This window comes from Halalkalicoccus sp. NIPERK01 (assembly GCF_030287405.1).
Lineage (GTDB): Archaea > Halobacteriota > Halobacteria > Halobacteriales > Halalkalicoccaceae > Halalkalicoccus.
Genome location: NZ_JASVVV010000002.1, coordinates 434,323 through 490,132, shown reverse-complemented (window position 1 = coordinate 490,132; position 55,810 = coordinate 434,323). Strand labels below are relative to the sequence as shown.

General features: G+C 66.3%; 52 protein-coding genes and 3 tRNA genes (2 of these 55 running past the window's edge). 25 read left to right on the top strand and 30 right to left on the bottom strand.

The genetic code is table 11. The annotated features are described in order from the left end of the window. On the bottom strand, positions 1-295 hold the 5' portion of the coding sequence (locus QRT08_RS08620; protein ID WP_286045530.1) for an ABC transporter ATP-binding protein. 1,619 nt of this gene lie to the left of the window's left edge; 295 of the gene's 1,914 nt are visible here — the first part of the coding sequence; its start codon is at positions 293-295; its stop codon lies beyond the left edge, outside the window. A 51-nt stretch (positions 296-346) separates the two neighbouring features. Further along, the gene (locus tag QRT08_RS08615) at positions 347-829 is read right to left on the bottom strand and encodes a DUF192 domain-containing protein (RefSeq protein WP_286045529.1); all 483 of its coding nucleotides are present in this window, start codon (positions 827-829) and stop codon (positions 347-349) included. A gap of 84 nt (positions 830-913) precedes the next feature. On the opposite strand from QRT08_RS08615, the gene QRT08_RS08610 reads away from it, so the two are divergent. Next, positions 914-987 (top strand) — tRNA-Val (locus tag QRT08_RS08610). A 426-nt stretch (positions 988-1,413) separates the two neighbouring features. On the opposite strand, the gene QRT08_RS08605 is transcribed toward QRT08_RS08610, so the two are convergent. From QRT08_RS08605 to QRT08_RS08585, 5 genes are all read right to left on the bottom strand, one after another. Then, the gene (locus QRT08_RS08605; protein WP_286045528.1) at positions 1,414-1,974 is read right to left on the bottom strand and encodes a DoxX family protein; all 561 of its coding nucleotides are present in this window, start codon (positions 1,972-1,974) and stop codon (positions 1,414-1,416) included. Positions 1,975-2,135: 161 nt separating this feature from the next. Next, a complete protein-coding gene (locus QRT08_RS08600) occupies positions 2,136-3,281 on the bottom strand; it encodes a DegT/DnrJ/EryC1/StrS family aminotransferase (RefSeq protein WP_286045527.1) in 1,146 nt (381 codons plus the stop codon). 5 nt (positions 3,282-3,286) lie between these two features. Then, on the bottom strand, positions 3,287-4,300 hold the full coding sequence (locus tag QRT08_RS08595; RefSeq protein WP_286045526.1) for a lipid II:glycine glycyltransferase FemX: 1,014 nt from the start codon (positions 4,298-4,300) through the stop codon (positions 3,287-3,289). Continuing rightward, complete coding sequence (locus tag QRT08_RS08590; RefSeq protein ID WP_286045525.1) at positions 4,297-5,910, bottom strand: alkaline phosphatase family protein; 1,614 nt, start codon at positions 5,908-5,910, stop codon at positions 4,297-4,299. The genes QRT08_RS08595 and QRT08_RS08590 overlap by 4 nt, the downstream gene beginning before the upstream one ends. Then, positions 5,907-7,838: an asparagine synthase-related protein gene (locus QRT08_RS08585; protein WP_286045524.1), complete on the bottom strand. Its 1,932-nt coding sequence runs from the start codon at positions 7,836-7,838 to the stop codon at positions 5,907-5,909. Before QRT08_RS08585 ends, QRT08_RS08590 begins: the two co-directional genes overlap by 4 nt. Positions 7,839-8,150: 312 nt before the next feature. Here QRT08_RS08585 and QRT08_RS08580 point away from each other — a divergent pair. Continuing rightward, positions 8,151-8,224: transfer RNA gene (locus QRT08_RS08580), tRNA-Phe, on the top strand. A 512-nt stretch (positions 8,225-8,736) separates the two neighbouring features. Next, positions 8,737-8,871 (top strand): DUF7503 family protein, encoded by a 135-nt coding sequence (locus QRT08_RS08575; protein WP_286045523.1) that lies wholly within the window; start codon positions 8,737-8,739, stop codon positions 8,869-8,871. On the opposite strand, the gene QRT08_RS08570 is transcribed toward QRT08_RS08575, so the two are convergent. Next, the gene (locus tag QRT08_RS08570) at positions 8,868-10,982 is read right to left on the bottom strand and encodes a hypothetical protein (protein ID WP_286045522.1); all 2,115 of its coding nucleotides are present in this window, start codon (positions 10,980-10,982) and stop codon (positions 8,868-8,870) included. The genes QRT08_RS08575 and QRT08_RS08570 overlap by 4 nt on opposite strands. 245 nt (positions 10,983-11,227) lie before the next feature. Here QRT08_RS08570 and QRT08_RS08565 point away from each other — a divergent pair, with 245 nt between their 5' ends. Next, complete coding sequence (locus QRT08_RS08565; protein WP_286045521.1) at positions 11,228-11,926, top strand: DUF7504 family protein; 699 nt, start codon at positions 11,228-11,230, stop codon at positions 11,924-11,926. Between the two features lies 1 nt (position 11,927). Here the strand turns inward: QRT08_RS08565 and QRT08_RS08560 are convergent, their stop codons facing one another. The 5 genes from QRT08_RS08560 to QRT08_RS08540 form a co-directional block, all read right to left on the bottom strand. Then, the gene (locus tag QRT08_RS08560; protein ID WP_286045520.1) at positions 11,928-12,908 is read right to left on the bottom strand and encodes a hypothetical protein; all 981 of its coding nucleotides are present in this window, start codon (positions 12,906-12,908) and stop codon (positions 11,928-11,930) included. Continuing rightward, positions 12,905-13,795 carry an archaeosortase A gene (gene artA / locus QRT08_RS08555; RefSeq protein WP_286045519.1) on the bottom strand — a complete coding sequence of 297 codons (891 nt, stop codon included), beginning with the start codon at positions 13,793-13,795 and terminating at the stop codon, positions 12,905-12,907. The genes QRT08_RS08560 and artA overlap by 4 nt, the downstream gene beginning before the upstream one ends. 301 nt (positions 13,796-14,096) lie before the next feature. Next, positions 14,097-14,387 carry a DUF5615 family PIN-like protein gene (locus QRT08_RS08550; protein WP_286045668.1) on the bottom strand — a complete coding sequence of 97 codons (291 nt, stop codon included), beginning with the start codon at positions 14,385-14,387 and terminating at the stop codon, positions 14,097-14,099. Between the two features lie 72 nt (positions 14,388-14,459). Then, positions 14,460-14,738, bottom strand: coding sequence for a DUF433 domain-containing protein (locus QRT08_RS08545; protein WP_286045518.1), 279 nt, complete (start codon positions 14,736-14,738; stop codon positions 14,460-14,462). A 122-nt stretch (positions 14,739-14,860) separates the two neighbouring features. After that, positions 14,861-17,713, bottom strand: coding sequence for a carboxypeptidase regulatory-like domain-containing protein (locus QRT08_RS08540; RefSeq protein ID WP_286045517.1), 2,853 nt, complete (start codon positions 17,711-17,713; stop codon positions 14,861-14,863). 377 nt (positions 17,714-18,090) lie between these two features. On the opposite strand from QRT08_RS08540, the gene QRT08_RS08535 reads away from it, so the two are divergent. Both QRT08_RS08535 and QRT08_RS08530 read left to right on the top strand, forming a co-directional pair. Continuing rightward, entirely contained in the window at positions 18,091-18,564 is a 474-nt protein-coding gene (locus QRT08_RS08535) for a VanZ family protein (protein ID WP_286045516.1), read from the top strand. A gap of 101 nt (positions 18,565-18,665) precedes the next feature. Further along, entirely contained in the window at positions 18,666-19,196 is a 531-nt protein-coding gene (locus QRT08_RS08530; RefSeq protein WP_286045515.1) for a 50S ribosomal protein L16, read from the top strand. An 8-nt stretch (positions 19,197-19,204) separates the two neighbouring features. On the opposite strand, the gene QRT08_RS08525 is transcribed toward QRT08_RS08530, so the two are convergent. After that, complete coding sequence (locus QRT08_RS08525; protein WP_286045514.1) at positions 19,205-19,807, bottom strand: metal-dependent hydrolase; 603 nt, start codon at positions 19,805-19,807, stop codon at positions 19,205-19,207. Positions 19,808-19,892: 85 nt separating this feature from the next. Here QRT08_RS08525 and QRT08_RS08520 point away from each other — a divergent pair, with 85 nt between their 5' ends. Together QRT08_RS08520 and QRT08_RS08515 are read left to right on the top strand one after the other, a co-directional pair. Further along, positions 19,893-21,173: a DUF2238 domain-containing protein gene (locus QRT08_RS08520; protein WP_286045513.1), complete on the top strand. Its 1,281-nt coding sequence runs from the start codon at positions 19,893-19,895 to the stop codon at positions 21,171-21,173. A 46-nt stretch (positions 21,174-21,219) separates the two neighbouring features. After that, positions 21,220-22,068 (top strand): ATP-grasp domain-containing protein, encoded by an 849-nt coding sequence (locus tag QRT08_RS08515; RefSeq protein ID WP_286045512.1) that lies wholly within the window; start codon positions 21,220-21,222, stop codon positions 22,066-22,068. 77 nt (positions 22,069-22,145) lie between these two features. Here the strand turns inward: QRT08_RS08515 and QRT08_RS08510 are convergent, their stop codons facing one another. The 5 genes from QRT08_RS08510 to QRT08_RS08490 all read right to left on the bottom strand — a co-directional run bounded on the left by QRT08_RS08510 (position 22,146) and on the right by QRT08_RS08490 (position 25,533). Then, positions 22,146-22,352 (bottom strand): hypothetical protein, encoded by a 207-nt coding sequence (locus QRT08_RS08510; protein ID WP_286045511.1) that lies wholly within the window; start codon positions 22,350-22,352, stop codon positions 22,146-22,148. A gap of 490 nt (positions 22,353-22,842) precedes the next feature. Further along, positions 22,843-23,466 carry a DNA protection during starvation protein gene (dps, locus tag QRT08_RS08505; protein WP_286045510.1) on the bottom strand — a complete coding sequence of 208 codons (624 nt, stop codon included), beginning with the start codon at positions 23,464-23,466 and terminating at the stop codon, positions 22,843-22,845. A gap of 120 nt (positions 23,467-23,586) precedes the next feature. Beyond that, positions 23,587-24,030, bottom strand: coding sequence for a DCC1-like thiol-disulfide oxidoreductase family protein (locus QRT08_RS08500; protein ID WP_286045509.1), 444 nt, complete (start codon positions 24,028-24,030; stop codon positions 23,587-23,589). Positions 24,031-24,061: 31 nt separating this feature from the next. Continuing rightward, entirely contained in the window at positions 24,062-24,439 is a 378-nt protein-coding gene (locus tag QRT08_RS08495; protein WP_286045508.1) for an Hsp20/alpha crystallin family protein, read from the bottom strand. 41 nt (positions 24,440-24,480) lie between these two features. Further along, positions 24,481-25,533 carry a type II glyceraldehyde-3-phosphate dehydrogenase gene (locus tag QRT08_RS08490; protein WP_286045507.1) on the bottom strand — a complete coding sequence of 351 codons (1,053 nt, stop codon included), beginning with the start codon at positions 25,531-25,533 and terminating at the stop codon, positions 24,481-24,483. 224 nt (positions 25,534-25,757) lie between these two features. On the opposite strand from QRT08_RS08490, the gene gap reads away from it, so the two are divergent. From gap to QRT08_RS08465, 5 genes are read left to right on the top strand one after another with little or no spacing between them, the layout of a single operon-like run. Further along, entirely contained in the window at positions 25,758-26,807 is a 1,050-nt protein-coding gene (gene gap, locus QRT08_RS08485) for a type I glyceraldehyde-3-phosphate dehydrogenase (RefSeq protein WP_286045506.1), read from the top strand. Between the two features lie 53 nt (positions 26,808-26,860). Beyond that, complete coding sequence (locus tag QRT08_RS08480) at positions 26,861-28,057, top strand: phosphoglycerate kinase (protein WP_286045505.1); 1,197 nt, start codon at positions 26,861-26,863, stop codon at positions 28,055-28,057. A 36-nt stretch (positions 28,058-28,093) separates the two neighbouring features. Beyond that, entirely contained in the window at positions 28,094-29,035 is a 942-nt protein-coding gene (locus tag QRT08_RS08475; protein WP_286045504.1) for an aminopeptidase, read from the top strand. Between the two features lie 56 nt (positions 29,036-29,091). Next, positions 29,092-29,739: an HVO_0476 family zinc finger protein gene (locus QRT08_RS08470; RefSeq protein ID WP_286045503.1), complete on the top strand. Its 648-nt coding sequence runs from the start codon at positions 29,092-29,094 to the stop codon at positions 29,737-29,739. Positions 29,740-29,741: 2 nt separating this feature from the next. Further along, complete coding sequence (locus QRT08_RS08465; RefSeq protein ID WP_286045667.1) at positions 29,742-30,368, top strand: protein-L-isoaspartate(D-aspartate) O-methyltransferase; 627 nt, start codon at positions 29,742-29,744, stop codon at positions 30,366-30,368. A gap of 40 nt (positions 30,369-30,408) precedes the next feature. Here QRT08_RS08465 and QRT08_RS08460 read toward each other — a convergent pair whose 3' ends face one another. Further along, positions 30,409-30,804, bottom strand: a complete 396-nt coding sequence (locus QRT08_RS08460; RefSeq protein WP_286045502.1) for a DUF5518 domain-containing protein — start codon at positions 30,802-30,804, stop codon at positions 30,409-30,411. Positions 30,805-30,891: 87 nt separating this feature from the next. Here QRT08_RS08460 and QRT08_RS08455 point away from each other — a divergent pair, with 87 nt between their 5' ends. Next, the gene (locus QRT08_RS08455; RefSeq protein WP_286045501.1) at positions 30,892-31,638 is read left to right on the top strand and encodes a protein-L-isoaspartate O-methyltransferase family protein; all 747 of its coding nucleotides are present in this window, start codon (positions 30,892-30,894) and stop codon (positions 31,636-31,638) included. Between the two features lie 24 nt (positions 31,639-31,662). Continuing rightward, positions 31,663-31,842, top strand: coding sequence for a DUF8107 family protein (locus QRT08_RS08450; protein ID WP_286045500.1), 180 nt, complete (start codon positions 31,663-31,665; stop codon positions 31,840-31,842). Positions 31,843-31,884: 42 nt separating this feature from the next. Here the strand turns inward: QRT08_RS08450 and QRT08_RS08445 are convergent. Then, a tRNA-Asp gene (locus QRT08_RS08445) sits at positions 31,885-31,957 on the bottom strand. A gap of 282 nt (positions 31,958-32,239) precedes the next feature. Between QRT08_RS08445 and QRT08_RS08440 the strand changes: the two genes are divergently transcribed. From QRT08_RS08440 to QRT08_RS08415, 6 genes are read left to right on the top strand one after another with little or no spacing between them, the layout of a single operon-like run. Then, the gene (locus QRT08_RS08440; protein WP_286045499.1) at positions 32,240-32,464 is read left to right on the top strand and encodes a DNA-directed RNA polymerase subunit H; all 225 of its coding nucleotides are present in this window, start codon (positions 32,240-32,242) and stop codon (positions 32,462-32,464) included. After that, positions 32,464-34,029, top strand: coding sequence for a DNA-directed RNA polymerase subunit B'' (locus tag QRT08_RS08435; protein WP_286045498.1), 1,566 nt, complete (start codon positions 32,464-32,466; stop codon positions 34,027-34,029). The genes QRT08_RS08440 and QRT08_RS08435 overlap by 1 nt, the downstream gene beginning before the upstream one ends. Positions 34,030-34,033: 4 nt before the next feature. Beyond that, complete coding sequence (rpoB, locus tag QRT08_RS08430) at positions 34,034-35,860, top strand: DNA-directed RNA polymerase subunit B (RefSeq protein WP_286045497.1); 1,827 nt, start codon at positions 34,034-34,036, stop codon at positions 35,858-35,860. Between the two features lie 18 nt (positions 35,861-35,878). Further along, complete coding sequence (locus QRT08_RS08425; RefSeq protein WP_286045496.1) at positions 35,879-38,836, top strand: DNA-directed RNA polymerase subunit A'; 2,958 nt, start codon at positions 35,879-35,881, stop codon at positions 38,834-38,836. Next, positions 38,829-40,010, top strand: coding sequence for a DNA-directed RNA polymerase subunit A'' (gene rpoA2 / locus QRT08_RS08420; protein ID WP_286045495.1), 1,182 nt, complete (start codon positions 38,829-38,831; stop codon positions 40,008-40,010). Before QRT08_RS08425 ends, rpoA2 begins: the two co-directional genes overlap by 8 nt. Beyond that, on the top strand, positions 40,011-40,430 hold the full coding sequence (locus QRT08_RS08415; RefSeq protein ID WP_286045494.1) for a NusA-like transcription termination signal-binding factor: 420 nt from the start codon (positions 40,011-40,013) through the stop codon (positions 40,428-40,430). Between the two features lie 300 nt (positions 40,431-40,730). Here QRT08_RS08415 and QRT08_RS08410 read toward each other — a convergent pair whose 3' ends face one another. Next, positions 40,731-41,576 (bottom strand): phosphatase PAP2 family protein, encoded by an 846-nt coding sequence (locus QRT08_RS08410; RefSeq protein ID WP_286045493.1) that lies wholly within the window; start codon positions 41,574-41,576, stop codon positions 40,731-40,733. Positions 41,577-41,934: 358 nt separating this feature from the next. Here QRT08_RS08410 and QRT08_RS08405 point away from each other — a divergent pair, with 358 nt between their 5' ends. After that, on the top strand, positions 41,935-42,363 hold the full coding sequence (locus QRT08_RS08405) for a 30S ribosomal protein S12 (protein ID WP_066379047.1): 429 nt from the start codon (positions 41,935-41,937) through the stop codon (positions 42,361-42,363). Beyond that, complete coding sequence (locus tag QRT08_RS08400) at positions 42,363-42,977, top strand: 30S ribosomal protein S7 (RefSeq protein ID WP_286045492.1); 615 nt, start codon at positions 42,363-42,365, stop codon at positions 42,975-42,977. The genes QRT08_RS08405 and QRT08_RS08400 overlap by 1 nt, the downstream gene beginning before the upstream one ends. On the opposite strand, the gene QRT08_RS08395 is transcribed toward QRT08_RS08400, so the two are convergent. The 5 genes from QRT08_RS08395 to QRT08_RS08375 all read right to left on the bottom strand — a co-directional run bounded on the left by QRT08_RS08395 (position 42,974) and on the right by QRT08_RS08375 (position 49,803). Then, on the bottom strand, positions 42,974-43,900 hold the full coding sequence (locus QRT08_RS08395; RefSeq protein WP_286045491.1) for an NAD-dependent epimerase/dehydratase family protein: 927 nt from the start codon (positions 43,898-43,900) through the stop codon (positions 42,974-42,976). The genes QRT08_RS08400 and QRT08_RS08395 overlap by 4 nt on opposite strands. A 38-nt stretch (positions 43,901-43,938) precedes the next feature. Then, the gene (locus QRT08_RS08390) at positions 43,939-45,573 is read right to left on the bottom strand and encodes a glycosyltransferase family 39 protein (protein ID WP_286045490.1); all 1,635 of its coding nucleotides are present in this window, start codon (positions 45,571-45,573) and stop codon (positions 43,939-43,941) included. After that, the gene (locus QRT08_RS08385) at positions 45,574-46,941 is read right to left on the bottom strand and encodes an NAD(P)/FAD-dependent oxidoreductase (protein ID WP_286045489.1); all 1,368 of its coding nucleotides are present in this window, start codon (positions 46,939-46,941) and stop codon (positions 45,574-45,576) included. A gap of 15 nt (positions 46,942-46,956) precedes the next feature. Further along, positions 46,957-48,765, bottom strand: coding sequence for a flippase-like domain-containing protein (locus QRT08_RS08380; protein ID WP_286045488.1), 1,809 nt, complete (start codon positions 48,763-48,765; stop codon positions 46,957-46,959). A 282-nt stretch (positions 48,766-49,047) separates the two neighbouring features. Next, positions 49,048-49,803, bottom strand: coding sequence for a DUF5781 family protein (locus tag QRT08_RS08375; protein ID WP_286045487.1), 756 nt, complete (start codon positions 49,801-49,803; stop codon positions 49,048-49,050). A 490-nt stretch (positions 49,804-50,293) separates the two neighbouring features. Between QRT08_RS08375 and QRT08_RS08370 the strand changes: the two genes are divergently transcribed. Together QRT08_RS08370 and QRT08_RS08365 are read left to right on the top strand one after the other, a co-directional pair. Beyond that, positions 50,294-52,480: an elongation factor EF-2 gene (locus QRT08_RS08370; protein ID WP_286045486.1), complete on the top strand. Its 2,187-nt coding sequence runs from the start codon at positions 50,294-50,296 to the stop codon at positions 52,478-52,480. A gap of 155 nt (positions 52,481-52,635) precedes the next feature. After that, positions 52,636-53,193: a sugar O-acetyltransferase gene (locus tag QRT08_RS08365; protein ID WP_286045485.1), complete on the top strand. Its 558-nt coding sequence runs from the start codon at positions 52,636-52,638 to the stop codon at positions 53,191-53,193. A gap of 103 nt (positions 53,194-53,296) precedes the next feature. Here QRT08_RS08365 and mce read toward each other — a convergent pair whose 3' ends face one another. From mce to QRT08_RS08350, 3 genes are all read right to left on the bottom strand, one after another. After that, positions 53,297-53,680 (bottom strand): methylmalonyl-CoA epimerase, encoded by a 384-nt coding sequence (gene mce, locus QRT08_RS08360; RefSeq protein ID WP_286045484.1) that lies wholly within the window; start codon positions 53,678-53,680, stop codon positions 53,297-53,299. Between the two features lie 144 nt (positions 53,681-53,824). Beyond that, on the bottom strand, positions 53,825-54,688 hold the full coding sequence (locus tag QRT08_RS08355; protein WP_286045483.1) for a 2-oxoacid:ferredoxin oxidoreductase subunit beta: 864 nt from the start codon (positions 54,686-54,688) through the stop codon (positions 53,825-53,827). Further along, a protein-coding gene (locus tag QRT08_RS08350) for a 2-oxoacid:acceptor oxidoreductase subunit alpha (protein WP_286045482.1) crosses the window boundary here: on the bottom strand, positions 54,685-55,810 show its 3' portion. 623 nt of this gene lie beyond the right edge of the window; 1,126 of the gene's 1,749 nt are visible here — the last part of the coding sequence; the start codon falls outside the window, past its right edge; the stop codon is at positions 54,685-54,687. The genes QRT08_RS08355 and QRT08_RS08350 overlap by 4 nt, the downstream gene beginning before the upstream one ends.

The following is a 55,810-nucleotide window of genomic DNA, read 5'->3' as shown; positions in this document are numbered from 1 at the left end:
CCGCGATGATCCCGACGGTCAGGGCGAACTGTCCCTCCTGGGTGGTCGGGAGCCACGCGTCGGGGACGAACCGGAGGCTAAAGGCCTGCTCCTGGAGGAAGATCGAGTCGATCGCCAGCCCGAGCATCAGCGGTGGGATCAGGTCGAGCAGTCGGGCGAGGAGGCTCGCGAGGATCCCGACGGCGTACTCGAAGGCGTTGTCGAGGCCGTACTCCCGAAAGAGCCGACGGATCGAGTCGTCCACCGTCGCCCGTTGTTCCGCGAACGGGTCGTCCTCTGCGTCGTGGACGGCCATTACCGCTCTTCGGGGACCGACGTTAAAAAGGGTTGTTACGAACCGAAACCGTCAGTACTCGATCTCCACCCGGTCGCCCTCGGTGATCCCGTTCTCGGCGGCGTAGCCGTAGTCGACTTCGAGGACCCACTTCGCCTCGCCGCGATAGCTCCTCGTGTCCGAGCCCTCCTCGACGGGTGCCTCGTGGATCTCCGTGACCGTCCCGTCCTCGCCGACGAAGATCATGTCGATCGGGAACGCCATGTCGCGCATGACGAAGCTCTGGGTGCTCTCGCGCTCGAAGACGAACAACATCCCCTCGTCGGATCCCAGCGAGTCGTGATCCGAGAGGCCGGTGTAGCGTTCCGGCGGGGTGTCGGCGACCTCCGCCTCGACGGTCGCGAGCGTCCCGCCCTCCCGGTCGGTGATCGTCACCGTCGCCGTCTCCTCGCTGCCGGTGACGACCGCGAGCGCGCCCAGTTGGTACGCGAGCGTGAGGACGAGCGCGCCGACGAGGACCACCGCGAGCGCGAGCGGCAGCCGGCGGGAGGCCATGTCCGTGTCTGGGCGCGGTCGGGGGTAAGCGTTTCCGGTCGAGAGGGAAACCGTTATTCGCCCGCGGCGATTTCACCCGTTCGAGGGTTCGTGGTCTAGTTGGTCATGACGCGGCCTTTACAAGGCCGAGATCGGCGGTTCGAACCCGCCCGAACCCATGGATTTTGTAACGAACGGACGTGAGGAGCAAATCCATCCCGTGAGGGCGGTTCGAAGCAGGGAGCAGCTCCGCTGCGACTGAGGTTCGAACCCGCCCGAACCCACTCACCTCACTCGGTCCCCTCGTTCGGTGTGACACCCCGTTGCGAGTGCCTATCGCGAGGCGGTCTCGGGTGTGAGTCTCGCTGTATGCAACGGCCTGAGATCACGCTCTGTGGTGCCCGGAAGGATACACGTCTCCTGAGAGCGGAGCGCGGAGATGCCGTCAACGGCCTGGTCGCCGTCCGGTGGTCGAGCGGATAGCCAACAGGCATCCATGTGACGATCGAACCCCCGATCCGGTCATGACGGACGGGACTGATCGAGGGGGCCTTTGCGTCCAGTGAGGCGTCCGTCTTCGGCGGATACCTCTGAGCCCGTTCCGTTCACCTGAGGACGTACTCCAGCCAGGGGTGCCTCTCGAGGAGTGGTTGCCCACCGACCTCGTACTGTTCGACGTAGGCGTCGAGTCCGAGGATCCGGCCGGCACCGAATGCGGCGACCGAGAGGAACACGAGCATGTACATGAAATCGCTGTTGATCGGTCCGTGGGCCAGATCCCAGTTCCCGAAGTAAAACATCAGCATCATCAGTGCACCGAAGAACGCTGCCAAGCGGGTGAGAAACCCGACGATGATGCCGAGTCCGATCGCGACCTCGCCCCACGGAACGGCGATGTTGACGAACTCGACGAACCAGGGGGTCTGCCCCATCCAGAGGAAGAGCCCTTCGAGTGGATTCCCGTTCACCCCGGCTACGCCTACCAAGTATCCTTCTGCGGCGAAATCACCCAGGACCTTCTCGACACCGGAATAGAGGAACGCGAAGCCGATAACGAGGCGTAATGCGAGGACGAACCACGCACTGAGTGAGTGGGCCCGCCCTTCGACGGTAGTGCCGGCGATCGTCGAACGAAACACGTTCCGATGCTCTCGAGCGTCGCTCATTGTGGTCTCTATCTAGCCACATACACTCGTTATTTATAAGTATGCGCGCTATCATTTCACACGACCGTCCACACCGCACTCGGAGCGAGTGTCGGCGGTAGCGTTCGTGAGAGCATGGAGTTCGCAACGAAGTCCGATTCGTGGTACGACGGGAGCCCCGTCTACACGCCGTCTCCGCCGAGTCCGTCACGGTCGCGCAGGTCCAGCCCCTGGTGGACCGGGAGCGTGTGGAGGTGCGTCGAGAGGGCGTTCTCGGTGGCGAACGCCTCCTCGTCCCGGACCTCGTGGGGCAGGGGTGGCCACGGTTTCCCGGTGCCCGACAGCGGGCCGAGGTCGTCGGGGTCGTCGACGAGCGCGGGATAGTACTGCGGACAGGCCCCCTCCGAGAGCGACTCGAAGACCGGTTCGACGCCGTCGAGGTCGCGGATCTCCCGGTCCCAGATCCGGTAGTTCGCCCGGCGGGCGGCGATCACGTCCGCGGGATCGGTCCGGTCGAGGACGTGCAACGAGAGGCGGGACATGGGGACCTTGGTGGCCTCGTAGATCGCGCGGGGATCCTCCTCGACGTCGTGCGTGTCGACGTGCCCGTTCGCCTTGTGGGGCCGCCGATCGTTCATCCAGCGAACCGTCGAGAGCGCCTGTTTGAGGACGGGTCGGCCGCTCACCGACCGCCCGAACGAGCGCGCACAATACCGGTAATCCGCCTTCGTGTATCGGTCCCGGACTGCCGACCGGGTCGCCTCCTCGTCCGGAAGGTCGTCGTTTCCGAAAAAGAGCACCGCGCCGTTCGGGATCGGGAGCGTCTTGTGGAGGCTCGTGATCCCGACGTCGCCGACCGTCCCGAGCAGTCGTCCGTCGAGCGTGCTCAACGCGGAGTGGGCGTTGTCGTCGATCGTGTACGCCTCGTACTCCTCGCACAGGCCGGTGATCGCCGCGACGTCCTCGCGCGACTGGGGCTGGCCGAAGTAGTGGGCGAACATGACCGCGAGCGTCCCCGGATCGAGCAGGTCCTCGATGTGATCGATATCCGGACGGAGCGCCCGATTACACCCGTAGTACCGCGGTTCGAGCCCCGCCTCGCGGAACGGCTCGACGATTCCGTAGGGGAGGTACGCCGGGAGGACGACGTTCGTCGCCTCGGGTCGCTCGGCGAGCAGGACGTCGATCCCGTCGCGCGCCGCGACCTTCCCGTAGCCGTACAACGAGTAGCGTGACGCGCCGTGTCCCTCGAAGTACGCCCGAATGCCGTCGCTCCTCGCCCGGCCGAACACGGCTCTCGGGCTGAGTCGAGGGGTTGAACGGGTCATCTGGACTACCGAAACGGCAACAACGTTCGGGCGGTGTTGACCGCCTCGGCGCGCGGCGACCGTTTGAGCGCCCCGTGGTAGGTCGCCAGGTCGGGGGCGAACTTCGATTTGTACCGGCAGATACGGCGCTGGTTCGCGCCGACGAAGTCGTAGCGCTCGATTCCCCGCGACTTCGCGTCGGTCATGACGTGCCAGTCGAGCAGGTCGTTGACCGGGATCTCGGCGTCGCCCTTCGTCCCGCCCTGCCAGCGGTAGATCGTGTCCTTGTGCTCGATGGCGACGATCCCGCCGGCCATCTCCCCCTCCGAGTTCCAGCAGGTGTAGGGCTTGACCTGTCCCTCGGGGAACCTCGTGTGGAGGCGCGTGACGTACTCGTCGTCGATGAAGTAGTCCATCCCCTGATCGTCGTGGCGCTCTCGGACCCGGTCGATGATCTCCTTGGCCTCCGCGAGGCCGCCGATCTCGATCCGGTAGGCGTCCTCGTCGGTGTTTCGGATGTTCGAGCGGGCGTCGCTCGAAAGCTCCATCAGGAGGTCGTCCTCGCTGGGGGTCAGGTCGGTGACGTAGGTGTAGTACGGTTCGACCGCGTAGCCCTTCTCCTTGAACGGCCGGAGGTCCTGGTATCGGTCGACCGTCCGGATGTGCGTCAGGTCGGGATCGAGGTTCTCCTCGATCCACTCGTGACAGGCGTAGGCGAACCGGCGGTTGCGCCGTTCCTTCTTGCGCTGTTTGAGTTGGTCGGCGTCGAGCAGCGCCGCCCCGAGGTAGTAGACCTCCGTGTGTGATGGCGGCGAGACCACCACCGTAAACGGCCCCTTTCGCTCCTCGAAGACGGGGAGGATCCCGACCGCCTGCTGGCCCTTGTAGGCCACCAGCGGGTGCAGCGTCGTGTCGGTGTGGTCCGCGAGCAGGGAGATCCCCTCGCGCTGGTGGAAGGGACCCGCCGCCTCCGCCCGCTTCACGTAGCTGTCCCACTCGTCGAGTTCCTCGTCGTCCGCACGTCGTACAGTGATACTCATTCGTTTCCTTCCAGATATCCGAGCGCCGATAAGCGGTCTTCGATCTCCTCGTCGGCGGTCTCTTCGACCGTTCCATCGAGGCGGGGGTACTCATATTCTTCGGTTGGCCCGATGGCGGAAAGAACGCTGCCGTCCATCCGGTCGCTCCTCGGGATCCCGAGCGCCGCACAGACCGTCGGCGCGACGTCGAACAGGTGTGCCCCCGAGAGGTCCGCCCCGGCGTCGACACCCTCGCCGCTGATGGCGATCATCCCGTGGAGCTTGTGGTTGTACGGTTCGGTCGGCGGGCCGAAGACCTCGCCCTTGAAGTCCGCCGAGAGGAACTGCTCGAAGTCGTTCGGGATCATGACGACGTCGACCCCCTCGTCGGCGTAGGGCCCCCAGAAGAACTCCTCGCGGGGGCCGACCTCCTCGAACATCGCCTCGCCGTCGGGCGTCTCGATCCCCGAGAGGGCCTCGATGAGTTCCGTGCGGACCGATTCGTACTCCTCTTCGGGGACGATCCCGTCGGGTTCGCGGCCCTCGACGTTCATCCGGAGGCCGAGTTCGATCCGCGAGCGCATGTACGCCCGCGAGGCGGCGAAGTCGACCTGCTCGTTGCCCGCCCGCCGGGCGTCGGCGGGGACGAACCGTTTGACCAGTCCCTCGAGGCCGACGGTTCGAAGCGCCTTGCCCGCGCGCGCGGGCGTGATCCCGACCTGCGCGGCCGCGCCGATCGCCCGGCCCGCCAGTCCCGGCGAGGGTGCCTTCGCCTCGCTGCCCTCCCGGAGTTGGCTGTTCAACATCGGGAGCCACGCCGGCATCCCCGACCCGCCGGTGGTCGTCTCGACGTAGCCCTCCCGGTCGAGGAACTCGTTGACGCGGAGTTCGTACTTCTCGTAGGGTCCCATCCCGTGATCGCTCGCGACGATCACGGTGTCGGGGTCGCACGACTCGAGCAGATCCCCCACTTCGTCGTCGACCGCCCGGTAGATCGCCTCGACGTAGTCCTCGCGGCCGGGGTGTTCGTGAAAGACGCTGTCGGTCCCCTGGAACTCGACGAAGCCGAACTCGGGGTCGTACTCGTCGGCGAGGTGGCGAAAGGCCGCCCCGCGCATGCGCACGAGGTCGACGTACTCGCCGGGCTGGTCGCGTTCGGGGTCGGGATACACCCGATAGTCGCCGATCGCCTCGCGCAGTTCCTCGAGGGTGCCCTCGGGGTGACACCGCGGGTTCTCGGGGGCGGTGTAACCGGGGACGATCGCGCCGTCGATCTCCGGCGGCGGCGCCGTCACGGGGACGTTGACGACGACGCTCGTCATCCCGTGGTGGGTGAGCAGGTCCCAGAGCGCCGCCTCGCGGACGTGCGTGGCGTTGACGACGTCCCAGTCGTAGCCCTCGTAGTGGAGGAAGCCGAAGACGCCGTGTTTGCCCGGGTTGACGCCCGTGTACATCGAGGGCCACGCGCTCGCGGTCCACGGCGGGATCTGCGATTCGAGCGGGCCGCTCGCGCCCTCCTCGATGATCGACTGGAGGTTCGGGAGCGCGCCCTTCTCGAGGAGGGGATCGAGGACGCCATCGCAGGCGGCGTCGATCCCGATCACCAGCGTGTCCAGTCGACCGTCGCTCATCGCGAGCCCTCCTGCGTGATCGGGGGCCGGTGGTCGGATCGGTTCGGTCGGTCGTCGGTCTGTACGCCGGCCAGTCGATGAGTGAGTGGCATGGTGAGCACGGTTAGGAGGGTGTATAGCTCGACTACGTTGTCCTGCCCGTCGAGGTGGGCCTGGTAGCACGCGCGGACGTCCTCGAACTCGAGGAAGTCCAGCCCCTCGATGACGTCCGCGTGGCCTTCGATCGCCCGCCAGTAGAAGTCGTCTTCACGGATCAATTCCGCGTCGTTCACCCACGAGCCGTTGCTGAGGTAGGGCCGTGGCGGGTTCTCCTTGGCGACGTGTTTCCGCCAGAGCGCCTTCAGCTTCCGGCCCGCGAAATCGACGGGAAACGAGTGGCCGAGGCCGATCCCGGCGTCCGCGTGGGGGATCGACGCGAGTTTCGGGTTGAGGCGCTTGACGGCCGCGTCGATGACGTTTCGTCGCAGCCGATAGCGGATCGGCATCCGGAGCGAGAGGTCCACGAGGCGGTTGTCGAGAAACGGCGTCCTGTAGGGCAGCATCTCGTGGAGGCTGTTCTGGAAGATGATGTCGTCGTCGTTGCTCAGCGGGAAGTAGCCGCTACAGTAGACGAGGTCCTCGATCGATTCGTAACGGACGCCGTGGTGGACGATCTCGCCGTCGTCCCAGTAGATGTTCTCCTCGAGCGTCGAGCGCAGGTCGTTCGGGAACGGGAGGTTGTCGTCGCTCGGCGCGCCCGCACACAGCCAGTCGATGAACTCCGGGAGGCTTTCGAGTTCGGTTTCGAGGGGGAGCGTGAGGTTCCCGACCGGGCCGAGGTCGTAGGTCGGGGACGGTATCGCGTGGCCCTTGAACAGCGTGTCGGCGTACATCCCCGACAGCAGGACGTCCACGCGCGCCGTGATCTCCTCCTCGAAGCCGGTCGCGTACCCCTGTGTGAACCAGCCGTTGAAGTTCGAGAACGGCTGGTTGCGAACGAGCGCCTTCTCCTGGTAGTCGTGGTCGCGCCGCAGGAACACGAACTCGTTGCCCGACTCGATCGCGACGCGTTCGGCGGTGCGGGCCTCCCGACTCATCCAGCCGGCCATGTGAAACGCCGTGATCCCGGGACCGAGGGCGGCGAGGTTCAGCCGCGAGTCGCTCCCGCCCGAGAGCAGGACCCCGTATTCGAGGTCGTCGCGGCGCCACTCGTCGACGAGGCGGGTGAATCGCTCGGTGAACTCGTCGACGAACGTCTCGAAGGGCGCGTTGCGCGGTCGATAGCGGGGGCGCCAGTAGCGTTCGACGTCGATCGACCCGTCGTCGACGTTGACCGTCGTGATCGAGGCGGGCTGGAGTTCCTCGATCCCCACGAGCGGGGTCTTGACGCCGAACGGGCGGCGATAGACGAGGTACTCGTGGAGGTAGCCGAGGTCGAACTCGGTCTCGACGTCGGGGTGGCTCGCGATCGAGTCGATCTCGGTCGCGAAGACGATCCCGTCGCCGGGGGTCGCGTAGTAGATCGGGACCGTCCCGAGGCGGTCGGTGAAGATCGAGAGGTCGCCGGCCTCCCGGTCGTACAGCACCCCGACGCAGTTGCCGTTGAGCCCGTGGACGAACTCGCGGCCGTGTTCGGCGTACAGGTCCGCACAGTACCGGACGCTGTCGCGGTGTTTCGGCCGTGGGGTGTGGCCCGTCGTGCCGCCGACCGGGGTGTCGTCGAACCCGTAGACCTCGCCGAGCACCCAGATCTCGACGCCGTCGTCGGTCTCGATAGGCTGCTCGCCCGAGAGTATCGGGTGTGTGCTGAGTTGGAGCGATACGTCGCCGTCGCGCCGTTCGGACGCGACGCCGTGTTCGGGAACGTTCGACCGCGTCGTCGGCAGCTCGTGGCCGACGGCTCCTCGAAGCCCGACCATCCGCTCAGCCACCTCCTGCTGACCGACCATGGTTCCTACTGCACGGGCGAGGGGATTCAATGCTACGGTCCGCCTCTACCGGTATGTCGCCGTCGATTTCGTACACACCTACTGTCATGTGTGTCGATCGGCTTCGCTCCGTGTTTATTATAGAGGCTGTAACCCGCGGTCCATTCCCGGGCGGACAATGGTGCGTAGGCACAGCGGAGGGGGCCGACCGCGCGTGTCCGCCGGCCGAGAGACGCCCGATAAGGGGGTCGATAACGCACGACGATCGATCCATCGGGCGGTTGCGGCGGCTTTCGAAATCCTTTTTGGGGCGCTCGCCGTCGCTTCGGACGGGCCGCCTTAGCTCAGACTGGGAGAGCACTCGACTGAAGATCGAGCTGTCCCCGGTTCAAATCCGGGAGGCGGCATGGCTTCTCCGGCGGGTCGCCGCCCGGCGCGCCGGCCAAGCGATCCGTGGCCTCGTTTCACTCGTGGACCCCACCCGCGGCGGCGGCGCTCGTGACTCGCTCGTTCACCGGGTACCCCCCCCTCGTCCCGGGCGAGCGTCCCTTTTCGCTCTACAACGTGTGTGCCGTGGTTCCGGCGGCTAGTACGACGGGACCACCCCCGAAATATCGGGAAACGGCACTATCAGAACGGCCGATAAGTGTTCGTTGTCGAGTGATATCACCTATAAAACACTATCAAAAAGAGAAATATTTATATATTACATATAAGTAAGATATGTCAATAATACCGACAGATATTTCATCCAATTTGAGGAATACACTCGGAAAGAAGCCGGTCCTCTCCCACGGTTTGCTATCCTCTAATATCTGTAACATCTTTATTGCCTATTTGACTCAAGTTAAATGACTATATTTAGTAACACCAATATTCGAATAAATTCATATCAGTGGGCGTCCATGCGTCTATTGCGATGTCCGAAGACAGCATCAAAACGTACCTGGCGAACCACCCACGAATGACCGGCGTCCTGTTCACCCTGCTGCTGCTGCTCACGCAGGCGGGGAACGCGGCAGCGGGCGGCGGTTACGTTACCGCGGGACCCTAGTTGAAGTCCTCGACAGAAACCTGATCACTCCAGTATAGCTCACCATTGATACGGATCGGAACTATCGACGATCGTAGAAACAGCCGTAGCTCTTCCGCAGAACATCGGAATTCCCGTAATAGACCGGAGTTGATGTAGTGTTCGTTGTTCCCGCTTATCGTTGGATACACGATGCTTCCCATCCCCTCGATGCTCGTTGAGTAGGCTCTAACGCTGACCTTGTATCCTCCTTGTATCTCGTTTACCGTATATACGAGTGCGGCTCCTCCTTCGGCTTGCGTCACTGACACCCCACCATCCCCCACGACGATGTACTGTTCGCCGATGACGTTCTCGTCTTTCGCCACCTCCAGGGCCGCCCGCAGGGGGAAGCCGTTGTTCAAGAGCCGTGCTAGCGTCGATCCGATCGCCACCGCACCGGTATTGACCACGTCGGTCAGGGTGACGATCCCGCCGATCGCCCCGCGGTCGATCAGGGCCATCCCCTGGTCGTAGGACCGACAGCCGTTGAGCAGGAACGCGTCGACGCCGACCCCTTCGAGCGTGGTCGCGTCGAGGCGGCCGTCCGGACACTCGAACCCGTCCGGTTCGATGTGCCCGATGTAGTGGAGGTAGTCCACGTCCGTCTCGAGGACGGTCCGCAGTCGATCGCGCGTGAGGTCCCTGTGGACGGCCACGTCGAACGGCAACTCGTCGCGCGAGCCGTAGACGTCGTCGACGAGGTCGCGCTCCTCGTCCATCTCCGGGTCGTTACAGACGACGGCGATCGAGATGTCGCCGCTGGACTGTTCGCGCGCGAGGCGGTTACGATAGGCCTGCGGGGTCGCCTTGCTCGCGCCCATCGGCGTCTCGCTCCCGACCCACGCGTGTTCGAGCGACTCGGTCCGTGTCGGCTCGACGTACGACTCCGTCCGGGAGGCCGTCGCGGCCGCCGCCTCTCGGGTGTCGCGTGTCGCCGAGTTCCTGAGAAAGCCCTCGATCGCGGTCGTCTCCGCCTGTGCCGACTCGACCCGTTGGGCGTCCGGCGTTCGGATCACCGCGAGATCGTTGACCAGAAACGGCAGCATCTCGATGCTCGTGGGGGTCGTCGCGACGTGGGAGGTGAGCTTCCACTCGGGGACGTGTGGTTCGACGATCGAGTAGGGCACCGAGAGGTACGCCTCTAGCTGGTCGGCGATGGGCCGGTCGTACAGCGCCGCGAAGTCGAGATCGACGCGGCGCTCGATCGCCCGGCGCTCGTGTAGGTCGATCGGGTAGAGCCCCTCGGTCCGGGTGACACAGTCGAGGAAGAACGACTGTTTCAGCGTTCGCTCGACCTCGCTTTCGAACGCGCAGCCGGTTCCAAAGTCGTGGACGAACCCCGACGCCGTGCGGATCCGCGCCTCGTCGCCGGGTTCGACGGTCGCACCGAGGTAGTACGCGAGCGGGGCGACCACGTAGGCGTGGCGCAGCGTCGGCGGGACCTCGATCGTGATCCCCGTCTCCGGCGGCGAGAGCCCCTCAGGGATCGAGAGCGCCGGTCCGCGCTCGACCGTCGGAGGATGGCCCCGGAGCGTCGGATACGACCGCTCGGGGCTCGTCGTCTTCAGCGCCGACCCGAACGTCGAGATCGCGGCCATCACGTCCTCGGGATCGTCCGTGGTGGTGACCGTCGCCGCCGGCCGGTCGTGTTTCGAGCGCGCGCCGATCGCGACGGCCGTCCACTCGGGGAACTCGATCGCCATCCGCGAGGCGTCCGCAGTGATCTCGAAGGGGCCATCGAGCCGGACGTAGAGCTTCATCGGTGCGCACAGTTCGAGGCTGTACGATCCCGCGGGGAACGCCCGCTCTGCGAACTGGCCGGTCTCGGCGAGCATCCGTCCGTCGGCGTCGCGAACGTAGACGGCGATCACCGACGGGAGGGCGATCCGGTCGGTCCCGACCGTGACCGCGCTGTCGACGGGGAACCGGAACGACCCCCCGTCGGTGTGCGTCGGCGTGTCCGACCCCGCCAACGACAGCGAGTATCGCCGTCGCTCGACGGTGTCGACGACGTCGAGCGTGCCGTCGCCGTGCTCGAATCGAATCGCCGCCGACTCGGCCGGCCGTCCGCGTGGAGCCGATAGAGTCATCGCGTCACGGTGTGATATCACCGATATCGAACAAAAAGCTATCGACCCACCTCTTATAAGCGTCCGAGCCGGCGAGACTGATCGAGCGGGGGTTCCGCGGTCCGGTCCCTGCCGACGGCCCTTCGACCCGTTCGGTACCGTCGGGGTCGAGCGGCGGGACCGGCGCTTCGCCCCGTCTCACGGCGGCTTCCACGCCGAACGGGCGCAACGTTTATATTTTAATCCGTTGAGACTACGGTGAGAGGATGCCACGAGAGCACGGGTCGGATGGGTCGGCATACGAGGAGACGACGGCGCTCGTTCAGGAACTCGACGCGCTCAAACAGCACGGCTCGAACCTGCTGGTCGTCGGCTCGCGGATGCCCGCCGCCCACGGAGCGGCCTGTCGGCAGTTCCTCGGCGAGGCGACCACGCAGGCGCGCCGTCGGCTGTTCGTCCTCGCGGACCCCTGTACCCCCGAGTCCGGGCGGCTTCCGACCGGATCCGACGATCCGAACCGGTACTCGGTCATCCGGTACGACGCGACCAGCAGGAGCGCCGCGGCCGCCGCGGCGCCGTCCTCGACGCCCGTTCCCGAGCGTCGCGTCGAGGGGGGCCTCGGCTCGCTCGGACTCGACATCTCCGAGGCGATCGCCGAGTTCGAGGCGACGAGCGGCGGGCTCACCCCCGCCGAACTCCGGCTCTGTTTCGACTCGCTCACGCCGCTGGTCTCGGAGTACGACCCCGAATCGCTCTTTCGGTTTCTCCACCTGCTGACCCACCGGGTGCGGTCGGTCGACGGGATGGCCCACTACCACCTCACGACCGACCGGTCCAACCGAACGGTCGCGCTGCTCGAACCGTTGTTCGACGCGGTGATCGAACTCTGCCTGCGCGAGGACACCCTCTATCAGCGCTGGTACCTGCGCGACAGCGGGCTGACGACCGGCTGGCTTCAGCTGTAGTTCAGACGTCCCAGTAGACCTCGTCGGCACGGTGGCCACGGTCGTACGCACAGAGTCCCTCGCCGGCGACGCGCCGCACCCGGAGGTCGTCGTACAGCGTCGAATCCGTGTAATCGAGGAATGTCACGGGAACCCGCAGTTCGTCCCCGTCGCGGACGACGCTCGCGAGGCCGTTGTAGACGTGTTTGTGCCGCCGATCGCGCACCCAGAATCCCGCGAGCGGCGGGCTCTGTTCGGTCGCCGATACGGAGTGAATCGCCTCTATCGCCCGATACGCGAGTTCGTAACAGAACAGTCCGGTCGACCCCTCCTCGAGGAGGGTTCCGAAGTCGGTCGGCCCCTCGAACGGTTCGCGCAGATCCATCGCTCCACGGATGACGTTGTCCTGAACGGAGCCGGCCACGTACCGTGAAACGTCGTAGTGACCGTGTTCTCGAAACCCGGTCTTGAGCCCCTCGACGAGCCTCTCGCCGTCCGTCGGCGGGATGCCCCCGAAGCGCTCGACGACCGCGGGTGCGACCGTCTCGGAGACGCTCCCCCGCAGGGCCGCCGTCGCGAGCGGGCGCGGCGTCGTCTCGGCGAGACGGTCGAAGAACCCATCCAGGGAGTGGTACTCGTAGGACGTTTCGGCGACGAGTGCCGCGGCGTCACGAAACAGGGCCCGTGCCCCCGCCGGAGTGCTCGGGAGGCTCTCGGGCCGCGCGTCGAAGGGATACTGGCGCCAGTCGCCGGTCCTCGATCGGTCGATCCACAGTCCGTCCTCGCCAACGTGGTACGCCGTCCCGCCGTCCCCGATCCGGCCGCCGAACGCGCGGTGTTCCGCGAGGAGGGGGTCGAGGTCCTGCTCGCGGAGGTTCGTCCCGCCGCCGACGCCCCCGTAGCCCAGCACCACGTTGTCGATCGCCTTCGCCGAACCGAGCGCGAGGCCGCCGATCCCGAGCGTCCCGAGGAGCCGTCGGCGGGTGATGCGGTCGCGGGTCATCGCCCGCGCCCGAGGTCGTGTTCCTCGCCGGTGACGAGGAACGCGAGGTCCTCGACGATTACGTAGAGTTCGGGAAGCACCTTGACGACGGCCCACGCGATGGCCAGCAGCGCGAACACCGCCAGCCCCTGCGAGAGGATCCGGTCGGCGACGAAAAAGGAGACCCGGATCGGGTCCTCGACGCCGAACAGCCACATCACGGGGCCGGCCAGCGCCGCCTGGTCGAACAGCTGGTGGCCGATCGAGTAGGCGATGAAGACGTTGCGCGCGATGTTGAGTACCCAGATCGTCGAGACCGCGATCGCGAGCGCGGCGAGCCGGCGCTCGATGGGGGCGCGCACCGCCGCGATCAGCCCGCCGAAGATGGCCATGCTGCCGATGCCCGTACACGCGAAGACGATCCGCGTCGAGTATTCGCGACCCGAATCGAGGGTGAACGCGAACGTGTTGCGCAGGCCGGCCTCGTCGGTCTCGAAGGCGGGGGTCGACCCGAGGAGTTGGAGGCCGGCGTAGGTCTGGTCCGCGACGACCTCGATGAGGGTGTCGTGGAACGCGGGGATCGCACCGAAGGGCAGGTAGATCAGCCCCATGACGCCCACCGCCCGCGAGAGGACGAGCAGGGAGTCCCGGCCCCCGTGGAGGCGGTGGGCGACGTAGACGCAGGCGGGGACGGCGATTCCTGCCAGTATCGCCTCGACGATGCTGCGGTGCTCGAAGACGAAAAACGGGACCATCAGCAGCCAGAACAGCGCGAACCCGACCCAGGCGGCGGCCGTAATCGACCGCGCGGCCGAGCGCCCGCGCCGGTCGGCGGCGATCCCCGCGAGAAAGCCGCCCATGACGACCCAAATGAGGACGTCGGTCACGGGCGTCAGGTCGGGGAGCATACCCGATCCTGGCGCGCAATCCTAATAGATCTGTTGGGTTATCGTATGTAATTAGAGTGCGGTCGCTCGTCGGTGTGGCGCTCGAAAGAAGTGGAGTGCGTCAGCGGGGACCGGACGGAAATTTGGGTCGCTAGTGAAAAATAATTAATATATTATTTCCGAGGGGAGGCGGATCGAATACGAACATGGGTGATCGAGAACACACTCGCTGGATCGCAGACCCCGCGGACGAGTGCGAATAGTCGTGTGTCACACCGCCTAATCGAAACTATCGAATAGGAGAGAAGTGTGAGGTGTCTTCTCAGTCCGTGCGCCACTGATCGAGCCACACGAGTTCGTCCGCGAGTTCGTTGAGTGGATAGTACGACAATATGCGTTCGAGCGTTCCTACCGCGTGTTCCGGGTGGTTGCGGAGGTAGTTAGCGTCGGTGTAGATCACGATGTCGTCGTGTTCGATCGACCGGCCGGTCTCCCCACCGAAATCCTTCCTGTCGTGTGTGATGAGAACGTACCCTTCGGTAGCACAGTATCGGAGTAGTTCGTCGTCACGAGTGTTCTCGCCGAACACGTCCTTGGTCCTGAGGACAGATATCCATGGGACCGGAGCGTGGTGATGAACACGCTGGGGACGTGCTCGTCGGTTAGAAATGCCATCCGTTAATCGTCATTCGACTGGTTTCGGGGGCGAGAGAGCGTTCCGTTCGAGAGACTCCTCGGCGTCCGCGTGGCGCTTTCGGACCCGGCGCAGCTCGTCGGGGTGGTCGTGGTAGTACGCCAGTGCGGCGTAGATCGCCCCGATCGAGACGTTGAGCTGGTCTGCGATATCGGCCGGCGAATGATCGCCCTCCACGACGAGTTCGTACACGTCGAGGACGCCGATCCGCGTTCCCTCGATGCGAGGATCACCGCCGAGGATCCCCTCCGTCCGGACGATCTCCGTCATAGTCGTAGTAACTCCCGATCCGGTATAAGCAGTTGGGTGGATCCCGTCGCTGGTCGGATAGCGCTCGAAAAAATGGAGTGCGTCAGCGGGGACCGGACGGGAATCCGGTTGGTTCTCTGTGGTTAGGCGCGCTTGCGGAGCGCGATGCCGGCCGCGGCCAGCAGCGCGATCAGGGCCACGGCGATGCCGAAGCCGGGCTGATCCTCGCTGTCGCCGCCGTCGCCACCGTCGCCGCCGTCGCCACCGTCACCGGTGCCGGGGTCCTCACCCTCGCCGGGGTCTTCGCCCTCACCGGGGTCTTCACCCTCGCCGGGGTCCTCGCCCTCGCTGGGGTCGGTGATGTCGCCGCCGTCACTCTCGCCGAGCGTCAGCGTGCCCGTGTTCGAGGAGTCGTCGTCGACGGTGATGGTGCCGCTGGCCTCTTCGCCCTCGTAGCTGGCGGTCACGTCGTACTCGCCGTGCTGGAGTTCGAAGGTGGCCTCACCGTTGTCGTCGGTGGTCTCGGTCTGGCCGTCGATCGTGACGTCAGCGCCGGAGACCGCGTTGCCGTCAGCGTCCTCGACGGTGATCGTCACCTGGTGGGGTTCCTGATCGCCCGAGGACTCGACGAGCGTCGCGTCGACGTTGTCCTGAACCTCTTCAGCACCGTTGTTGTCGGTCATGCGGACGGTGAAGTTCTGTCCGGCCTCGTACTCGCTGAGGTCGAAGGCAGTGTCGACCGTGCCGTCGTCACCGACCTGTGCCGTCTGGCTCATCAGGAACGGGTTGTCACCGGTGGCGCGGAGCCGGACACGGACGTCCGAGCCGGGTGCCGCGTTGGACTCGCCGGTGATGTTGACCTCTTCACCGTTCTCGACCTGCAGGACATCCTCGTCGTTGAAGTCACCGGTGACTTCGAGGGTCCGCTCGACGACACTGAAGCTCGTGGTGGCTTCCTCTGCGTCGTTGTCGTCGCCCTCGGAGTAGGAGTTAACGTAGTCCTCACTCACGTTGAAGGTCACGTCGTACTCCTGATCGGCCTCGATACCGGCCTCGGAGGTGTCGACGACGAAGTAGATGCGGTTGTTCTCCGCATCCGTCACGACATCGAAGTTCTCGATCGTGTTAGCGGAAGTGTATCGGGCGGGGTTCGACTGCTCAATCGTGAGGTTGAGGTCGCTGCTGGCGAAGTCACCGTTCGCCAGCTGACCGAAGACACCGGAGACGTCGACGCCGATGACCAGCTGGTCATCCGTGGCGACTTCGCTGCTCTGCGTCGTCGCGTTCTCAAGGGCGTCAACGTCGGAGGAGATGTCCTCACCGTTGGGTGCGATCGCCGTGTCGATGTCACCCGTCGAGCGCTCGTTCAGGACGAGCGTGGCGAGGTCGGTTTCCTCGTTGCCGACGTACAGTTCGAGGTTGAAGTCAGCGGGGAGGAGTCGGTAATCCTCGCTAAGCTCCGTCTCACCCTCTCCGCCGAAGGCACCATTGAGACTAACAGTATCTTCGCTGTCATCCGCGGTGTAGAAGGTATCTGCGCCCTCCTTACCCGCGTTGTAGGTGTTGAAGTAGACGGTGACTTCGCCGTCGCCGTCGTTGTCAACAACGTTAATGCTCGCGTCGTAGTTCTCGTCGTCTTCCGTCAGGTTGACGGTTGCTTCACTCGCGCCACCCTCCAGTTCGACGGTGAACTCGACGATGTCACCGGCTTCCTGGCTGTAGGTGGAGGAGTCAAACTGAGCCGAAGCGGCGGCCGCCTCGGTCACTTCGATCGTGGCGTCATCCGAAGCGTCCGTGTCAGTCACTTCGACGGTGACGTTGTACTCGCCAGTGTCGACACCGCTGAAGTCAGCGCTGGTATCGCTGCTGGAGAGGACGACGCCGTCATCAGTGGAGCTGTCGACGCTGTCGCCGAAGATCGTCTGGAGTTCGCTCTGGCTGAGGTCCTCCGAGGTCACTTCGACCTCGTAGGTACCACGGTTCGAGTTGAGGTCGAGGTTGGACTCGCTGTCCGCGCCCTCGTCAACAACGCTGTCCGGGTTGAACTCGGCGTCGAGGTTCTGTTGTGCGACCTCCATGTTGGTAACTACGTTGTTGCCGTTTTCGTCAACGATCTTGTAGTTGCCATCGAGGCCGCTGGTACTGATGATTGCCGAGCCGTCGTCACCGAGAACGAACTCGGTCACGAGGCTGTTATCGCTGTCATTCGTTCGAACCTGATAGGTCTGACCGGCGCTGTTGCTGCCGTCGTCAGCCTCGAAGAACAGGTCCTGACCCTGCCAGTAGGTCATGCCGTCCTCGGCCACTGCGTCCGCGTTGTCGGGCGCAGCGAGTCCGAGTACAATGTCCTCGATAGCAGTTGCAGCGTTACCACCTGAGACAGTAGCCGTCGTGCTACCGTTCTCGAAGCCGTCTGCGGAGGCCACAACGGTGTGCTCGTCATCAGGGACGTTTTCGATGGTGTAGTCACCATTTGCGCCAGTGGTCGCTGAGAGGTCCGTACCCTCGACGCTCACCGTGGCGCCATCGATTCCGTTACCGGCGGCATCCGTCACCGTCCCGCTGATGCTGCCTGCAGGAACGAAGGTAGCCGTAGCAGTGTCAACGGTTCCGTTTTCACTGAACTGAACGGTGTACTCGCCCGCACTGTCCGCCGTTGCGGTGAAGGTTGCTACACCGTTTGCGTCAGTGGTCGCAGTATCTTCAGCAGCGATGCCGCCGAGAGACCCGACATCTCCAGCGTCATCAACGGTGATGGTAAGACCCGATTCATTAACGGGCTCACCGTTCCCATCTACAGCCTGTACCTCAAACGTTACTTGCTCAGTACCGTCGGCCGCTGCGTTGTCAGCGGTGACGGTCGCGCTAATGCCACTGTGGTTAGCCGCAGCCGCCGAGCCCGCAAACGCAGCGGACATGGCGAACACGGAGAGGACCATCAGGGCGGCAAGGAACAGCGCCTGTCCCTTTTCGCGTAGTGTGTGTTCTTGTTTCATGTTTCGTTTTTGATCGATCGACAACCCTTTCTCACCCGGTAGGACCCACATGGGCCACCGATCGGGCGATACTCAGGCCGTCCTTCGGGTAGGGGTATGCCTATCGAGATGTCGTCATATAATAAGCTTTGTGAATTAGTATAGAAATTAAAAGGTGTTTTGAGTAGATTCTAACGCGCCGACTCCCTCTTCTTCCGATCACTTTCTAGTCGTACTATTCTGATTCAGGGGTTTTACACCAGATTCTCCGAGTCGGCGTTTTCCGGGCGGGAACTACCCACACGCGAGAATCTCGGAATATTGTCAGGATCGACTACCGAATCCGTCACGAACGGAATCGCCGCAACACCTATGATATCTTACTATATTTATCTGATATGTTTGACGAGACACGCCCGGCGCGACGGGCGATCCGACTCCCGATCCGTCCGGCGCGCTGGTGGGCCGTCGCGGGCGTCGCGGGCCTCCTGCTGGCCGGCGCGCTCGCCTCCTCCGCGAACCTCGCCGTCCTGACGGGCCTGTCCGTCCCGACAGGGCCCGTCCGGATCACGACGTGGCTGCACTTCCTCGGGTACGCGACGCTCGGAGCCCTCTTCTGCGCGGCGCTCCACGCCGGCGCGTTCGCGCGTTCTCTCGGTGCGTCCCGGACGTTCCTGTCCGCGTTCGCGGTCGTCGCCGGCTACGGGCTGGCGGTCGAACTGCTCCACGCGGTCGTCCCGCACCGCACCTTCTCGCTGCTCGACGTCGCCGCGAACGTCCTCGGCGCGTTCGCCGGCAGCGCGCTCGTCTGGACCGTCGCCTCGCTCCTGTACCTGCGTGCGCGCACCGCCCGACCGGTGCGACCCTCCTGACTACCCTGTCGAACCGACCCCGAGACGGGCTAACCCCCTCCGAGCGCCCCGCTTCGAAGGGGTTATGTGTCGCGTTCGCCTGAAATCCGACAAGAGTATCTATGGTAGACAAACCCGCCTCGATGTACCGGGAGATCTCCAAACAGCCCTACACGCGCCGCGAGTACATCACGGGCATCCCCGGTTCGAAGATCGCACAGCACCGCATGGGCGACCGGGACCGCGACCGCGAGGACTGGCCGGTCCAGATCTCGCTGTACCTCGACGAGGAGTGCCAGATCCGAAACGGCGCGCTGGAGGCCTCCCGGCTGGCGATGAACCGCCACCTCATCAAGGAACTCGGCGAGTTCAACTACGCCGCGATCCTCCGGAAGTTCCCCCACCACGTCCTCCGGGAGAACAAGCAGGCGACCGGCGCGGGCGCGGACCGCGTCTCCGACGGGATGCGCCAGGCGTTCGGCAAAGTGGTAGGAACCGCCGCCCGGATCGGGAAGGGCGAGCGCGTGTTCACCATCTGGTGCGAGGTCGAGGACGCCCCCGTCGCGAAGGAGGCGCTCCGGCGCGCGTACAACAAGGTCTCGCCGCCGTGCACGATCAGGGTCGAGCGCGGCGAGGAACTGCTCGTTTCCTGAGATCCTTTTTACGTTTCGTGGTACCGGCTCGGGAGCCGCGTCCGTATCCGCGTCGGTAGCCGAGAGACGATCCACATCGTGATCCGTACCAGTTGCTTCCTGACGAGCGCGTAGCCCGCCGAGACGGCCACGAGGACGACGACTAGTTCGGAGAGGGGGCCGTCGAGGAGGACAACCATCGGCAGCGCCGCCGAGACGGCCAGCAGGAGGTCCTCGGGCGCGCCGTCGTAGCGCACCCCTCGCTTCGGGGCGATCCACCGCCCCCGGTAGTGGTCGTAGACGGCCCGGTCGGCCGTTTCGAGCCAGGGACGCATCTCCAGGCCCCCGCCGAAGGCGTCCATGACCGAGTGGACGGCCGCCCCGAGCAGGAACGTCGCGAGCGCCACCGTCAGGGTGCCGGGCGAGAGCAGCGCCCAGACGAGCGCGAGACCGGCGGCGATCGGGTAGTACACCGGGTAGTGGAGCGTCTTTCGGTGGCCGACGTAGAGGTCCAGATCGGGAAACAGCCCGCCGACCAGCCCCGCCACGAGGACCACCGGCGCGAGTTCCGGGACGGCGTAGGCCGCCGGCAGGGCCAGCGCCATCCCGACCAGCGCGTGTGTCGTCGCCATCATCGTGACCTTTCCTATCCGACGGACGTATATGGCTCTATCGCGCGACGCACACCCTTTGTACCCGCGGGCGGTACTGGACGGTATGGAACGGCGCGATCGGCCCGGGGGGCTGCTCGCCGTGACCCGCCTGAACGCCGTCCTGTCGTGGGGGTTCGTGCTCGCGATGGGCGGCGTCGCCGTCACGAGCACGGCCGACGGCGCGTTGCTGTGGGCGGCGGTCGTCACGACGGTCGTCGGCATCTCCGTCCTGCCCGCGGTCGTCCTCCGGGACCCGGCGGTGATGCCGCCGTGGGAACTGCTCCTGCTCGCGAGCGTTCCCGTCCTCTGGGGGTCGTTCGTCGGGTCGACGTTCGGGTCGGGGATCGCCACCTACCTCTCGGTCGCGGCGATCGCGCTCGTCATCGCCGTCGACCTCGACGGGTTCACGGCCGTGCGGATGAACCACGCCTTCGCGGTGGGGTTCGTGGTGATTGCGACGCTCGCGGTCGCCGGGGTCTGGGCGGTCGTCCGCTGGCTCGCCGACGTGGCGCTCGGGACGGCCTACCTGTTCGACGGCCGGAGCGGGGAGGCGATCAACGCCGCGGTGATGGTCGAGTTCGTCTACGCCGCGCTCGCGGGCGTCGGGGCGGGGATCGTCTTCGATTACTACTTCCGCGGGCGCGCTCGAACCTCGGACCGGTCGACGGGGCCACCCACGGCGCCCGCGCCGGAGCGGGACGGGCGACTTCGCGACCGACTCGGGGTTCCCGAGCGCTACCAGCGGGGGGCCTCCCGGGCGATGCAGGCGACGCTCGCGCTCCTCGTGGTCGGTGGCCTGCTCGCCGGCAGCCTCTCGGTCGTCGCCAACGGCGCCGTCGCGCTCGCGATCACGTTCGTCCCGGCGATCCTCGAACGTGACTACGAACTGCCGATGGACCCCGGTCTCGTCCTCTGGATCACGGCCGCGGTGTTTCTTCACGCGCTGGGCACGGTCGGGCCCTACGAGTGGCCCGTCCGCTGGGACGCGCTGACCCACGCGCTGTCGGCGTCGGTCGTCGCGGCCGCCGGCTACACGCTCGTGCGCGCGATCGACATTCACTCCGACGAGGTCTACCTCCCCGCGCGGACGATGGTCGTCGTCCTCGCGCTGTTCGTCCTCGCGGCGGGCGTCGTCTGGGAGATCCTCGAGTTCCTCATCGATCTGGCTGCCACCCGACTGGGCGTCGAGGCCGTCCTCGTCCAGCACGGCATCGACGACACCGTCGTCGACCTGCTGTTCGACGCGCTCGGCGCGCTCGTCGTCGCGCTCTGGGGGACGGCCTACCTCGCGGACGTCTCGACGGTCGTCTCCGAACGCATCGGCGAGTGGCGCGGCACCGACTGAGCGGGCGATTCGAGGGGTCTTTGGGCCCTCGCTCCCAGCGACCCGCATGGTGCGACTCGCGGTCGCCACCCGTGCAGAGACGTTCGAACGCCTCGGGGCGACGCTCCCCGACCGGGGGATCGAGGTCCGCCACCTCCGAACATCCGAGCGGACCCTCTCGCTCTCGGACCCGCCGTGGTCGCCCGAGGGGTTCGACGTCGGCCTCGTCTACCCCCCGCGGCTCATGGAGGGCGGCGTCGCCGACGCCCTCCTCGGGATCCCGTGGGTCAACGACCGCGAGGCGGTCCTCGCCTCGCGCAACAAGGGCGAGGTCATCGCGCGCCTCTCGCGTGCCGGACTCCCGGTACCCGAGACCGTCGTGGTCTCGAACCCCGTCCCGCGCGAGGAGCTTCGGGCCGTCTTCGAGCGCTTCGACCCGCCCGTGGTCGTCAAGCCCAACTCCACCACCCGGGGGGCCGGCGTCACGCTCGCGGCCGACCTCGACTCGTTCCTCGGAATCTGTGACTACCTGGGGCTCGTCCACGACTTTCCCGCGACCGACGACAAGTCGTTTCTCGTCCAGGAGTTCCTCCCCGACGCGCGGGACTACCGGGCGATGGTCGTCGGGGGCGAGTACGCCGGCGCGGTCGAACGGTCGGGCGAGGGCTGGAAACACAACGTCCACGCTGGCGCGCGGGCGACGGGCGTGGCCCTGTCCGACGACCTGCGTGACCTCGCCGAGCGGAGCGCGGCGGTCCTCGACGTCCCGTTTCTCGGCGTCGACCTGCTCGTCTCCGAGGGGAGGGCGGTCGTCTCCGAGACCAACGCCCGGCCGACCGTCGACGCCGCCACGAAGTACGAACCCGGCTTCGACGACCGGCTCGCGGCGCTGATACGCGCGCGCGCAAAAGGGTAATCCGTCGCACACCCACCGTTTCGTGTGGGATCGACTCCCGTGACGAGACGGCTTCACGCGCTCGACCCGGCGGCGTTCTACGAACTGCTCACCGCGTTCGTCGCCGCCGCCTGGAACGTCCCCGAGAGGGACCTCGACGTCTCCCCGCCCTCGCCCGACCGAAGCGTCGAGATCCGGCTTCCCGACGGGACTCTCGTGATCGCGTTCCAGTACGCCCCGCCCGCGGTCGTGAGCGAACGGGCGATCCGCGAGGCCACCGAGGCGGGCGTCGACGTCGTCGTCACGACGAGCGGGTTCGCGCCCGGCGCGGAGACGCTCGCCGAGCGCGAGGGAATCGAACTCGTCGACGGCGAACGCTTCGCCGGCCTGCTCGTCGAGCACGGCGTTCCGATCCCCGAACCCGCGAATCGGGATCTCGTCGATCTCGTTGAGGAGTTGGCGAGCTACTGGTCGGAGGCACTCGCCGCGACCGCCCACGAGGTCGCCCAGACGGTCGATTCGGCCGGTGACTTCGAGTACGGCCCGTCGAGGGCCGACTACAGCACCGACCTCGACGTGATCCCCGTCGGCGAGACGGAGCCCGCCGCCAACTCCGGTTCTCGTCGGCGGGCTTGCGACTGTACGTCCGCCGGGACGGCTGGGAGCGCGTCGTCGGCGTGTCGGCCCACGGCGAGCACGTGCCGTCAAACCCCCTGGAACAGGTCCGTCGGGCAGTCGATCCGTTGGGCTGACGGTCGCAAAAAACGGAAACCTGGGGGCTCGAGTGCGGGCGTCCTAGGCGCTCTCGTTGAACCGGTTGTTCGTCGAGAGGGGCGCGTCGCCGGGCTCGCCGCGGACGAAGTGGCCCGCCGGGTTGACCTCGCCGTCGCGCTCCATGCTGAGCAGCTCGATGAACCACGCCTCGTGGTCCATCTCCTCCTGGAGGATGCGCTGGGCCATGTCGTAGGTTCGGGGGTCACAGTCGCGGGTCATGTCACAGACCTCGCTCCAGGTGCGGATCGCACAGCGCTCGGCTTCCAGTAGTACCTCGAGGATGTTCTCCGGCGACGGATCGTCCGGGAGTTCGGCGTCGGGACACGACGCGCGGTCCGCGAACTCGCGGATGTCGTTGGGGATCATGCCGTCGAGTTCGTACACCCGGGGCATGACGAGCTCGAAGTGCGCGCGGTCCTCGAGTCGCGCGTCCTCGGTGATCTCCTTGTAGTCCTCGTTGCCCGCCAGGTGGGTCCGGAGGTTCGTGTAGTAGTAGTACGTGGTGAACTCCGCGCCGATGGCGTCGATCAGCTTCTCTCGGATCTCCTCGGGGTCGCCGCCCCGCTCGCGGATGGTCTCCATTCCGACGCGCTGGCTGGTGTCGCCCGGCTGGACGCTGCCGCTTGCGTGTTGTTTCTCGCTCATGATTTCCTCCGTTCCGGCAAACGGTTTTGGGATACTTAAAATTTGATTCCCGATTCACCACATGTCATTTCCCATCAGGAAATCACACGCCCCTCGAGGAGGACGGAATTTTCCGAAAAGCTAGGTCGGGACGACGGCCGTGCTCTCGGCCGCCCGCGAGAGCGCCTCGAACCGTTCGCTCGCCCGCTCGGCGAGCGGGTAGCTGTCGTGGTACGGGTCGGGATCGCGGTCCTGGCCGACGACGGTCTCGATGGCGTCCGCGATCCCCTCGTAGTTCTCGCCGACGAGGTCCCGGACCAGAACAGGCACGCCCGCGCGCTCGCAGAGTTCGTTCGCGGCGGCCCGGCCCGCGTACACGCGCTCCTCGCGGCTGTCGACGAACACGAGCGCGAAGGGCACCTCCTCGAACTGCGCCGCGAGAAACCCCTGGGCGGGGTCGTCGTACCACGAGACCGCCCCCACACCCGGGAGGCGGCGCATCGCCGTCGCGGCCGCCGAACAGAGCGGGCACTCGCCGTCGTAGATCAGGACGCTGTGGTGCTCGCGGTCGTCGGGTTCGGCCATATCCGGAGGTGGATCCGGCGGAGAATAAGCGTTAATCGACGTCGATCGCGGCCGACCCGTCCGCGCGCGTGAGCGTGACCTCGAGGACGCCGTTGTTGTAGGTCGCGCGCGCGGAGTGTTCGTCGACGCGCCCCGGCAGCGCGATCCGTTCGTCGTAGTCGCGGTGGTCGTTCGCGGCGCTGATCGTCAGCGCCTTTCCGTCGCAGGTCAGCCCGATGTCGCCCTTCTCGACGCCCGGGAGGTCCGCGATCACGCGGATCTCCTCGTCGGTCTCGTAGATGTCGACGTGCGTGTCGCTGCCGAAGCCCGCGTCGTTTACCTCGACGCCGCCGCCCATCACGTCGTTCATCATCCGCTCGAGTTCGCGGAAAATATCGTCGAAGGGGTCGTTGCGGTCGTCGCGTCTCATACTCCCGGTAGGTCCCTGTGCGACAAAAGGTTTTGCGGGCCTCAGGGCGCCGGCGACGTCATCGTCACCTGTCGGGGATCGGGCAGCCCGATCCCGAGCGTCTCGTCGGTCATCGCCATGCTCTCGTCCTTGTCGGCGAGGCCCGTCATCGCGCGGATCGCGTCGACGTTCTCGGGGATCACGTCGCTCTCCTGGTGGATCGCCTGGAACAGGTAGAGTTCGGAATCCTGGACGTTGATCGACTCGCCCCAGACGCAGTTCTCCCAGAGGTCGCCCCGCGGCCGGTCCCGGTCGCGCGCCAGTTCCCGGAGCTTGCCGGTCCCGTCGATCGCCAGGTCGTCGTCCACGACGAAGATCCGCGATTCGTTCGCGAGCAGGTCACGGACCTCCGCCGCGGTCGGTGCGCTCTCGAGTTCGATGTTCAGGCTGTGCATGTGCATCAGCGTCGCGGGTACCTTCAACCCCATCGTGTCGATCGAGAGATCGGGAAAGATCGTGTTGACGTCCGGGCCGTGGTGGGAGGGCACCGCGATCGGGTCGGGGAGGATGTCGTTGATCGGCCCCCGTCCCGTCTGGTCGGGGTCACCGCCGCGTCGAACCAGCGTCGCGCGCACCTTCTCGACGCCGTAGGCCTCCTCGAGGGGGGCAACGAGCCGCGAGAGCCCCGTCGTGTTACACGAGACGACGCGGACGTACTCCGCCCCCTCGGCGGCCTCGAAGTTCGCCCGCGCGTTGAAGCTGGTGTCGACCATGTCGTCGGCCTCCTTCCCCTGAAAGATCGCGGGCGTCCCGGCGGCCTCGTAGCGCGGGCGGTTCTCCGCGCCGATCCCGCCGGGGGTGGCGTCGACGACGATGTCGCTCTCCGCGATCAGGTCCTCGCTGGTCCCCGCTACGTCGTAGCCCGCCTCCCGGAACGCGCTCACGCGGTCCTCACGGGCGGAGTAGAGCGCGTATCCCCGGCGCACCGCACCGTCGGCACCGAAATCGGGACTGGCTTTCGAGACCCCACAGACTTCCATATCGGGCTGGGCGGCGACCGCGTCCGCGACGCGCTTGCCGATGGTGCCGTACCCGTTGATACCGACCTTGAGCATACACGTGATGGTGGGACGTCAGGGGGAATAATATTTACGAGTTAATAGTTAAGAAACTAACTCGGAAGCGAGTAACTCCGGTCGGCGACACGCTTGGGGAGTGACTAAGGTCGTTCGACCCGTAGCCGTCTACACGGTGCTTCGGGCCGTGAGAACCCCGGTTATGCACCGCCTACCGGGGACCGTCGCAAGATACTTAGCCCCCCGGGAACAATAACTCGAATATGAGTAAGAACTTCGAGGACGAACCGGTGCGGGTGGGACTCAACGGGTTCGGGCGGATCGGCCGGAACGTCTTCCGGGCCGTCATGGACACCTCCGGAGTAGAACTCGTCGGGATCAACGACATCATGGACGCCGAGGACATGCGCTACCTCGCGAAGTACGACACCGTCCAGGGTCGCCTCGACGGGCTCGAACTCGACGGCGAGACGCTCGTCTACGGCGACATGGAGGTCCCGACGTTCAGCGAGAAGGACCCGACGCAGTTGCCGTGGGACGAACTGGACGTCGACGTCGCCTTTGAGGCGACCGGCATCTTCCGCACGCGCGAGGACGCCGCCCAGCACCTCGAAGCCGGCGCCGAGAAGGTGATCATCTCGGCCCCGCCGAAGGGCGAGGAGCCGGTCACGACGATCGTCTACGGCGTCAACCACGAGGAGTACGACGGCGACGACGTGCTCTCGAACGCCTCGTGTACCACCAACAGCGTCGCGCCGGTCGCGAAGGTGCTCGACGAGGAGTTCGGCATCGAATCGGGCCTCCTCACGACGGTCCACGCATACACGGGAACACAGAGCCTCGTCGACGGCCCGCAGGGCAAGACGCGGCGCGGCCGGGCCGCCGCCGAGAACATCATCCCGACCTCGACGGGCGCGGCCCAGTCGACCACCGAGGTCCTGCCCGAACTCGAGGGCAAGCTCGACGGGATGGCGATGCGCGTGCCCGTCCCGAACGGCTCGATCACCGACCTCACGGTCGACCTCGAGGCCGACGTCGGCGCGGAGGAGGTCAACGAGGCGTTCCGTAACGCCGCCGACGGCGACCTCGCGGGCGTGCTGGGCTACACCGACGACGAGATCGTGTCCAGGGACATCCTCGGACTGCCCTTCTCCTCGTACGTCGACCTCGAGTCGACGCTCTCGGTCGAGGGCGGGCAGGTCAAGGTGCTGACGTGGTACGACAACGAGTACGGCTTCGCCAACCGGATGCTCGACCTCGCGAAGTACGTGATCGCCCAGGACGAGCGGACGCGCGCCGAGGCGGCGGCCTGAAACCGCGGGCACGGGGCCCGGTTTTTATTAACGCTGTCGACCTCCCTCGAGGCATGTTCAAAACGATCGACGACCTGCCCGAGGAGGGGCGCCTGCTGGTCCGGATCGACGTCAACTCGCCGGTCGAGGACGGCGAGGTGCGGGACAACCGCCGCTTCTCGCGCCACGCCGAGACCCTGCGGGAACTCGCCGACGCCGGCCACGCGGTCGCCGTGCTGGCCCACCAGGGCCGACCCGGCCGCGAGACGTTCGTCTCGCTCGAATCCCACGCGAAAATCCTCTCCGAGCACCTCGATCGCGAGGTGCGGTACGTCCCCGACACCTACGGCGAGGCGGCGCTTGAGGCGATCCGCGGACTCGATCGGGGCGAGATCCTCCTCCTCGAGAACGTCCGGATGGTCGACGAGGAACTGGCCGACCGCACGCCCGAGGAACACGCCGAGAGCGCGCTCGTCGAGACCCTCTCCCAGGAGTTCGACGCCTACGTCAACGACGCCTACTCGACGGCGCACCGCGCGCACGCCTCGATCGTCGGCTTTCCGCAGGTGATGGATTCGTATGCAGGTCGCGTCATGGAGGCCGAGTACGAGGCCAACTCCGCGATCCAGCGCCGGGAGTTCGACGGCCACGTCGTGATGGTCCTCGGGGGAACGAAGGCCGACGACCTCATTCACGTCATGGAGCGCGTCGAGAGCGTCGACACCTTTCTCCTCGGCGGGATCGTCGGCGAACTCTTCCTCCGGGCCGCGGGCCACGACGTCGGCTACGACGTCGAGGGCACCGACTTTTTCGACGAGCAGTGGGACGAACAGGAAGGGACGATACGGGAACTGCTCGACTCGTACGGGGATCGCATCCGACTGCCCGTGGACCTCGCCTACGGGGACGAGTCGGGCGAGCGCGCGGAAGTGGCGGTCGAGGGCGTCGAGAAGGAGACGTCGTTTCTCGACGTGGGAAGTGAGACGGTCGAGGGGTACGAGGAAGTCGTCACCGACAGCGAGGCCGTCTTCGTAAAGGGGGCGCTCGGGGTCTTCGAGGACGAGCGCTTCTCCGAGGGGACCGTCGGCGTGCTCGACGCCATCGCCGGGACGGACTGTTTCTCGGTGGTTGGCGGCGGAGATACGTCGAGAGCGATCGGGATGTACGGGCTGAGCGAGGGCGACTTCTCGCACGTCTCGATCGCGGGCGGGGCGTACGTCCGGGCGTTGACGGGCGAGTCGCTCGTGGCGATCGAGGCGTTAGAGCAGTGAGTAACGCCTAACCGCCCTCCGGACGGACCCTCCGACATGGATCTTCGACCCGCAGCCGAGACCGCGCTCCGCCAGTGTATGGCCCTTCGGTCCGACGAGTCGTGTCTGATCGTCACCGACGATGACAGGAGACGAATCGGCGAGGCGCTCTACGAGGTCGCCCGCGGGATCACCGACGACGCGGTCGTGCTCACGTACCCGCCGGGTCCACAGCACGGCGCCGAACCACCGGAACCGGTCGCCGCGGCGATGCGGCAGGCCGACGTGGTGCTCGCACCGACCACGAAGAGCCTGAGCCACACCCGCGCGCGCGGCGCGGCGACCGACGCGGGCGCGCGGGCCGCGACCCTTCCGGGGATCACCGAGGAGGTCTTCGTCACCGGCCTCGACGCCGACTACGAGCGCATCCACGAGGAGTGCGAGCGGGTCCTGGAGCAGGTAGCCGACGCCGAAAAGGTCCGCGTGACCTCGCCGCAGGGGACCGACGTCACCTTCGAGCCGGGCGAGCGCGAGTGGCTCGCGGATACGGGGATCGTTCATCGCTCGGGCGACTTCTCGAACTTACCAGCAGGAGAGGTGTTCGTCAGCCCCGAAACCGCGAACGGGACCTACGTGGTCGACGGGACGATGCACCCCCACGGGTTGCTGGATCACGCGATCACGATCGAAGTCGAGGACGGCTACGTCACCTCGGTGAGCGATCCCGAGGTTGCCAGGGAACTGGAGGTAGCGGCCGACGAGGCGGGCCGGGACGCCTACAACCTCGCCGAACTGGGGATCGGGACGAACCTCGCAGTGACGGAGTTGGTCGGTTCCGTCCTCCTCGACGAGAAGGCCGCCGGGACGGTCCACGTCGCCATCGGCGACGACGCGGGCATCGGCGGCGATACCGACGCTCCGATCCACTCCGACGGGATTCTCCGGGAGCCGACCGTGTATGCGGATGACGTGGAAGTGGAGCTTCCACGCGTCGAGTGAGCGGGGTCCACCCGAGCGCACACGACTTTTATAGCGCGGCCCGTTACTCCCCTCCAATGAGCAACACAGCGAGCCAGGTGGCGCTTGTCTGTCCCTCGTGTTCGCCCGACGAGGAGACGGTCCACGAGGTGTTGAAACCGGGCGGGCAGGCGACGGTCCGGTGTACGGCCTGTGGCCACACCCACAAGACGCGAATCGAGGAGGAGACCGAGGCCGACCTCGACGTGATCGTCTCACAGGACGACGAGTCCTTCTCGGCGAGCGCAGAGGTGCCAGAGCACGAGGAACTCGCCGTCGGCGAGGAGTTCGTCCTCGACACCGAGGAGGCGATCCTGCTCGTGCGGATCACGAGCATCGAACTCGACGAGGACAGGCGCGTCGAGAGCGCCTACGGAGAGGAGATCCGAACCCTGTGGACCCGTGCGGTCGACAACGTCTCGGTCAACCTCACTGTCCACCCCAACGAGAACCGCGAGGAGAGCCGAAGCGTCAAGCTGGGGGTCCCCGGCGACCACGAGTTCACCGTCGGCGAGCGCGAGGAGATGGCCGGCGAGGAGTTCGTCGTCACGGGGATCCACGTCAAACGCGACGCGACGGGCTACGACCGGGACAAGTTCGACTTCGACGGCGATTCCGTACCGGCGAAGGACGTCAAACGCCTCTACGGCGAGGACGATTCACCCACTGCGTGGTCCGCCTGGTGAGCATGGATTACGAGGCCGCACGCGAGGAACTCGCGGATCGGCTCGCCCGCCGTGAGGGCCTCTCCGAGCCCACGATAGCGGCGATGAAGGCGGTGCCGCGCCACGCGTTCGTCCCCGAGTCCCGACGGGGGAGCGCCTACGCCGACCGCCCGCTGCCCATCGGCGACGACCAGACGATCAGCGCCCCCCACATGGTCGCGATCATGACCGACCTGCTCGGGGTCGAGGCGGGCGATTCGGTGCTGGAGATCGGCACCGGCTGTGGGTATCACGCCGCCGTCACGAGCGAGGTCGTCGGCCCGGAGAACGTCTACTCCGTCGAGTTCAGTTCCGACCTCGCCGGGCGGGCGAGGGAGACGCTGGAGCGGATCGGTTACGGCCGGGTCGGCATCAGACAGGGCGACGGCCGGGCGGGCTGGCCCGAGAACGCGCCCTACGAGGCCGCCTACTTCACCTGTGCGGTACCCGAGATCCCCGACGACGTAGCGGAACAGGTTCGCTCGGGAGGCACGGTTCTCGCGCCCGTCGGCGAGTTCTCCCAGCGACTCGTGCGCGCCCGCGTCGGCGACGAGGGGATCGCCGAGCGCGAGGCCCACGGCGCGGTGCGGTTCGTCTCGATCCGGGGCTGATCCTCGCCGTACGACTCCAACGACGGATCGGAAAACCGAATCACAGGCGCTCGTCGGTTCGGGTCCCGTTCTCGGGCGTCCCGTACTCCTCGTAGAGGTACGCACCGAGATAGCCCCCGAGCGCGCTCAGCCCGACGACGTACAGCGATCCCACCACCAGAGCGGCGACGACGACGACCAGCGAGACGGCCGTCCCGACCGGATCGAGGGTGAACAGCCCGACGAATCCGACGATGGCCAGCCCGAGCAACCCCAGTGGAACGAGCGCGAGCAGCCCGGAGAGCGCGCCGTTTCGCACCCCTCTCTCCGGCTCCGCGCCCTGGAGGTAGGCGGTGACCGCACCGCCGGCGATCGGTGCCAGCGGCACGAACCACGAGAGGATCGCCGTGACGACCGCGCCGATCAGCGCGTTGGTGAGGGTGTCAGAGTCGGCCATACCCGAAACTGGTACCGGCTCCGATATGATCGTACCGGCCGTCCGTGAAAGCGCGCGGTTCTTAGGGCTGGACCGCCGAGGGCCGACATGGACCCCGCCGTCCTGCGCGAGGACATGGTCGACAGCCTCGAACACGAGGCGAAGGCCGTCCTCGATACCGAGCGGGTCGCCCTCGCGATGCGCGACGTGCCCCGCCAGGCGTTCGTCGACGAGCGCGTCGCCTACGCCGACCGCGCGACCGAGGTCGACGGGACGACCGCCCTCGCACCCAGCACCGCCGCCCGCCTCCTCGAGGCGCTCGACGCCCGCGAGGGCCACTCCGTACTGATCGTCGGCGTCGGCGTCGGCTACACCGCCGCGGTCCTCGCGGAGGTCGTCGGCGCGGCGAACGTCCAGGCCGTCGACATCGACCGCAACATGGTCTACACCGCCCGCCGGAACCTCGAGCGCGCGGGCTACGGCGAGGTGCTCGTCGACGGCCGGGACGGTTCGCGCGGACTCCCCGAGTACGCCCCGTTCGACCGGATCCTCGTCGAGGCCGCCGCCGTCCGCCCGCCGCGCGCGCTGCTCGATCAGCTCCCCGAGGACGGCCGGCTCGTCATGCCGATGGGCGCGGGCGAGCAGACGCTCGTCGCGCTCGACTCGGGCGGCGAGGTCCTCGAACGGGTCTGTCCGGTCGCCTTTCGGCCCCTCCTCATAGAGGGCCAACAGCCGGGGACGCTCGAACGGAACCGGACGGAACGCGAGGACCGCGAGTTCGCGGAACGCCACGCCCAGCGACGACACGGCTGGGAACAGGGATGGATCGACTGGGAGCGCGGTCGGTACGGCTAAGTCGTCGCTGTCGGATGCGTGGATATGGCCCGCTCTCAGGGGGACCCGCGCGTGGTGTTCGTTCTCAACGTCGTCCTCTCGGCGACGTTCTGTTACGCCGTTCTGCGAGGCCTCGACTTCGTCGGCGCCGTCGAGTTCTCGTGGCCGCTGATGGCGGGGACGACCGCCGCACTGGTGGTCCTCACACACATCGTGACGCGTTGACCTGACGAGTTCGGCCGTCGCTCGCGGAGGTGGATCCGGAAACGCCCGGAGCGGGATTTGAACCCGCGTCACGACCGTGACAGGGTCGTATGATGGGCCACTACACCATCCGGGCGAACGCATCTCCACCTTTCCGGCTTGCAGACTTAAGGCTTTCCAAACGAGGCATCCGTGTGCCGGGAACCCAAAACACTCATTCCGGTCCCCGACGTATCGGGCGATATCTGCAACGGACAGCAGACGACCGACGTCGGTCGCGCCCGCCACGGCGGGCGCTGCGAGTAGCGGTCGCGCCGGTCGCTTTTGAAAACGCTTAAATGCCCGCCGCCAGTACGTGTCTGTAGTATCTCGTGACAGCAGCTTCTCTCGCCAGCCAGCCGTCAGACACCGCACACACATGGACGTAAGTGACCACACTCTGGTACCGGAGCACAGCCTCATGGACGAGGCGGAACTCGATGCCGTGCTCGCGGAGTACGACATCAAACGCACAGACCTCCCGAAGATAAAACGCACCGACCCCGCGCTGCCGGACGAGGCCGAGGTCGGCGACGTCGTGAAGATCGTCCGCGAGTCACGGACGACCGATCGAGCCATCGTCTACCGACTGGTGATCGAATAATGGACGCCACACACCGCCGGACGATCTCCGAGGAGTACTTCTCGAAGGAACGACTCGCCGAACACCACTTCCGCTCGTTCAACGACTTCCTGAACCGGGGGATGCAGCAGGTCGTCGACGAGAAGGAGACGATCGACACGGACATCGGAGACAAGGAGGGCGAGGAGCCCGTCTACGTCGAACTCGGCGACGTCCGGGTCGTCACGCCCCGGGTTCGGGAGGCCGACGGCAGCGAGGAACTCCTGTATCCACAGGAAGCCCGCCTTCGCAACATCACCTACGCCGCCCCCGTGTTCATGGAGATGAGCATCGTCAAGGGCGGCGAGGAGGAAGAGGAGCGGGTCGTCGACTCGACCGAGACCAAGGTCGGGCGGATGCCGATCATGGTCGGCTCCGACAAGTGTAACATCGACGGCTTCACCGACGAGGAGCTGATCGACATCGGCGAGGATCCCGCGGATCCCGGCGGCTACTTCCTCGTCAACGGCTCCGAGCGCGTTCTCATGACCAGCGAGGACCTCGCGCCCAACAAGATCCTCGCGGAGTACGACAGCAAGTACGGCGACGAGATCCAGGTCGCAAAGACGTTCAGCCAGCGCCGGGGCTACCGCGCGCTCGTGCTGTGTGAGCGCGGCCGGGACGGGCTGCTCGAGGTCTCGTTCCCGAGCGTCTCGGGTTCGATCAACTTCGTCACCCTGGTGCGCGCGCTCGGGCTCGAATCCGACGAGGAGATCGTTCATCGCGTCTCCGACGACCCCGAGATCGTGAAGTTCATGCTCGAAAACCTCGAGGAGGCCGACGTCCAGACCACCGAGGAGGCCATCGAGACGCTGGGCAAGCGCGTCGCCTCGGGCCAGGGCAAGAACTACCAGCTCAAGCGCGCGAACTACGTCATCGACCGCTACCTGCTTCCCCACCTCCACGAGGACGGCGTCCCCGACGAGGACGTCCGGATCAACAAGGCGTTTTACCTCTGTCGGATGGCCGAGGCGTGTTTCGAACTCGCGCTGCAGCGGCGCGAATCCGACGACAAGGACCACTACGCGAACAAGCGCCTCAAAGTGTCCGGCGACCTGATGACCGACCTCTTCCGGACGGCGCTGAACAAGCTCGCACGCGACGTGAAGTACCAACTGGAGCGCGCGAACATGCGCAACCGCCAGCTCTCGGTGAACACCGTGGTTCGCTCGGACGTCCTCACGGAACGCCTCGAACACCCCATCGCCACCGGTAACTGGGTCGGCGGCCGATCCGGCGTCTCCCAACTCGTCGACCGAACCGACTTCATGGGTGTGCTCTCGCACCTCCGGCGGCTCCGATCGCCGCTCAGCCGCTCGCAACCGCACTTCGAGGCGCGCGACCTCCACGCGACCCAGTGGGGTCGGATCTGTCCCTCCGAGACCCCCGAGGGGCCCAACTGTGGGCTGGTGAAGAACTTCGCGCAGGCGATGGAGCTGACCCAGAACATCGAGGACGAACAGGGACTCAAACGAGAATTGGCGTCGATGGGCGTCGAGGGCATTCCGGGCCTCGACTCGACCACGCGAACGCCCGCGGACGACTAACACCATGGCACAGGCACGAGACGCGAAGGTATACGTCAACGGCAGTCTGGTCGGCACCCACCCCGACCCCGAACAGCTCGCAGAACAGGTCAGAGAGGCGCGACGACGCGGCGAGGTCAGCGAGATGGTCAACGTCTCGGTCAAGGACCGCACCCGCGAGGTCGTGATCAACGCCGACGCCGGGCGCGCACGCCGCCCGCTGCTGGTCGTCGAGGGCGGCGAACCCCTGATCACCGACGAGGCGATCGAGGCGCTCGAGAACGGCGAGATCGGGTTCGACACGCTCGTCGACCACGGCTACGTCGAGTTCATCGACGCCGAGGAGGAGGAGGACATCTACGTCGCCGTCGACCGCGAGGAGGTGACCGACGCACACACCCACCTCGAACTCGACCCCCAACTCATCTTCGGGATCGGCGCGGGGATGATCCCGTACCCCGAGCACAACGCCTCCCCCCGGATCACGATGGGGTCGGGGATGATGAAACAGTCGCTCGGCCTGCCGAGCGCGAACTACCGAATTCGACCGGATACCCGCCAGCACCTGCTTCACTACCCGCAGCTCTCGATGGTCAAGACCCAGACCACCGAGCAGATCGGGTTCGACGAGCGCCCCGCGGCCCAGAACTTCGTCGTCGCGGTCATGAGCTACGAGGGGTTCAACATCGAGGACGCGCTCGTGATGAACGGCGGGTCGGTCGACCGCGGGCTCGCGCGGTCGCACTTCTTCCGGACCTACGAGGGCGAGGAACGCCGATACCCCGGCGGACAGGAGGACCGCTTCGAGATCCCCGGCGAGGACGTCCGCGGGGCGCGCGGCGAGGAGGCGTACACCCACCTCGACGAGGACGGCCTCGTGAATCCCGAGACGGACGTCGACGAGAGCTCCGTCCTCCTCGGGAAGACCTCCCCGCCGCGCTTCCTCGAGGAGCCCGACGACATGGGCGGGCTCTCGCCCCAGAAGCGCCGCGAGACGAGCGTGACGATGCGCTCGGGCGAGTCGGGCATCGTCGACACCGTCACCCTGATGGAGGGCGAGGACGGCTCGAAGCTCTCGAAGGTGAAGGTCCGCGACGAGCGCATCCCCGAACTCGGCGACAAGTTCGCCTCCCGGCACGGCCAGAAGGGGGTCGTCGGCCACATCGCACCCCAGGAGGACATGCCCTTCACCCAGGAGGGCGTCGTCCCCGACCTGGTCGTCAACCCCCACGCCCTGCCCTCGCGGATGACCGTCGGCCACGTCCTCGAGATGCTCGGCGGGAAGGTCGGCTCGCTGGAGGGACAGCGCGTCGACGGCACGCCCTTCTCGGGCCGGGACGAGGACGAACTGCGCGATTCGCTCGAGGAACGCGGCTTCATGTCCTCGGGTAAGGAGGTCATGTACTCGGGCGTGAGCGGCGAGAAGATCGAGGCCGAGATCTTCGTCGGGACCATCCTCTATCACAAGCTCTACCACATGGTCTCGAACAAGCTGCACGCCCGCTCGCGCGGGCCGGTGCAGGTGCTGACCCGCCAGCCAACCGAGGGCCGCGCCCGCGAGGGCGGTCTCCGGGTGGGCGAGATGGAACGCGACACCGTCATCGGCCACGGCGCGGCGATGGTCCTCAAAGAGCGCCTGCTCGACTCCTCGGACCGCGAGTACATCGACGTCTGTGGGAACTGCGGGATGACCGCCGTCGAGAACGTCCAGCAACAGCGCGTCTACTGCCCGAACTGCGGCGAGGAGACCGACATCCACGAGATCGAGATGAGCTACGCGTTCAACCTGCTGCTCGACGAGATGAAGGCGCTCGGCATCGCCCCGCGACTCAAACTGTCGGAGGCCGTCTAACTCCCCACTACCCAATACATGCCACCACAAACCACACCCAAACAGATCGACCACATCGACTTCGGGCTGATGGATCCCGAGGAGTACCGGGACATGAGCGCGACGAAGATCATCACCGCCGACACCTACGACGACGACGGCTTCCCCATCGACATGGGGCTGATGGACCCCCGACTGGGCGTCATCGACCCCGGACTCGAGTGCAAGACGTGTGGGAAGCACTCGGGGGCCTGCAACGGCCACTTCGGGAACATCGAACTCGCTGCTCCAGTGATCCACGTCGGCTTCACGAAGCTGATCCGTCGCCTCCTGCGGGGGACCTGCCGGGAGTGTTCGCGCCTGCTTCTGACCGAGGAGGAAAAGGAGGAGTTCCGCGAGGAACTCGTCCGAACGCGCGAACTCGGCGACGACGTCAACGACGTGACCAAGGCCGCGATCCGACAGGCCCGGAAGGCCGACACCTGTCCCCACTGCGGGGAGGTCCAGTTCGACATCCAACACGAGAAGCCGACGACCTACTACGAGGTCCAGCAGGTCCTGACCAGCGAGTACTCCGAGCGGATCGCGGGGGCGATGCAGCCCGGCGAGGAGGAGGACGACGAGGCGACGACCCCGCCCGAACTCGCCGAGGAGACCGACATCGACGTCTCGCGGATCAACCAGATCCTCTCGGGCGAGTTCCGCCCCCGGCGGGCGGACCGCGAGGCAATCGAGAAGGCCCTCGGGATCGACCTCACCGAGGAGGACCTCAACAAGCTGATGCCCTCGGACATCCGCGACTGGTTCGAGGACATCCCCGACGAGGACATCGAGGTGCTGGGGATGAACCCCGAGAAGTCGCGCCCCGAGTGGATGATCCTCACCGTTCTCCCCGTCCCGCCGGTCACGGCCCGACCCTCGATCACGCTCGACAACGGCCAGCGATCGGAGGACGACCTCACCCACAAACTGGTCGACATCATCCGGATCAACCAGCGGTTCATGGAGAACCGTGAGGCCGGCGCGCCCCAGCTGATCATCGAGGACCTCTGGGAGCTGTTGCAGTACCACGTCACCACGTTCATGGACAACGAGATCAGCGGGACGCCCCCGGCACGTCACCGTTCCGGTCGTCCCCTCAAGACGCTCAGCCAGCGCCTGAAGGGCAAGGACGGCCGGTTCCGTAACAGCCTCTCGGGCAAGCGCGTGAACTTCTCGGCCCGGACCGTCATCAGCCCGGACCCGACGCTCTCGCTCAACGAGGTCGGCGTTCCGAAACACGTCGCGAACGAGATGACCCAGACGATGGTCGTCACCGAGCGAAACATCGAGCAGGCCCGCCGGTACGTCGCCAACGGGCCAAACGAGCACCCGGGCGCGAACTACGTCCGGCGGCCCGACGGCCGCCGGCTCAAAGTAACGGAGAAGAACTGCGAGGCGCTCGCGGGCCTCGACGACGAGGCCGCGGAGATCCAGAGCCTCGCGCCCGGCTGGGAGGTCAACCGACACCTCGTCGACGGCGACATCGTGATCTTCAACCGCCAGCCATCGCTGCACCGAATGAGCATCATGGCCCACGAGGTGGTCGTGATGCCGTACAAGACCTTTAGACTGAACACCGTGGTGTGTCCGCCGTACAACGCCGACTTCGACGGCGACGAGATGAACCTCCACGCGCTGCAGAGCGAGGAGGCTCGCGCGGAGGCGCGCGTGCTGATGCGGGTCCAGGAACAGATCCTTTCGCCCAGATTCGGCGAGAACATTATCGGGGCGATCCAGGACCACATCTCCGGGCTGTATCTGCTGACCCACGAGAACCCGCGGTTCAACGAGACGCAGGCGCTCGACATGCTGCGCGGGACGAGCGTCGACGAGCTGCCCGAGCCCGACGGCGAGGACGAGGCCGGCCCGTATTGGACCGGCCGGACGCTGTTCTCCCAGCTGCTCCCCGACGGACTCGACCTCGAGTTCACCTCCTCGGCGGGCGACACCGTCGTCATCGAGGACGGCACCCTGATCAAGGGGACCGTCGACGAGGACGGCGTCGGCGCCTTCGGCGGCGAGGTCGTCGACCGGCTGGTCAAGGAGTACAGCGAGACGCGTGCGCGCGTGTTCGTCAACGAGGTCGCCTCGCTGGCGATGCGTGCGATCATGCACTTCGGCTTCTCGCTGGGGATCGACGACGAGTCGATCCCCGAGGAGGCCGGCGAGCAGATCGACGAGGCGATTCAGAACGCCTACGACCGCGTTCAGGAACTCATCGAGACCTACGAGAACGGCGACCTCGAGTCGCTTCCGGGCCGGACGGTCGACGAGACCCTCGAGATGAAGATCATGCAGACGCTGGGCAAGGCCCGCGACAGCGCGGGCGACATCGCCGAGGACCACTTCGCGGACGACAACCCCGCGGTGATCATGGCCGAGTCGGGCGCGCGTGGCTCGCTCTTGAACCTCACGCAGATGGCCGGCTGTGTCGGCCAGCAGGCGGTGAGAGGCGAGCGAATCAATAGAGGATACGAGGGCCGAACGCTGAGCCACTACCAGGAGGGCGACCTCTCGGCGGAGGCCCACGGGTTCGTCGAGAACTCCTATCGGGCGGGGCTCACCCCGCGGGAGTTCTTCTTCCACGCGATGGGCGGACGCGAGGGGCTGGTCGACACCGCGGTCCGAACGTCGAAGTCGGGCTACCTCCAGCGCCGGCTGATCAACGCGCTCTCGGAACTCGAGACGCAGTACGACGGCACCGTGCGCGACACCTCCGACAAGATCGTCCAGTTCGAGTTCGGCGAGGACGGCACCTCGCCGGTTCGCGTGTCCTCCTCGGCCGACAACGACCTCGACGTCGAGGCGATCACCGAGCGCGTCCTGAACGAGGAGTTCGACTCCGAGGAGGACAAAGAGCGGTTCCTCGGCCGGCGCGAGCCGTCGACGAACCTCTCGGAGCACGCGGACGCACGGCGCATGAGCAGCACCATGGAGGCCGAATCAGATGACTGAGTACGACGTGAGCGAGGACGTAGAGGCGGTCGTCGAGGACACGGACCTGCCCCGGCGGCTCAAAGACCGCGTCTACGAGACGATCGAGGCGCGCGACGTGAGCACCGAACAGGCCGACGAGATCGCCCGCGCGGTCGAGAGCGAGTACCTCGACACCCGCGTGGACCCGCTGGATCCCGTCGGGACCGTCTCGGCGCAGTCGATCGGCGAGCCCGGGACGCAGATGACGATGAACACGTTCCACTACGCGGGCGTCGCGGAGATCGACGTCACGCAGGGGCTTCCGCGGCTGATCGAACTGGTCGACGCCCGGAAGACGCCCGACACGCCGATGATGACGGTCTACCTCGACGACGAGTACGCGACCGACCGCGAGAAGGCCCACGAGGTGGTCTGGAACATCGAGGCGACGCGCATCCTCGCGCTGGGCGACGTCTCGACGAACGTCGCGGACATGAACGTCCAGATCGACCTGAACGCCGACACCTTAGAGGAGCGCCTCCTCACGCCCGAGGAGGTCGCCGGGACCATCGAGGACTCCCTCGGCGTGTCGACGGTCCAGCAGGGGACGGCGATCCAGTTCGGCCCCGAGCAGCCCAGCTACCGGGACCTCCTCCAGCTGGTCGAGGAGCTGCGCGAGATCGTCTTCAAGGGGATCGAGGAGGTCTCCCGGGTCGTCGTGCGAAAGGAGGACACCGGCGAGGGCGAGGAGTTCGTCCTCTACACCGAGGGGTCGGCCTTCGGCGACGTGCTCTCGATCGAGGGGGTCGACTCCTCGCGGACGACGTGTAACAACATCCACGAGATCTACCGCAACCTGGGCGTCGAGGCCGCCCGCGAGACCATCATCAACGAGACGATGGACACCCTGCGCGAGCAGGGCCTCGACGACGTGAACGTCCGCCACCTGATGCTCGTCGCGGACATCATGACGACACGTGGAACGATCGAGTCGATCGGGCGCCACGGGATCTCGGGCAACAAGGACAGCGTGCTCGCGCGCGCGGCATACGAAGTCACCGTGAACCACCTGCTCGACGCGGCGATCCACGGCGAGGTCGACGACCTCAACGGCGTGATCGAGAACGTCATCGTCGGCAAGCCGATCAAGCTCGGGACCGGCGACGTCGACCTGCGGATGGGGTCGATCGGGTCGCCGACCAGTTCGGATTAGATGGCCCGGACCCTCTCGGACGACGCGCGCCGGTACATCGCCGCCTTCGAGGACGAAACCGGCGCGACCGCGACCGACTGCGTGATCGACGGGGATCGGCTGGTGTTCGTCGTGGGCGTCGGCGAGATGGGTCGGGCGATCGGCCCCGGCGGGAAGACCGTCCACCGGCTCGAAGAGCGGTTGGGCAAGGACGTCGATCTCGTTGAGGACGCCGACACCCCCGAGGCGTTCGTCGCCAACGCGCTCGCGCCGGCGGCGGTCTATCACGTCACGATCAGCGAGAACGACACCCTCGTGGCGTACGCCGAGGTCGCCGAGGGAGACCGCGGCGTCGCGATCGGTTCGGAGGGACGGAACATCGAGACCGCCCGCACGCTGGCGAAACGGCACTTCGACCTCGACGACATCCAGTTGACCTGATTCTGTCGGTCATACCTCTCGCCATCGTCGGTGGCAACGACGGGGAGTAGCTGCGCTGGCGAGAGTGACTCGTGCCACCGACGGTCATACTCCCATGACCGACGGTGTGAGGCGTCGGGGGCGTCGATCGCTTTTCGAAGGGTCGACGAACACCTCGTTCCGACGCGCCGCTCGAACGACTCGTGGTCACGACTGTCGATGCGAACGCCGTCCGAAAAACGATGAACAGCCGGGACGGGTCACGAACCTCTCGTAGACGCGACGTCGGGTATCGGATCCGTATCCGGGGGTCTGATCCGTTCAGTCCTGGGTCTCGGCCTCGATACGCGCTCGGGGGTCGGGGAGGTCCTTGCTCTCGGCCCACGTGACGAACCGCCGGGCGAGGTAGACGCTCGCGAACGCGAGGACGACGCCGGCGAGGACGTCGATCAGCCAGTGGATGCCGAGGTACATCGTCGAGATGACGATGCTCACGACGAACACCGCACAGACCCACAGCCAGCGGGGGTAGTGCTCGCGGGTTCGCCACGCGAGCAGCATGACGGTGATCGCGAGCGAGGCGTGCAGCGACGGGAAGACGTTCGAACTCGTGTTGATCGCCGCCGTCAGCGTCATGATCTCGGGGAACCGCTCGAACATCGGCTGGGCGACGACGTCCGGCAGCGCCCTGCGCGGTCCGTAGGCGATGAAGAGCGTGTAGAAGACGGTGCCGGCGCTGTAGTTGATGATGTAGGCGACCAGCAGCTCCTTCAGGTACCGCTGTGTCGGCAACAGCAGGTACGCGATGATCGGGAAGATCAACAGGAACGCGAAGCCGAACACGTAGACGAACGAGAAGTACCAGACTGCCTCCGCCGGGAACAGCGCCTGTAGCTGACCGACGAACCCTCCCTCGAGCGCGACCAGCGTGTCCGTGATGTTGACGCCGATCACCGCCGCGAGCGGCTCGCTCAGTTCGTGCGCGAGCTTGTTCAGCATGTAGATCACGCCCAGCCCGACGATGTACGGTCCCGATTCACGGATCTGGTACCGAAGTTCGGCGCGAGCGTCACTGATCGAGTCCAGCCCGATCACGACCACGCTCGTCAGCATCGTCATGGCGAGTACCACGCCCGTCACGAGCAAGAGGAGGGTGATCAGCTCCATAGGCCTTCCTCCACGGTCGTACACACGCGCGCGCTATCCCCAGTCTTCCCGATATCGCGGGTTTGGGACCTCTTACCTCCCGGATACGGTGACCGAAGAGGTCCTATCCGCACGGTTACACAACCCATCACAGTAGTACACTATCGTACCGAAGACTAAATACTCCTCCGTTCGTCGCCGATGCGTGTCATATATTAACACTTGATACGAGATAGCATTCAACACACGAGATCGACGCCCGGCGACCGAAGCTCCGCGGTCCACCACCGGCCACCTCGACGACAGGTACCGGCCGCAACCGCACGGCGGCGGCCAAAAGGCGAGTCTTAAGTGGCTCGATGGGGTAGAAACCGGTACTATGGGAAACGGCAAGTACGCGGCGCGTAAACTCAAGCGCGACCGCCAGAACCACCGGTGGTCGGACTCGGAGTACGCCCGCCGGGAGCGTGGCCTCCGAAAGAAATCCGACCCCCTCGAGGGCGCCCCGCAGGGCCGGGGCATCGTCCTCGAGAAGGTGGGAATCGAGGCGAAACAGCCCAACTCCGCGATCCGAAAGTGCGTGCGGGTACAGCTGATCAAGAACGGCAAGCAGGTCACCGCCTTCTGTCCCGGCGACGGCGCGATCAGCTTCATCGACGAACACGACGAGGTGACCATCGCGGGGATCGGCGGCGCGAAGGGTCGTGCGATGGGCGACCTCTCGGGCGTGAACTACAAGGTCGACAAGGTGAACGGCGTCAGCCTGCTCGAACTCGTTCGAGGAAACGCCGAGAAACCGGTGCGATAATGTCCGAAACCGAAGCCCCCGAGCCGGACCAGCCGGCCGGTTCCGACGACGTCGACACCGACGCGCTGCTCTTTGGCCGCTGGGAGATCGGCGAGATCGAGTACGCCGACCCGAGCACCAAACGCTACATCACAGTGACGCCCATCGCGCACACGATGGGACGGCACGCCGGCAAGCAGTTCCAGAAGAGCGAGGTCAGCATCGTCGAGCGGTTGATCAACCGCCTGATGCAGACCGAGGAGAACACCGGCAAGAAGCAGCAGGCGCTCGGAATCGTCCGCGACGCCTTCGAGACGGTCCACGAGCGCACCGAGGAGAACCCGATCCAGGTGCTCGTCCACGCCGTCGAGAACGCCGGCCCGCGCGAGGAGACCGTCCGCCTGAAGTACGGCGGCATCTCCGTCCCGAAGGCGGTCGACGTCGGCCCCCAGCGCCGCGTCGATCAGGCGCTGAAGTTCATCGCCGAGGGCGCGTACAACGCCTCCTTCAAGACCTCCACCGACGCGAGCGAGGCGCTCGCCCAGCAGTTGATCGGCGCGGCGGACTACGACGTCCAGACGTACGCCATCAACCAGAAAGAGGAGAAAGAACGCGTCGCCGCCGCCGCCCGCTAGATCTCTTCTACCAGTTCGCGGGTCGCCCTCCTGACCGCGTCGTCGCTCGAGTTCTCGGGCGTCCAGCCGAGCGCGGCGAGTTTCTCGACCGAGAGGCGCATCCGCGGGATGTCGCCGGTCCAGCCGCGCTCGCCGCCGGTGTACTCGTAGTCGGGATCCAGCCCCATCTCCTCGCTCACGACGTCCGCGATCCGCGTCACCGAGGTGGTCGTCCGCGTCCCGACGTTGTAGGTGTTCAGCGGCGCGTCCGCGTTCCGGATGACGTGTTCCATCGCGTCGAGACAGTCCTCGACGTGCATGTACGACTTCTCCTGGCGGCCGTCCCCGAGGATCGTCAGGGTATCGGGATCCTCGCGGAGCTTCTCGATGAAGTCGGGGACGACCGCGCCCCGCAGGCGGGAGCCGACGATGTTCGCGAAGCGGAAGTTCCAGACCCGCATTCCGTGGGTGTGGGCGTAGACCGAGAGCAGATGTTCGTCCGCGAGTTTCGACGCGCCGTAGACGCTGATCGGTTCGAGGGGCGCGTAGTCCTCGGGCGTCGGCGAGGGCGCTTCCCCGTACACCGTCGACGACGAGGTGAACGCGAAGCGGTCGACACCGACCTCGCGGGCGCGTTCGAGGAGGTTGTAGGTCATCGCGGTGTTGTCCTCGAACTGCTTTCGGGGCGAGTCGGTGTCGACGAGTTTGGCGGCCGCGAGGTGGATCACGGCGTCGACGTCCCCGGTGAGCGCCGCCTCGACCCCCTCGGGGTCGGTGAGGTCGCGTTCGACGAACTCGGCGCTATCGGGCACCCACTCGCGTCGTCCGTTCGAGAGGTCGTCCGCGACGATCACGTCGTTGGCGTCGAGCAGTCGCTCCGCGAGGTGTGAGCCGATGGTTCCCGCGCCGCCGGTGACGAGCAGTCGCTTGCCTGCAAGCTCCATACGCCGAGTGTGTCGTCGCGTTCCATTGTCCTTCCGGATCAGTCCGTCACCCGATAGACCATCGCGCCGTCGTTCTCGTAGACGAGTTCGTAGCGATCGCTCTCGATCATCGACTCGCGCATCGCCTCGTCCTGCGTCTGGACGCCCGATCCCGCGGTGTACTCGCCGTTGGGAACGTAGACGTAGTCGGGATCGAGGTCGTACTCCTCAAGGGTGGCGGTGATGCAGGCCTCGTCGTCACAGGCGGTCAGATCGCCGTGAAGCGCCCGCTGGTGTTCGTACTGCTCGGGCGTGGTCCACTCGACGCCCCACCACACGGTGAGGCCCGTGCGCTCTGCGACGTAGGGGAACCACTCGGCGGCGTCGCCGAGGACGACGAACTGCGCGTCCGCCGGCGTCTCGCTTCTGACCCACTCCATCGCCTCGATGTCGTCGCCGTCGACGTACGACGACATGGCGTTTCTGTCCTCGCCCGGGGGGTCGCCGGCGACGTACAGCGCGCCGAACCAGGTCGTCGTCACCACGAGCGCGACGAGCGCCACGGCCGCGACGGTCTCGCGGCCGCCATCGGCGTCGGCTCCCGGCGACGACTCGCCCCGGTCGCCCCGGCCGGTGGCGACCTCGGCCAGCCACGGGACGACCGCGCCGGCGACCGCCATCCCCATGAGCATCGCGCCGGGGATGTACGCGAAGCGGGGCTGAGTGATCACGACGGCCGTGACGACGAACCACGCCGGCAGCGCGTACCGGCGCTTCGAGAGGGCGTAGACCGCGCCCGCGAGGACGAGCGAGCCGGTGAGCAGTTCAGAGGGGAAACTCGAACTGTGAAAGAGCAACACGTCGGCGAGGACGTCCTGTAGCTCGGAGCTGAAGAGCCCGCCGTGGGTCGCGGAGGCGTTGAGGATGGTCTCGTAGCCGTAGGTCAGCGACACGTAGAGCCACCACGGCGCGCCGACGATCGCCCCGCCGACGGCGACGGCCGCGCCGTTCACCAGCCCGCGAATCGAGGGGTCGAAGACGGCGAACAGCACCAGGTACGACAGCCCGAAGTACGCCATCTGGACCGGATGGGTCAGCATCGTCAGCCCGTAGAGGAGTGCGCCGGGGAGGATCCAGCGCCGGTCGCCGGTCTTGAACAGCCGCACGCCGACGTAGAGGCCGGCGAGCAGGAACAGGACGGCCGGCCCCCTCACCGTCCCGCCGCCGGAGATGTTCCACCGGACGATCTGTGGGACGACCGCGAGCATGACGGTCGCGAACCCCGCCTGCCGGACCGGGAGGAACTCCCGGGCCAGATAGAAATAGGGGATCAACGCGAGCACGATCGCGACCCCCGGGAGCAGTCTGACGAGCCGGAAGGGATCGACACCGAGGTCGATCAGGACCGCCATGACGTAGAACATGAGCGGCGGGTAGGCGAAGGGCACCCCGTCGGCGGTGTAGAGGGGGATCGTCTCGGGCCTGCGATAGCCGTTCTCGATGAGGAGTTCGGCCATGTGGGGGAACAGCGCCGTCGCGTACGCGGGGTACGGGTGGGTCAGGTAGTAGCTCGCGACGACGACGCTCCCCGCCAGCAGCGAGACCGCGAGCCAGACCCGCTCGTCGTCGAGCAGCGCGCCGACCGTGAGCGTCGACGACTCCCGTTCCTCGCGCTCGCCGTACTCTCCGGCCATCTATTCGGTGCGCCCCGCGATGGGCTGGCGGGCGACGCTCCCCTCCTCGATCAGGTCAGCACACGCGTACCCGGCCTCGATCGCGCCGTTCAGACTGCGCTCGGGGTACTGTGCGCGACTCGCCATCCCCGCGTAGTAGACGCCCTCGCCAACCGAGGGAGAGAGGTCGTAGGGAACGACCATGTCGAGGTAGCCCCGCTCGTAGACCGGCGCGCTCCGGGGGTTTCTGGCCGTCCGGATCCAGTTCACACTGTCGCGATCGAAGTCGGGGAACAGCGACTCGATGCCCGAGAGCCACGTCTCCTCGACCTCCTCGTCGTCCATCCGCCAGAGATCCTCCTCGGGGCTCTGGATGTAGCTCGCGGCGTACAGCAGGTGTTCGCCGCCGTAGCGCTCGCGCGGGACGAAGTTCGTGTGTTCGAGCAGCGCGCCGAAGGGCGCCTCGTCGGCGATGTTGAGCCAGTAGGTGTCCATGAGCGACTCCTCGAGGCTCAGCACCGAACAGACCGTCCCCTGGAACTCGATGTCACACTGATAACCCGTCAGCTCCTCTAAGACGTTCGGCATCGCGGCGACGACGACGCTGTCGACGTCGTGGCGCTCCTTGTTCCCCTCGCGCTCGACGACGAGCCGATCCGCCCGCCCGCCCGAGAGCTCGACGTCGCTCACGCGCGCGCCCGTCGTGATGTTCTCCCGTCCGACCGCCTCGATCAACGCGTCGATCAGCCGGGCGAACCCGCCGTCGAAGTAGCCGAGGATCTCGCCCCGGCGGAGGTCGCGCTCGCCGCGGAACTTCACCCGGCCGAGCAGCCACGCCGCGCTGACCTCCTCCTTTCGATCGCCGAACTTCGCGTCCAGAAGCGGCTCGAAGAAGTTCTCGTAGATCCCGCGGGTGGTGTGTTCGAGCAGGAACTCCTTTACTGGGACCTCCTCGTAGTCCTCGATGTCCTCGTAGGTGTCGAATCGCGGAATCCCGCCTCGGAGGTCGATCTCCTTGGTGAGCGCGGCCAGCCGGACCTTGTCGTAGAGGCTCATGTGGGGGTAGGTCAGAATCTCGAGCGGCGTGTCCAGCGGGTGGACCTCGCCGTCGACGTAGTAGGCGTTCTTCCCGACGAGCCACTCGATCTCGGTCCCGAGGCCGAGTTCCGAGGCGAGTTCGACGATGGTGTGTTCGGACTTCGAGAGGTGGTGGTAGAACTGCTCGATGGGGTCGCCCGCCGTCTCGTAGGTCGCGGCCAATCCCCCCAGCGCGTCGCTCGCCTCGAAGACCTGTACGTCGTGGCCCCGCTTCTGTAACCGATAGGCGGCGGCCAGTCCGGCGATTCCTCCGCCGACGATCCCGACGGTATCCGCGTCAGTCCGTGTCATAGTAGTAGGGATGATCTAATCCGAATCGGCCGCGACCTCGCGTGCCTCGCGGCTCTCCTCGACGGCGGTGGTCAGCGAGACGTTGAGCGCGAGCATCGAGCCCGCACCGCCCAGCACCGTGACGCCGTTCTTGATCGCGTGATCGACGATCGCCGCGCCCAGCGCGACGCTCGCGCCGATGGGCGTGAGCGCGACGACCAGCACCGTAAAGGCCCCCTCGTACATCCCGATGCCGCCGGGCGAGAGGGGAAGCACCTTCGCGAGGTTGCCGACGCTGACCGCGAAGAAACTCACCGTCACCAGCGTCACCCACGAGACCTCGACCCCGAACGCCAGCAGGACGATGATCGCCGCGAGCACGTCGATGCTCCAGATGGCGAAACTGCTCGCGGCGATCCGGGCCGAGGCCCGCCGGTTGCCCGCCACGAGTTGGACGTCGCCGACGAACCGTTCCGCGATCTCGGTGATGAACTCCGCGGAGGCGCCCGACCCGAGACGGTCCCCGAACGCCCGCACGTAGTTGCGGTCGGTTCGGACGCTCAGGACGATCACCCCGATCGCCGCGAACGCGGCCAGCCCGACCGTGGCGGCGGCGATCATCGTCGCCCGTCCGCCCCCCGGGACGTTGCTGCCGACGACGTCGGCGTACAGTCCGCCGACGCTCGTCGCGCCGGTGGCCGCCAGTCCCAGGAACACCGTCCCCGCGAGCGCGGTGACCATCAGCAGGTCGAACACCCGCTCGATGGCCAGCGAGGCGAAGCCCGACGGGTAGGGGACGTTCCGCCGCGCCTTGACGATGTACGCTCGAATGGGATCGCCCGCGCGGGCGGGAAAGACCACGTTCCCCGTCTGGCTGATGAAGATCGCGCCGGTCAGGAAGCCGACCTTCTCGTGAAAGCCGAGTTCGTCGAGGATGTCCCGGTAGCGAACCCCCATCAGCGGCAGCGAGACCACGTAGACCAGCGCCGACAGCGCGATCAACAGCGGGTCGGCCTCGCTCATGCGGGCCAGCACCTCACCGATGTCGAAGAACTGCGCGCCGAAGACGATCAGAAGCAGCGTGAACAGGATCCCGCCGGCGACCGTCGTCCGCTGGGTGATGCGCGGGTCGACCGAGTACTCCCACCACATCCGCCCGACACCGCCGCCCATGTCGAGGACGTCGCGCGAGAAGTCGACCGTCGAGTCGCCCTTCGACGTCCACTCGACGGGGAACTCCTTGACGCGGTAGCCCATGTTTTGGGCGCGCACGAGCACCTCGGTGTCCCAGTACCAGTGGTCGTCCTCGACGGCGTCGAACAGCTCGAAGGCCGTCTCGCGGTCGAACGCCTTGAACCCACACTGGTGGTCCCTGAGGTCGGAGGGAAGCGCCAGCCGGACGAGCCCGTTGAACACGCGGCTCGCGCCGCCGCGTTTCAGCGGCCGGTCCGCCTTTCGGCCGGGCATCCACCGCGAGCCGGTCGCCACGTCGTAGCCCTCGGTCCGGATGCTCTCGACGAGTTCCTCGAGATGGCGCATGTCGGTCGCCAGATCCGTATCGAAGAAGACCAGCACCTCGCCCTCCGAGACCCGAAACGCCTGTTCGACCGCGCCGCCGCGCCCGAGACGCTCCTCGCCGTGGAAATGTCTGACCCGCGGGTCTTCCTCGGCGAGCCGGCTCGCGATCTCGGGGGTCCGATCCGAACAGCCGTCCTCCGCGACGATGACCTCGAAGTCCTCGGCGGGCAGGAACCCTTCTAGCGTTCGGATCGTGGTCTCGACGGTCCCCTCGATCGTCTCCTCCTCGTTGTACGCCGGCAGGACGACGCTGACGGCGCGGCTCATCGATCGAACCGTCCGTCGGAAACGTCTCGTATCGGGGCCGATCGCGCCCGTTCGGGTCGAACTCCGTCGTGTTCAGGGGGCCGACGCCGCCGTCGAGGGCTCCCCATCGATATGGATGTCTCCGTCATCGTCCCAGCCCACCTATGTAGCACATCTGGAACCCGCGTCGTCATAAACCCCTTGCTGGAGGATTCACCCCGTTCATATAGACAGCGCGATTTCATGTCGGGATTGATATGTGTTCCTGCTCTGGCTGCCGGGTAGACACGTCCCGACCCCCGCTCAGTCGGCCGCCGGCGCATCGGCGGCCGTCGCGTACGTCCGGGTCGCGGAGACGAGCGACTTCCGGTACTCGCTCTCGTCGGGATCGCTCGCGAGGTCCCGGAACCGGCGTTTGAACGACTCGAACCCGATCCCCGGCGCGTCGCGCGCCGCCGCGTACGCCAGGTCGTAGAGGCGGTGGTCGTCGTCGACGAGGTCGTGGCGCTCGACGAGCGCGAGCGCGAAGGCGGCGTTGACGGCCGTGATCTCCGGATCGGCGCTCGGCGAGATCTGCTCGAAGCCCGGTCGGGGCGGCGTCGGCCGGTCGGCCAGCGCCGCCGCCAGCCCCGATTCGAGAAAGGAGACGAGTTTGTCGGTCGGCCCCAGCGTGAGCGTGATGTCGTCGGCGTAGATGTCCTTCATGTGGTTCGCGATCTGGTAGCAGTGCGCGAGCCGTCGGCGCTCGACGGCGCGTCCGGAGAGCGCGAGAAACAGCGCCTCCTCGGTCGACTGGGTGTGCGAGGGGTGGCCGCCCTCGTTTCGGTGCATGTGGGCGAACTCGTGGAGGGCGAGTTCGCGGGCCATCGCGCTCGTGGCGGCCTGTTTGGAGATGTTGAGCACGTGGTACTCGCCGGGGTGGGCGGTCCACGTGCGCTCGTCGGGGTCCTCGCGGACCCGGACGCGCACGGGGAGCGAGAGGTCGTACTCGGTCTCGAAGAGGTCGCGGGCACTCAGAAACGGGGAGGGTGGGGCGGAACCTGTCACTCGAACGTCCATGTCTGTCCGTACCACGGGTTCGAGGGGTATGACCCTTCCGCCGAAAGCCCTCGGCGCACCCTGACGGGTGCGCCTCGCCCTTTTCATTTCCGCCAGGCACCGCCGAGTCGCGCCGTCCGGTCGGACGGCGCTCTCGGGACGCCTGCCCTCCCCCGCGCTCCTCACGCGGGCGGCGATTTTGCCGCCCGCGCTCGGCCCGGCCACCGCCCTGTTCTTCAGAGCCTTTGTTCTGCGCGAGCGAGTCTCTACCATGATCCCCTCATACGGACCGCCGCATTCGGTGTGGACCGCCGAAACGGGGCGTAGCCCCGTGGAGGCGGCTTTTTGTCGCCAGAAACCTCCGGTTTCTGGCTGCTAACCAGAACGCGAAGCGTTCTGGTGATGGAGGATATTTTTGCTCGGAGCGGTTCGTGCTTCGCACGAACCCGACGAGTAAAAAGGTCCGGGGGAAACACTACCCTTTTCACTCCGCTACCGGTAGGAGACGGTAATGGGCCGACGAAAGAAGATCGTTCAGGAGTGTGAACGGTTGATGGACAAGCCGGAGAACATCCGGAACATCGCCATCGCCGCACACGTCGATCACGGCAAGACGACGCTGACGGACAACCTGCTGGCCGGCGCGGGCATGATCGCCGACGAGGGCGAGGCCACCCGGCTGATGATGGACACCGAGGAGGACGAACAGGAGCGCGGGATCACCATCGACGCGGCGAACGTCTCGATGACCCACGAGTACGAGGACACCAACCACCTCATCAACCTCATCGACACGCCGGGTCACGTCGACTTCGGCGGGGACGTCACCCGCGCGATGCGCGCGGTCGACGGCGCCCTGGTCGTCGTCGACGCCGTCGAGGGCGCGATGCCCCAGACCGAAACCGTCGTGCGACAGGCGCTGCGCGAGGGCGTCAAACCCACCCTCTTCATCAACAAGGTCGACCGCCTCATCAGCGAACTCCAGGAGGGCCCCGAGGAGATGCAAGAGCGCCTCCTGAGCGTCATCGCGGACGTCAACGAGCTCATCCGCGGGATGACCCAGGACATGGACGACATCGACGACTGGACGGTCTCCGTCGAGGACGGCACCGTCGCGTTCGGTTCGGCGCTGTACCGCTGGGGCGTCTCGATGCCCTCGATGCAGGCGACCGGCATCGACTTCGGCGACATCATCGAACTCGAGCGCAACGGCGAGCGCCAGGAGCTCCACGACCGGACGCCGCTGTCGGACGTCGTGCTCGACATGGTCTGTGAGCACTTCCCGAACCCGCTCGACGCCCAGCCCCGTCGTATCCCGCGCATCTGGCGCGGCGACGACGAGTCCGAACTCGCCGAGGGGATGCGACTGGTCGACGACGAGGGCGAGGTCGTCCTGATGGTCACCGACATCGGCATCGACCCTCACGCCGGCGAGATCGCCGCCGGTCGCGTCTTCTCCGGCACCATCGAGAAGGGCCAGGAGCTCTACGTCTCGGGCACCGCGGGCAAGAACCGCGTCCAGTCGGTCGGGATCTACATGGGCGGCGAGCGCGAGGAGGTCGAACACGTCCCCGCCGGCAACATCGCCGCCGTCACCGGGTTGCGCGATGCCATCGCCGGCTCGACCGTCTCCTCGGTGGAGATGACACCGTTCGAGTCGATCGAACACATCTCCGAGCCCGTCATCACCAAGAGCGTCGAGGCGAAGAGCATGGACGACCTTCCGAAGCTCATCGAGACCCTCCGCCAAGTGTCGAAGGAGGACCCCACGATCCAGGTCACGATCAACGAGGACACCGGCGAGCACCTCATCTCGGGCCAGGGCGAACTTCACCTCGAAGTGATCACCCAGCGCATCGAGCGCAACCAGGGCATTCCAGTAAACACCGGTGAGCCGATCGTCGTCTACCGCGAGGCGATCCGCGAGCCGACCGACACCGTCGAGGGGATCTCGCCGAACCGCCACAACCGGTTCTACCTCACCGCAGAACCCCTCCCCGAGGAGATCGTCGACCAGATCAAGCTCGGCGAGGTCTCGATGGACATGCCCGAACAGGAGCGCCGCGAGGCCCTCCAGGAGGCGGGCATGGACAAGGACACCTCCCAGAACGTCGAACACATCTTCGGCACGAACGTCCTGATCGACGATACCAAGGGGATCCAGCACCTCAACGAGACGATGGAACTCGTCATCGAGGGGCTCGAGGAGGCCCTCGACGAGGGGCCCCTCGCGGGTGAACCCGTCCAGGGCACCCTGCTTCGCCTGAACGACGCCCGCCTGCACGAGGACACCATCCACCGGGGTCCCGCGCAGGTCATTCCCGCCGTTCGTCGCGCGGTCCACCGCGCGCTCATCGCCGGGAAGGTCGCGCTGCTCGAACCCATCCAGGACGTCCGCATCGACGTCCCCAGCGAACACATGGGATCGGCCAGCGGCGAGATCCAGGGCCGTCGTGGCCGCGTCGACGACATGTACCAGGAAGGTGACCTCATGGTCATCGAGGGGATCGCCCCCGTCGACGAGATGATCGGCTTCTCCTCGGACATCCGCAGCGCCACCGAGGGACGGGCCTCGTGGAACACCGAGAACGCCGGCTTCCGCGTGATGGCCGACAACCTCCAGCGCGAGACGATCATGGAGATCCGCGAGCGAAAGGGCATGAAGCTCGAACTGCCCGAATCGATCGATTACTTCTAGACGCGGACCTTTTTACGGGGGTCCTCGCTCACTGCGTTCGCTCGAACCCCCGTAAAAATCTCCTCCAAAAAGCCGGCGCGGCTCCGCCGCGCCGGACCGCCACCGCACCTACCTACAACAGTAACTCGTATCCCGGCGAGCGATCGACATCCGCTATGACCAGCGAGCGCGAGAGGATGCTTCGCGGCGAACTCTACGATGCGAGCGACCCACGACTCGTCGCCGAGCGCCAGCGCGCCCGCGAACTCGCCCACGAGTACAACCACACCGCGGAGGATGAACCCGATCGGCGCGAGCGAATTTTGGAAGAGCTGTTCGGCTCCGTCGAGGGTGACCTCTTCGTCGAACCGCCGTTTCGCTGTGACTACGGCTCGAACATCCACGTCGGCGAGGACTTCTACGCGAACTTCGACTGCGTGATTCTGGACGTCCGTCGGGTCGAGTTCGGCCGGGACTGCCTGCTGGGGCCGGGCGTCCACGTCTACACCGCGACCCACCCGCTCGACGCCGACGAGCGCGCAGCGGGCCTCGAATACGGCGAGCCGGTCGCCGTCGGCGACGGCGTCTGGATCGGCGGGCGAGCGGTGCTCAATCCCGGCGTCACGGTCGGGGATGGTGCGGTGATCGCCTCGGGCGCGGTCGTCACCGAGGACGTTCCCGACGGGGTGGTCGTCGGCGGAAACCCGGCGACGGTCGTAAAGACACTGGACTGAGCTCAGAGGGATTCTCGTAGCCACCCGAATGTCGACTCCCGAGGGCCGACGCCGTGGTTCGATCCCCGGACAGGAACTCTCCTGACGTCTACGATACTCCCTATCAGTGTTCCACGAACTCGATCAGGACGCCACCGGTGGACTTCGGGTGCAGGAAGGCGACCTCGTGTTCCCACGCTCCTCCTCGGGGTTCCTCGTCGATGAGGTCGATCCCGGCCTCGCGGGCGCTCGCGAGCGCGCGCTCGATGTCGTCGGTACCGAGCGCGAGGTGGTGGATCCCGGGCCCGTTCCGTTCGAGATAGCGTGCGATCGTTCCTCCCTCGCGGGGTTCGAGCAGTTCGAAATAGCCGCTTTCGAGGTCGAGGAATCGTACGTCCATTCCGTCGAACTCCTCCTCGTGGACCAGCGGGACGTCGAAAACCGTCTCGAACAGTTCAGTCAGCCCTTCCGCGTCGTCGGTCGCGATGCCGGCGTGATCGAAGCGCATACTGCTCGTAGCGTGGCGGTCGGTATAGTTCGCTCCCTCGGCGTTTCGTCTCCGTGGTCGGACTCCGCTGATCCCGTGTTGTGCGGGCGAATCCCGTGGGTTGCTGGCGACTCGCTACTCCCTCCGAAGACGGAAAATCCGACTTCAGTAGAACTCGCGAACGAGGTCCATCGCGCCCTCGGGCGCGCCGTCCGGAATCTCGTTCATCGGCTCCTCGATCCCGAGGCGCTTCTCGTAGCCCACGCTGTCGTCGTCCCGGTAGAGCACGCCCTGATAGATGTTGTCGAAGTCCATGATCTTCCGGCGGGCCTGGTCGTAGTCCGTGGGGTCGTGGTCCTCCTCGTCGAGGTCCACGAGCGAGTCCCGGAAGTAATCGTAGGTGTCGACGTCGTTGAACGTCACACACGGGCTGTACGTGTTGACCAGCGCGAAGCCGTCGTGTTCGATGGCCTGCTCGATGATCTCGGTGTGGCGCATCGCGTCCGAGGAGAACGACTGGGCGATGAACGTGCCGCCGGCGGCCATCGCCAGCGCGAGCGGGTGGACGGGCGACTGCTTGGTCCCTTCGGGCGAGGTCGATGTCTCGAAGTCTTCCCTACTAGTCGGCGAGAACTGGCCCTTGGTCAGCCCGTAGATGCGGTTGTCCATGACGACGTAGGTCATGTCGACGTTTCTCCGTACTGCGTGGATGAAGTGGCCCGCGCCGATCGAGTAGCCGTCGCCGTCGCCGCCCGCGACCATCACTTCCAGTTCGGGATTGGCGAGTTTCACGCCCGTGCCGACCGGTAGCGCACGCCCGTGGACGCCGTGAAGCGCGTACGAGTGCATGTACGTCCCGATCTTGCCCGAGCAGCCGATCCCCGCGCAGATGAAGGTGTCGTCGGGGGTGTTGCCGGTGTTGGCGAGCGCCTTCATCATGCCGTTCATCGTCCCGAAGTCGCCGCAGCCGGGACACCACGTGGGTCGCTTGTCCGACTTGAAGTCGGTGAAGTGTGCCTGAGAGCTCATGCTTTCGCCTCCGATTCGGCGGCGAACGTCTCCGTGATCCGCTCGCGGAGTTCGTCCGCGTTGAACCGGACGCCGTTGTACTTGTTGATGCGCTCGACCCGTGTAAGGGTGTCGCGCTCGACGAGGTCCGCGAACTGCCCCGTCGCGTTACACTCGACGACGACGGTCTTTTCGGCGTTCTCGACGGCCTCCGTCAGATCCGGCCGCGGGAACATGTACGGCACCGAGATGAACCGGACGTCGACCTCGAGGTCCTGCATCGCCTCCCTGATGGCGCCCTCGTTCGAGCCCCACGAGAGCACGAGGTTCTCGGCCTCGGCGTTTCCGAACTCCCGTGGCGACCAGTCCTCCTCTCGCTGGGCGGTCTCGACCTTGCGGTTTCGCTTGTCGACCTGCTGGACCCGTTCGTCGGTGTCCTCGGTTCGCCGCCCGAGTTCGTCGTGTTCGAGGCCGGTCGTCATGTGCGCGCCCTGTTCGGTGCCGGGAAACGCTCGCGGGCTGACGCCGTCGGCGGCGTCGTAGTGGGGCTGGAAGCGGCCCTGTTCGTCGAGGTACTGGTCGATGTTCTCCTCGTCGACGACCTTTCCGCGATCGATCTCGACGGCGTCCATGTCGAACTCGGTGGGAGAAAACGTCTGTTCGGTGACGGCCATCGCCAGATCCGAGACGACGTAGACGGGGGTCTGGTACTTCTCGGCGAGGTTGAACGCCTCGATGGTTTTGTGGAAACACTCGGCGATCGTCGTCGGCGCGAGGACGAACCGGGGGATCTCGCCGTGGCCGCCGTAGAGGGTCATGTTGAGGTCGCCCTGCTCCTGTTTCGTGGGCATCCCCGTCGAGGGGCCCGAGCGCATCACGTCGGCGATCACGAGCGGGGTCTCGCTGGTCGCGATCAGCCCGAACGTCTCGGTCATCAGGTCGATCCCCGGACCCGACGTGGCGGTCATCGAGCGCGCGCCCGCGCGCGCCGCCCCCAGCGCCATGTTGATCGCCGAGAGCTCGTCCTCGGCCTGGACGACCGTGCCGCCGTACCTGTCGATCCGCCCGGTGAGGTACTCCATCACGTTCGTCGCGGGGGTGATGGGATACCCTGCATAAAAGCGACAGCCGGCGACGAGCGCG

Excerpts from the sequence above, each read along its gene's own strand:
- QRT08_RS08465 (WP_286045667.1), top strand. The coding sequence starts at position 29,742 with ATGGATTACGAGGCCGCACGCGAGGAACTCGCGGATCGGCTCGCCCGC.
- rpoA2 (WP_286045495.1), top strand. The coding sequence starts at position 38,829 with ATGACTGAGTACGACGTGAGCGAGGACGTAGAGGCGGTCGTCGAGGAC.
- QRT08_RS08355 (WP_286045483.1), bottom strand. The coding sequence starts at position 54,688 with ATGAGCTCTCAGGCACACTTCACCGACTTCAAGTCGGACAAGCGACCC.
- QRT08_RS08405 (WP_066379047.1), top strand. The coding sequence starts at position 41,935 with ATGGGAAACGGCAAGTACGCGGCGCGTAAACTCAAGCGCGACCGCCAG.
- QRT08_RS08475 (WP_286045504.1), top strand. The coding sequence starts at position 28,094 with ATGGATCTTCGACCCGCAGCCGAGACCGCGCTCCGCCAGTGTATGGCC.
- QRT08_RS08395 (WP_286045491.1), bottom strand. The coding sequence starts at position 43,900 with ATGGAGCTTGCAGGCAAGCGACTGCTCGTCACCGGCGGCGCGGGAACC.
- QRT08_RS08570 (WP_286045522.1), bottom strand. The coding sequence starts at position 10,982 with ATGACTCTATCGGCTCCACGCGGACGGCCGGCCGAGTCGGCGGCGATT.
- QRT08_RS08490 (WP_286045507.1), bottom strand. The coding sequence starts at position 25,533 with ATGCTCAAGGTCGGTATCAACGGGTACGGCACCATCGGCAAGCGCGTC.
- mce (WP_286045484.1), bottom strand. The coding sequence starts at position 53,680 with ATGCGCTTCGATCACGCCGGCATCGCGACCGACGACGCGGAAGGGCTG.
- QRT08_RS08415 (WP_286045494.1), top strand. The coding sequence starts at position 40,011 with ATGGCCCGGACCCTCTCGGACGACGCGCGCCGGTACATCGCCGCCTTC.
- QRT08_RS08600 (WP_286045527.1), bottom strand. The coding sequence starts at position 3,281 with ATGACCCGTTCAACCCCTCGACTCAGCCCGAGAGCCGTGTTCGGCCGG.
- QRT08_RS08435 (WP_286045498.1), top strand. The coding sequence starts at position 32,464 with ATGGACGCCACACACCGCCGGACGATCTCCGAGGAGTACTTCTCGAAG.
- QRT08_RS08615 (WP_286045529.1), bottom strand. The coding sequence starts at position 829 with ATGGCCTCCCGCCGGCTGCCGCTCGCGCTCGCGGTGGTCCTCGTCGGC.
- QRT08_RS08470 (WP_286045503.1), top strand. The coding sequence starts at position 29,092 with ATGAGCAACACAGCGAGCCAGGTGGCGCTTGTCTGTCCCTCGTGTTCG.
- QRT08_RS08440 (WP_286045499.1), top strand. The coding sequence starts at position 32,240 with ATGGACGTAAGTGACCACACTCTGGTACCGGAGCACAGCCTCATGGAC.
- QRT08_RS08375 (WP_286045487.1), bottom strand. The coding sequence starts at position 49,803 with ATGGACGTTCGAGTGACAGGTTCCGCCCCACCCTCCCCGTTTCTGAGT.
- QRT08_RS08460 (WP_286045502.1), bottom strand. The coding sequence starts at position 30,804 with ATGGCCGACTCTGACACCCTCACCAACGCGCTGATCGGCGCGGTCGTC.
- QRT08_RS08565 (WP_286045521.1), top strand. The coding sequence starts at position 11,228 with ATGCCACGAGAGCACGGGTCGGATGGGTCGGCATACGAGGAGACGACG.
- QRT08_RS08425 (WP_286045496.1), top strand. The coding sequence starts at position 35,879 with ATGCCACCACAAACCACACCCAAACAGATCGACCACATCGACTTCGGG.
- QRT08_RS08385 (WP_286045489.1), bottom strand. The coding sequence starts at position 46,941 with ATGACACGGACTGACGCGGATACCGTCGGGATCGTCGGCGGAGGAATC.
- gap (WP_286045506.1), top strand. The coding sequence starts at position 25,758 with ATGAGTAAGAACTTCGAGGACGAACCGGTGCGGGTGGGACTCAACGGG.
- QRT08_RS08545 (WP_286045518.1), bottom strand. The coding sequence starts at position 14,738 with ATGACGGAGATCGTCCGGACGGAGGGGATCCTCGGCGGTGATCCTCGC.
- QRT08_RS08535 (WP_286045516.1), top strand. The coding sequence starts at position 18,091 with ATGTTTGACGAGACACGCCCGGCGCGACGGGCGATCCGACTCCCGATC.
- QRT08_RS08530 (WP_286045515.1), top strand. The coding sequence starts at position 18,666 with ATGGTAGACAAACCCGCCTCGATGTACCGGGAGATCTCCAAACAGCCC.
- rpoB (WP_286045497.1), top strand. The coding sequence starts at position 34,034 with ATGGCACAGGCACGAGACGCGAAGGTATACGTCAACGGCAGTCTGGTC.
- QRT08_RS08390 (WP_286045490.1), bottom strand. The coding sequence starts at position 45,573 with ATGGCCGGAGAGTACGGCGAGCGCGAGGAACGGGAGTCGTCGACGCTC.
- QRT08_RS08605 (WP_286045528.1), bottom strand. The coding sequence starts at position 1,974 with ATGAGCGACGCTCGAGAGCATCGGAACGTGTTTCGTTCGACGATCGCC.
- QRT08_RS08450 (WP_286045500.1), top strand. The coding sequence starts at position 31,663 with ATGGCCCGCTCTCAGGGGGACCCGCGCGTGGTGTTCGTTCTCAACGTC.
- QRT08_RS08495 (WP_286045508.1), bottom strand. The coding sequence starts at position 24,439 with ATGAGACGCGACGACCGCAACGACCCCTTCGACGATATTTTCCGCGAA.
- QRT08_RS08540 (WP_286045517.1), bottom strand. The coding sequence starts at position 17,713 with ATGAAACAAGAACACACACTACGCGAAAAGGGACAGGCGCTGTTCCTT.
- QRT08_RS08480 (WP_286045505.1), top strand. The coding sequence starts at position 26,861 with ATGTTCAAAACGATCGACGACCTGCCCGAGGAGGGGCGCCTGCTGGTC.
- QRT08_RS08560 (WP_286045520.1), bottom strand. The coding sequence starts at position 12,908 with ATGACCCGCGACCGCATCACCCGCCGACGGCTCCTCGGGACGCTCGGG.
- QRT08_RS08520 (WP_286045513.1), top strand. The coding sequence starts at position 19,893 with ATGGAACGGCGCGATCGGCCCGGGGGGCTGCTCGCCGTGACCCGCCTG.
- QRT08_RS08590 (WP_286045525.1), bottom strand. The coding sequence starts at position 5,910 with ATGAGCGACGGTCGACTGGACACGCTGGTGATCGGGATCGACGCCGCC.
- QRT08_RS08595 (WP_286045526.1), bottom strand. The coding sequence starts at position 4,300 with ATGAGTATCACTGTACGACGTGCGGACGACGAGGAACTCGACGAGTGG.
- QRT08_RS08380 (WP_286045488.1), bottom strand. The coding sequence starts at position 48,765 with ATGAGCCGCGCCGTCAGCGTCGTCCTGCCGGCGTACAACGAGGAGGAG.
- QRT08_RS08365 (WP_286045485.1), top strand. The coding sequence starts at position 52,636 with ATGACCAGCGAGCGCGAGAGGATGCTTCGCGGCGAACTCTACGATGCG.
- dps (WP_286045510.1), bottom strand. The coding sequence starts at position 23,466 with ATGAGCGAGAAACAACACGCAAGCGGCAGCGTCCAGCCGGGCGACACC.
- QRT08_RS08370 (WP_286045486.1), top strand. The coding sequence starts at position 50,294 with ATGGGCCGACGAAAGAAGATCGTTCAGGAGTGTGAACGGTTGATGGAC.
- QRT08_RS08500 (WP_286045509.1), bottom strand. The coding sequence starts at position 24,030 with ATGGCCGAACCCGACGACCGCGAGCACCACAGCGTCCTGATCTACGAC.
- QRT08_RS08585 (WP_286045524.1), bottom strand. The coding sequence starts at position 7,838 with ATGGTCGGTCAGCAGGAGGTGGCTGAGCGGATGGTCGGGCTTCGAGGA.
- QRT08_RS08455 (WP_286045501.1), top strand. The coding sequence starts at position 30,892 with ATGGACCCCGCCGTCCTGCGCGAGGACATGGTCGACAGCCTCGAACAC.
- QRT08_RS08575 (WP_286045523.1), top strand. The coding sequence starts at position 8,737 with ATGTCCGAAGACAGCATCAAAACGTACCTGGCGAACCACCCACGAATG.
- QRT08_RS08525 (WP_286045514.1), bottom strand. The coding sequence starts at position 19,807 with ATGGCGACGACACACGCGCTGGTCGGGATGGCGCTGGCCCTGCCGGCG.
- QRT08_RS08515 (WP_286045512.1), top strand. The coding sequence starts at position 21,220 with ATGGTGCGACTCGCGGTCGCCACCCGTGCAGAGACGTTCGAACGCCTC.
- QRT08_RS08400 (WP_286045492.1), top strand. The coding sequence starts at position 42,363 with ATGTCCGAAACCGAAGCCCCCGAGCCGGACCAGCCGGCCGGTTCCGAC.
- QRT08_RS08410 (WP_286045493.1), bottom strand. The coding sequence starts at position 41,576 with ATGGAGCTGATCACCCTCCTCTTGCTCGTGACGGGCGTGGTACTCGCC.
- artA (WP_286045519.1), bottom strand. The coding sequence starts at position 13,795 with ATGCTCCCCGACCTGACGCCCGTGACCGACGTCCTCATTTGGGTCGTC.